This is a genomic window from Aurantimonas manganoxydans SI85-9A1 (genome assembly GCF_000153465.1).
Lineage (GTDB): Bacteria > Pseudomonadota > Alphaproteobacteria > Rhizobiales > Rhizobiaceae > Aurantimonas > Aurantimonas manganoxydans.
Genome location: NZ_CH672387.1, coordinates 150179 through 206627 on the forward strand (window position 1 = coordinate 150179; position 56449 = coordinate 206627).

A 56449-nucleotide genomic window follows, 5' to 3' on the forward strand; every position below is an offset into this window, starting at 1 on the left:
TGCGGGCCTAGCCGTGCTTGATCGAGATGGTCTTCAGGCGGGAGAAGCCGTAGAGGGCCTCGAAGCCCTTCTCGCGGCCGTGGCCGGATTTGCCGACGCCGCCGAAGGGCAGTTCGACGCCGCCGCCGGCGCCGTAATTGTTGATGAAGACCTGGCCGACATGCAGCTTGCGGGCGAGCCGCATCTGGCGGGCGCCGTTTTCCGTCCACACGCCGGCGACGAGGCCGTAATCGGTGCCGTTGGCGATGCGGATGGCGTCGGCCTCGTCCTCGAACGGGATCAGCACCTGCACCGGGCCGAAGATCTCCTCCTGGGCGAGCCTGTGGTCGGGATCGACATCGGCGAAGAGGATCGGCGCGACGTAGTGGCCGCCGGCCGGGGCATCGGCGTGGATCGTGCCCTCGCCGGCGATGGTCAGCTCGGCCTTGCCCTGGGCGATATAGCCGGCGACGATCGCCTTCTGCTTGCCCGAGACCAGGGGCCCGAGATCGTGGTCGGCGGATGCCGGGCCGACGACAAGCCCGGCATAGACCTCCGCCATGCGGCGCTTCACCTCGTCATAGACGCCACGCTGCACGAGCACGCGCGAGGCGGCCGAGCAGGTCTGGCCGGCGGCCTGGACGCAGGCGCCGACGAGCGTCGGCAGGGCCGCGTCGAGATCGCAGTCGTCGAAGACGATGTGGGGCGACTTGCCCCCGAGCTCCAGCGTCACCGGAATGACGTTCTCGCTGGCGGCGGCCTGGATGCGCCGTCCGGTGCCGACCGAGCCGGTGAAGGAGACGTGGTGGACGCGCGGATGCGCCGACAGCGCCGCGCCGACCTCGTGGCCATAGCCGGTGACGATGTTGAGGACACCGGCGGGCAGGCCCGCTTCCTCGGCCAGCGCCGCGACGGCGAGCGCGCTGAGCGAGGCGTCCTCGGCCGGCTTCAGGACGCAGGCATTGCCCATGGCGAGCGCCGCGCCGACCGAGCGGCCCATGATCTGCATGGGGTAGTTCCAGGGAATGATGTGGGCGGTCACGCCGTGCGGCTCGCGCAGGGTCAGGACCGTCGTGCCTTGCTGATAGGGGATGGTCTCGCCGGTGATCTTGTCGGCGGCGCCGCCGTAGAACTCGAAATAGCGGGCGAGCGCCACGGCGTCGTTGCGGGCCTGGCCGAGCGGCTTGCCGACATCGTTCGATTCCAGGTGCGCCAGCGTTTCGGCGCGTTCGGTGACGAGGCGGGACAGGCGCACCAGGATGCGGCCGCGCTCGGTCGCGGTCATCGCGCCCCATTCGCCGTCGAGGGCCGCTTCCGCCGCCGCGACGGCGGCCTCGACATCGGTCGCCGTACCCTCGGCGATCTGGCCGATGTTCTCGCCGGTCGAGGGGTTTTCGACGGCGATGGCCCGGCCGCCGGCGCCGGAGCGCCATTCGCCGCCGATCAGCAGTTTCGTCGGATCGAACCAGAGGCCGGACTGGATTGTCATGTGATGTTCCTCCCAGGAAAATGTCCGCGCAGGCGGCACGGTGGGCGCGCCGGGACGATAAGCCGGCGGCCGGTGTCGTTCAGACGGCGTGTCGGACGTGCGGTTCGAGCCGCTCGCGGGCGGCTTCGAGATGGGCGAGCATGGCGGCTTCGGCCCGCCGCGGGTCGCGGTCGATGATCGCCTTGAGGATCCCGACATGTTCCTCGATGACGGCGTGGCCGACATTGGCGTGATAGCGCAGCCGGAAAATGTGCATCTGGGTGAACAGCCGCCCCAGCGTCTCGGCGATGAGGTCGTTGCCGCAAGCCTCGGCAATGGCGGTGTGGAAGCGGCTGTCGAGAACCACAAGCCGGGCGCAATGGGCGTTGATGTCCTCGCGCGACAGCACCTGCATCTCCGCGGCGATCTCCTTCAGCGCGGCAAGCTGGCCGGGCGTGGCATGTTCGGCGGCGCACGCGGCGCTGCGCGGCTCGACCAAAGCGCGCATTTCGAAGATGCTCTCCAGCCGGGCGACCGAGGGCAGCGGCGCGGCCGAGTAGCCGGTCAGGTGCTTCTTGACGACGAGACCCTCGGCCTCGAGCCGGATCAGGGCGGCGCGGGTCGGGGTCTGGGACACGCCGAAGCGGCGGGCCAGCTTGTCGACGGAGAGGCGTTCGCCGGGCGGGATCTTCAAAGCGATCAAGTCATCCACCAGCCGCTCGTAGACCGCGTCGCCGAGCGACGGACCCTGCACGATCAGGTCGTCCGCAGATGCGTTCCAGTCCCCCATGCGATCTCCGCGAAAGGCGGTGTTGCGGTCGGCCACAGCCCGTCCTTGACCAATGCCATTCAGTCTCATACGAATATCGTATCGGATATCTGGTGTAAACATCATCGATTTGAGGTTGCCGACGCAGGAGGATGCGGGCAATTTTCAACCAGGACGGTCCGAACCGAATGGGAGGAATACGCATGACCCTGAGAGGCATTCTCGCCGGCGCCCTTCTGGCGACCAGCGCCCTGACCGCGACGTCGCTTTCGGCCAAGGAGATGAACTTCGCCATCGTGACGCCGCCGGACGGGCATTACGGCCAGGGCGCCAAGGCCTTCGCCGAGAAGATGAACGAGCTCTCCAACGGCGAGATCACCATCAACGTCAAGGCCGGCGGTTCGCTGGGCGGCGAGCGCGAGCTTCTGGAGGGCGAGCAGATCGGCACGATCGAGCTGGCGATGACCTCGACCGGTCCGGTCGGCAGCTTCGTCCCGGAAATCTACGCCCTCGACTTCCCGTTCCTGTTCAACGACTACGCCAGCGCCCACGAGATTCTCGACGGCGAGATCGGCGACGAGCTCCTGGCCAAGTTCGAGGACAAGGGCATGATCGGCCTTGCCTGGTCGGAGAACGGCTTCCGCCACATCACCAATTCGGTGAAGCCGGTGCAAACGCCCGCGGACGTTGCGGGCCTGAAGCTGCGGACCATGGAAAACCAGGTCCATATCGACGCCTTCAAGGAACTCGGCGCATCGCCGACCCCGATGAGCTGGACCGAGGTGCTGACCTCGCTGCAGCAGGGCACGATCGACGGCCAGGAGAACCCGATCCCGATCATCGTCTCCAACAACATGTGGGACATGCAGAAATACGTGACGCTGACCGGCCACGTCTATTCGCCGGCGGTCATCACCATGTCGAAGATCCACTGGGACCAGCTCTCCGAGGAAGAGCAGGGCTGGATCCGCGAAGCCGCCAAGGCCGGCGTCGAGGCAACCCGTGCGGTGGTTGCCGAGACCGAGACGAACGGTGTCGCCACCATGCGCGAGAACGGCATGGAAGTGATCGAGGATGTCGACAAGAAGGCGTTCCAGGATGCCGTCCAGCCGACCTATGATCGCTACGGCAAGGAATATGGCGAGGCCATGATCCAGCGGATCCGCGACGCCCAGAAGTAAGCCGTCCGACAAAACGCGGGGCCGGATCGTCCGGTCTCGCGGGGTCCGGCCCAGCGCCGCCCGGCTGCGGTTCGCGGCCACCGCCCGCGCGCGGCTTCGATGGAGGCCGCTTGTCTCGCCCTCCAGCTCTCGAAGGTGCCGTCCATGCGCAAGGCCGTCCTGACCGCAGCCGAGAAGCTGACCGTTCTCACCCATAATCTCTCCGCCCTCCTGCTGGCACTGGCGACGGCGCTGGTGTTCTGGCAGGTGGTGACGCGCTTCGTGCTCGGCGATGCCGCGGCGTGGTCGGAGGTGCTGGCTCGCGGCGTGGTGATCTGGATGGTGTTTCTCGTCGCCGGCGCCGGCTTCCGGCTGAGCGCGATGATCCCGCTGGAATTCGTGCGCAGCGTCCTGCCCGACCGGATGCAGCGCAGCGTTTCCTTCATTGTCCTCCTCGGCATCCTCGCCTTTCTCGGCGTGCTGACCTGGTTCGGCGTCCTGATGACGATCCGCGTCTCGACCCAGCAGGTGGCGATGCTCAACATCCCGATCTCCTGGCTCTATGCGGCGATCCCGGTCGGTGCGGTGCTGGCGATCCCGGGCGCGATCCTCGAATTCCTGCGTCCGATCGAGCCGTCGCGGGCCGATTACGACGTCCAGCGCGACCGGGAGTCCTTCGAATGAACGCCGCCCTCGTTGCCGCGCTTCTGGTCTTCTTCTCGCTGTCGATCCCGGTCGCCGTCGCGATCGGTCTCGCCGCGATCGTCGGTGTCGCCTTCTTCTCGCCGCTGCCGTTGCTGGTGGTCCCCCAGAAAATCTTCACCTCCATCGACAGTTTCCCGCTGCTGGCGGTGCCGTTCTTCATCCTGGCCGGCAATCTGATGACCCATGGCGGCGTCTCGCGCCGGCTGGTGGATTTCGCCAAGTCGCTGGTGGGCGGCGTGCAGGGCGGGCTGGCCTCGACCTGCGTCGTCACCTGCATGATCTTCGCCGCGATTTCCGGCTCGTCCGTCGCGACGACCTTCGCCATCGGCGCGATCCTCGTGCCGGCCATGGCGCGGCACAATTATCCGCCGCCCATGGCCGCGACGATCCAGGCGACTTCGGCCGAGCTCGGCGTGATCATTCCGCCCTCGGTGCCGATGATCATCTTCGGCGTCTCCACCGAGACCTCGGTCACCAAGCTGTTCATCGCCGGCATCGGGCCGGGCGTGTTGGTGGCCGGTGCGCTCATCGTCATGACCCAGGTCTGGTGCCGGCTGAAGGGCATCGGCAAGGAGGACGGCGACGATGCGCTGCCCATCGTCAAGAGCACGATCGACGCCTTCTGGGCGCTGATGCTGCCGGTCATCATTCTCGGTGGCATCTATGGCGGCATCTTCACGCCCACCGAGGCGGCGGCCGTCTCGGCGGTCTATGCGCTCGTCGTCGGCCTGTTCGTCTACCGGGAAATGAGTTTTTCCGACCTGCCGCGGATCTTCCGGGGATCGGCCGTGGCGACCGGCGCGATCATGCTGATCATCGCCACCGCCGGGCTGTTCTCCTTCCTCGTCAGCCTGTCCGGCCTGCCCAACGTCATCGGCAGCTGGGCGGAAGCGACCTTCGGCGGAGCGGTGGGCTTCCTGCTCTTCGTCAACGTGCTGCTGCTTCTGGTCGGCATGTTCGTGGAGACCTCGGCGGCGATCCTCGTCCTGGCGCCGATCCTCACACCGATCGCCGTCGGCTTCGGCGTCGATCCGGTCCATTTCGGCATCATCGTCATCGTCAATCTGGCGCTCGGCATGGTGACGCCGCCGCTTGGCGTGAACCTCTTCGCCGCCGCCGCCGTGGCGCGCATCCCGGTGCAGAGCATGTTCCGCTCGCTGATCGTGCCGGTGCTCGTGGTATTCGGGGCGCTTCTCCTGATCACTTTCGTGCCGGCGATCTCGCTGTGGCCGGCGGCGCATCTGTGAGCCGGCGGACCGGCGCAATCCTTTCAGCCAGAACAGGGACTTCCGCATGAGTGCAGTGACGCCGTACCGCATCGCGACCATCAAGGGCGACGGAATCGGCCCCGAGGTGACGCAGGCCGCCATGCGGGTGCTGACGGAGGCCTGCGGCGCGGGCGTCCTCGACTTCGTCATGTTGGAAGGCGGCGCCGGCTCGCATGTGGCGACCGGCGAGGTGCTGCCGGCCGAGACCGCCGAGGCCTGCCGGACGCATCACGCGATCCTGCACGGCGCCGCCGGCCTGCCGGGCGTCGTCTATCCGGACGGCACCGAGGTCGGCAACGAACTGCATCTGAAGCTGCGCTTTGCGCTCGATCTCTACGCCAATGTGCGGCCGATCAAGCTCCTGAAGGGCGTCGCCTCGCCGCTGCGCGCCTATGAGGGCGGCGGCATCGACTATGTCATCGTGCGCGAGAACACCGAAGGGCTTTACGCCAGCCGCGGCGCCGGCGTGGTGCTGCGCGGCGAGATGGCGTCCGACAGCCTCGTCATCACCCGCAAGGGCACCGAGCGCGTCGCCCGCTTCGCCTTCGAACTGGCCCGCCAGCGCAAGGGTGCGCTGCGCGACGGCAAGCGCCGCGTCACGGTCTGCGACAAGGCCAACATCCTGCGCAGCTACGCCTTCTTCCGCCGGATTTGCGACGAGGTGCATGGCGACTATCCCGATGTCGAGATCGACTACGCCTATGCCGACGCGATCACCGTGCATCTCCTGAAGCGACCGGAATTCTACGACGTGATCGTCGCCGAGAACATGTTCGGCGACATCATCTCCGATCTCGGCGCCGCCACCGTCGGCGGCATGGGCATCTCGCCCTCCGGCGAGATCGGCGACAGCCACGGCCTGTTCCAGGGCGCTCACGGCTCGGCGCCGGACATTGCCGGGCAGGACCTGGCGAGCCCGGTGGCGGCCATCCTGTCGGGCGCGATGATGCTGCGCTGGCTGGCGGACAAGCACGACGACTCCACGCTCGCCACGGCGGCGGGCCGCGTCGAGGCGGCGGTCGACCGGACGCTGGAGGCGGGCGATTTCGTGCCCACCGATCTCGGCGGACGCGCGCGCTGCAGCGAGATGACCGACGCCATCCTGCGGGCGATGGCCTGACCCTTTCTCACAAGAGGACAACAGCATGACGAAGCAGACGGTTGGCGTGATCGGCGTCGGGATGATGGGCCACGGCATTGCCCGCAACATCCAGAAGAAGGGGTGGCCGCTCGCCTATCTCGACCATCCCGGCAACCAGCCGAGCGACGATCTCGACGCGGATGGGGCAAGGCGCTTCGATGACGCGTCGGCGCTGGCGGCGGCGTGCGACATCCTGATCCTGTGCGTCACCGGCAGCCCGCAGATCGAGGCGCTGCTGCTCGGGCCCGACAGCGTCACCGCCGCGCTGCGGCCGGGCACCATCGTGGTCGACTGCTCGACCGGCATTCCCAGCGCCACCATGAAGGCAGCCGAAGCGGTGAAGGCCGTCGGCTGCGACTTCGTCGACGCGGCCATGACCCGCACGCCGAAGGAGGCTGAAGAAGGCCGGCTCAACCTGTTGATCGGCGGTGACGCGGCGACGGTCGCGGCGCTGACCCCGCTGTTCGAGGCGTTTTCGGAGAACCGCTTCCATGCCGGCGGCATTGGCCGGGGCCAGACGCTGAAGCTCCTGCACAATTTCGTCTCGCTGGGCAGCGTCACGCTGATTGCCGAAGCGGCGGCCTGTGCGGCGGAGAACGACATCGCGCCGGAGGTGCTGGTGGATTGCCTGCGCCGCGGCGGCGGCTACGGCGCCGGTCTCGACCGCACCGCCCCCTACATCCTGGACGGCGACGTCACCCCGATGCGCTTTTCCAATTCGAACGCGCGCAAGGACCTGACCTATTACAGCCAGCTCGTCGAGGAGACGGGCACGTCCCGCAAGGTCGCCGAAGGCGTGCGCGGCGCGCTGGACTGGCTGGTCGAGACCGGCCATGGCGACGAGATGATGCCCACGGCCTGCACGACGTTCCGCAAGAAGGACAAGTGATCGCCTGACCCGGACGGCCGCCTCCAAAGCGGAAGCGGCCGTCCGGAGTTTTGATCAGCCCATCGCGGCCAGGGTCGCCTCGGCGAAGGCGGCGACACTCAGGAGTTGCTGGTCCTGGCTCCAGGGGGCGACGAGCTGGATGCCGAGCGGCAGGCCGTTGGGCCCGAAGCCCGCGGGCAGGCTGATCGCCGGCGCGCCGATGAAGGTCCAGGGCGCGCAGAGCGCCGGATCGCCGGTGTTGTCGAGCCCTTCCGGCGCTTCGCCGGTCGCCGGCACGGTGAGGATCGCGTCGTAGCCGGCGAAGTGGTCGGCCATCGCGCGGCGCAGATGCTTCTGGTTCTCCAGCGCGGCGACATAGGCCTTGGCGGAAATCCCGGCGCCGTCGGCGACCAGTGCCTTCAGATGATCGCTGGTGCGATCGGGGAAGCGCTCGACTCGTTCCTCGTAGATATGCCGGCCCTCGACCCGCAGAACGGTCATGATGTCGTCGAGGGTCTGGACGTAGAGCGCGTCCAGCGCCACCGGCTCGAGCGTCGCGCCGGCCGCCGTCAGCGCTGCGGCCGCCCGGTCGCGCAGGGCGCGCTGATGCGGATCGACGCGGTCCCATGCCGGTGGCTCGATGACGGCGATCCGGGGCCGTTCGGCGGCGACGGTCGCGCTGCCGGGCTCCGGCGCGGTACCGGCCGGCAGGTCGCCATGCGGATCGGACGGGTCGGCGGCGGCGAACAGCCCGTAGGCCTTGGCGATGGTGGCGACGTCGCGGGCGAACAGGCCGACATGGTCGAGCGACCAGGACAGCGGATGCACGCCGGTGCGCGGGATCGAACCATAGCTCGGCTTGTAGCCGACGACGCCGCAATAGGCGGCGGGGCGGATCACCGAGCCGATCGTCTGGGTGCCGAGCGCCAGGGGTACGATGCCGGCAGCAACGGCGGCGGCCGAGCCGCTCGACGAGCCGCCGGGCGTGTGGCGCGAATTGTGCGGATTGACCGTCGCGCCGGGGCTGCGCCAGGCGAACTCCGTCGTGACCGTCTTGCCCAGCACCGTGCCGCCGAGTTCGCGGATGCGCGACACGATCCAGGCGTCGGCGGCCGGAACATGCGCCGGGTCGATGCGCGAACCGTAGCCTGTCGGCATGTCGGCGGTGTCGATGATGTCCTTGACCCCGACGGCGAGGCCGGCGAGCGGGCCGCTGGTGCCGGTGGCGGGCGCTCTGTCCGGCAGATGGGCGAAGGCGCGCAGGGCCGGATTGCTGCTGACGGCCATTTCGTAGGCAACCCCGACAGGGCCGAGCGTCGTGTCGCCCGCAGTGCCGATGCCGGCCGCGGTGGCGGTGATGTTTGCCATGGTCAGATCCCCCTCGAATGCGTCGCCGCGGGACGCCGGGCGCCCCGCGGCATCGATGATGCGGTCGCTTTAGTCGACGATCGCCTTGTCGATGAACTGCCGGTCGATGAAATTGGCATAGTCCGGCTGGGAGTCGAGATTGCCGAGGGCGATCTGGACGCCGAGGCTGGTCGTCATCGCCTCGTCGGTGATGTCGACGCTGGGAGCGTAGACGCCGTCGGTGATCATCCGCTTGACGGCGGCCTCGACCACCTTGGCGTCGAGGTTCGGGAATTCCTTCCGGGCAACCGCGACCGCATCTTCCGGCGAAGCCTGGATCATCGCCAGTGCCTTCTCGAGGCCGTTGACGAAGCTCTGGGCCTTGGCGGCGTCGATGTCGGTGCGGGTCATGATGGTGGAGAAGGCGTAGGGGCCGTATTCCTTCGGGAAGGACACGATGACCTTCTTGCCCTCGGCGACGGCCTGGTCAACGCCGGGCTCATACATCACCGCCAGCGGCGCCTGGCCGCCGATGAAGGGCGCCGGCTCGGCGCCGATCTGCACCTGGGTGAGCGTCACGCTGTCCTTGGAGACGTCGTTCTCGCCGAGCATCTTGAGGAACAACGAGGTCGATGTGGTCGGCATCATGCCGGCGACCACCGTCTGGTCGGCGAAGCTCTCGGGACCCTTGTAGTCGAAATCCTCGTCGGCGAGGATCCAGACGGCGGCGCCGTTGACGACATTGGCGATGGTCTTGACCGGGGCGCCCTTCTCGAAGGCGATGGCAGTCCATTCGGGGCCGTGCAGCGAGAAGTCGGCGCTGCCGGAGATGACCGAGTTGAGGGCGGTCGGGCCGGAGCCTGCGCTTTCCTTGATGACGGTCAGGCCCTCGGCCTCGAACATGCCCTTGTCCATAGCGACGTAGAGCGGCAGGTAGAGCAGCGACTGGAAGGCCTGGGAGATCGTCACCTCGGTCTTGTCCTGGGCCAGCGCCGGGCTGGCGAAGGCGGTGAGGGCGGCGGTGGCCGCGACGGCGAGAAACTTCTTCATTGTTGGTACCCCTGCTGGTGATGGGAGGCGCAAGCCTCAGGCTGCGACCTGTCGCGTGGACTGGTCCTGCTTCCACGGCAGCACGCGCCGCTCGATGAAATTGACGATGTGGTAGAGGGCGAAGCCCAGGATCATCAGCGAGAACAGCCCGACCCAGACGGTGTTCAGGTCGTAGAGATTCGACGCCGTGAAGACGAGGTGGCCGAGCCCGTGCTGGGAGGAAATGAACTCCCCGACGACGGCGCCGACGAGGGCGAAGCCGATATTGATGCGGAAGGTCGCGATCACCGCCGGCAGCGAGGACGGCACCACCGCCTTGAAGAAGATGCGGTGCTTGTCGGCGCCCATGGAGGTGAGCAGGCGCTGCAGATCCTTGTCGGAATCGCGGGCCGCCTGGTAGGCGGTGATCAGTGCCACGATGGCGGTCATGGCGACGACCAGCGCGATCTTCGAGGTGTAGCCGGTCCCGAACCACAGGATGATCAGCGGTGCAAGGGCGATCTTCGGCACGCTGTTGAGCGCAATGACGAAGGGTTCGACGAGCCTGGCGACGCCGCCCGAATACCACAGCGACAGGCCGAGCGACGTACCGATGGTGGTGCCGAGGATGAAGCCGACGACCGCTTCCAGCGTGGTGTAGCCGGCATCGACGAAGAGCGAGCCGTCCATGATGAAGCGGGCGAAATTGGCGAAGATCCCCGAGGGCTGGCCGAACAGGAAGCCGGAGACGCCGCCGTAGCGCACGCCAAGTTCCCACAAGGCGAAGAAGCTCAGTACGGCGAGAAGCTGCAGCCCTGACCTGGCGATGCCGCCGCCCAGTCCATCACTGGCGATCTGCCAGTCGATGCGGCGACGAGGCATGGTCCCGGTCGCGGCAGGATTGCGTGTGGTGGTGATGCTCATTCGGTGCCCTCAGTGCGTCTGGATGTCGAGCTCGTTGCAGAGCAGGTGGAAGTACTGGGCGAAGTGCGGATCGCTGCGGGACGCCACGGGGGAGTGGCTGGCGATGTCGATCTCGTGGATGGCCTTCACCTTGGACGGACGCCCGGACAGGACGACGACGCGCTTGGACAGGGCGACCGCCTCGTCGACGTCGTGGGTGATCAGGATGACCGTCTTTCCGGACTTCTCGACCGCGTCGACGAGGACACCTTCAAGATGGAGGCGGGTCTGGTAGTCGAGGGCCGAGAAGGGCTCGTCGAGGAGCAGGATGTCGGGGTCCATGACCAGGGTGCGGATCAGCGCGACGCGCTGGCGCTGGCCGCCCGACAAAGTGCTCGGATAGGCGCTCTCGAAGCCGCTGAGACCGAAGGTGTTGAGGTAGTCGAGGGCCTTCTCTCGCGCTTCCTGGCGGTCGACATTGCGCATTTCCAGGCCCAGCAGGGCGTTCTGCAGGACGGTGCGCCAGGGGAAGAGAAGGTCCTTCTGCATCATGTAGCCGATGCGGCCGCGCAGGCCGTCCACCGGCTTGCCGCGATAGCGCATGACGCCGCCATCGGCGTCGAGCAGTCCGGCGATCATGTTGAAGATCGTCGTCTTGCCGCAACCCGACGGGCCGATGATCGAGACGAAGTCCCGCTCGTAGATGTCGAAGGTCAGGTCGCGGACGACCGGGACCGTGCCACTGCGCGTGGCGAAGGTCTTGGCGAGGCCGCGGATTTCCAGTTGCGTCTGTCTGTCGCCCATGTCGGCTCCTCATGCTGCGTTGCGACAGACGCAGCATGGAGCGTGCCAGATGGCCGGGCGGGCCCGCCCGGGCCGGGGCGCCTCACGAACCGGGCTGTTCAAGTCGCTGGAATCGCTGGATCGCGACGGCCTGCATGGCTGCCCTGCGCTTTATGCAGGGCGGATTTCGCCGGTTTGCGACCGCCTTCCGACGGAGGAGATGCAGCCGAAGCGCGCGCAGAACATGCGCTTTATGACTAAAATATATTCACGACTTATGATTGCATCATTATAATGCAGTATGGCGTGGGGCACCGTGAGTGCCCGGCCGGACGGGCGGCAGCGATGGATCGCGCTGCCGCCGCGTATCTGTCGCCGATCAGGCGATATGGGCACCCTGCGCAGCGGTGAAGATCGAATAGATCGACTGGCTCGCCGTCATCAGCAGCCGGTTCCGGTGCTCGCCGACAAAGGTGAGGTTGGCGCAGCCCTCCGGGGTCTTGATCTGGCCGATCTTGGTGCCGTCCGGGGCGTAGACATGCACGCCGTCCTGGCCCTCGCCGGCAAAGCCCGTGGCCGCCCAGACATTGCCGTCGACATCGGCGCGCAGGCCGTCGTGGAAGCCGCTTTCAAGCGTCGCGAATTCGCGCCGGCCGGTCAACCGGCGGCCGTTGTCCTCGACATTCCAGGCGATGATCCGGGCAGGCTCCGGATGGTGCGTTGCAGCGGAATCGGCAACGTAGAGCGTGCGATAGTCCGGCGAGAAGCACAGGCCGTTCGGCTTGAAGATCTCGTCGCTCAGCCGGGTCAGCGCGCCGCTCGCGGCGTCGATATGGTAGATGCTGGTCGGCAGTTCGAGCTCGCGCACGGTGCCTTCATAGTACCAGTGGCTGCCATAGCCTGGATCGGTGAAGATGATGCCGCCGTCGTCCGGGTGGACCACCGCGTCGTTGGGCGCGTTGAGCTGCTTGCCCTCGAAAGTCTCGGCCAGCACCTCGGCCGGGCCCTGATGACCGTAGCGCACGACGCGGGCGGTCGAGTGCTCGCAGCTGATCTGCCGGCCCTCGAAATCGAAGGTATTGCCGTTGGAATGGTTGGAATGGTGGCGCAGCGGCGTCACCGCGCCGGTGACCTCGTCCCAGCGCATCTGGCGATTGTTGGGAATGTCGCTGAAGACGGCGTAGCGGCCGACGCCGTTCCAGGCCGGCCCCTCGGCCCACAGCGCGCCGCTCCACTCGCGCTGCAGCGGCGTGTTGCCGATCATGTATTGCGAGAATCGGGGGTCGAGCACCTCCCAGGCGTCGTCGGGATAGCGCGAGGGCTGCGGCGCCAGAGACTGCGCCCGCACGACATGCGGCATGGCGAGGGCGGCGCCGAGCGCCGCGCCGCCGGTGAGCAATGCGCGTCGATGAATGGTCATGGGTTCCTCCCCGTCGACCGGCATGCCGACCCTCCGGACGACCGTGTTGCTGTTGCGGGGAACGGCCGGCACCGAAGCGTAACGCGAAGCGGCAAGCCGGGCCAGCGTAACGTATACGAAAGGCCCAGGATCGCGCTGTAACGGTCGCGGTTACGTTGCGGTGCAGCACAAGATTTCGGCGTCCGGCGTCCGCCAGCCATTGCGCAGGGGAGCACGCGAATACAGTATACCGCCTGAATTGCTGCGAGGGTGGGGCTTCAATGGCATCGGTGACATTTCGGGACGTGCGCAAGGCGTTTGGCCCGGTTGAAGTGCTGCACGGCGTATCCATTGACATCGAGGAAGGCCAGTTCGTCGTGCTGGTCGGTCCGTCCGGTTGCGGCAAGTCGACCCTGTTGCGGATGCTGGCCGGTCTCGAGCACATCACCGCCGGCGAGATCCTGATCGGCGACCGGGTGGTCAACGCGCTGCCGCCCAAGGACCGCGACATCGCGATGGTCTTCCAGAACTATGCGCTCTATCCGCACATCACGGTCGCCGAGAACATGGGCTTCTCGCTGATGCTGAAGAAGGCCTCCAAGGCGGAGATCGCCGAGCGGGTCCGGCCCGCGGCCGAGATCCTCGGCCTGACCAATCTGCTCGATCGCTATCCCCGGCAGCTGTCGGGCGGCCAGCGCCAGCGTGTCGCCATGGGCCGGGCGATTGTGCGTGAGCCACAGGTCTTCCTGTTCGACGAGCCGCTGTCCAATCTCGACGCCAAGCTGCGCGTCTCGATGCGCTCGGAGATGAAGAACCTGCACCAGCGGCTGCAGACGACCACGGTCTACGTCACCCACGACCAGATCGAGGCGATGACCATGGCCGACAAGATCGTCGTCATGCATGATGGCATCGTCGAGCAGGTGGGCAGCCCGCTGGAGCTCTACGACCGGCCGGACAATCTCTTCGTGGCCGGCTTCATCGGCTCGCCCGCCATGAACATGATGACCGGCGCCGTCGATCCGAACGACCGCGCGACCTTCGTCACCGGCCACGGGCACCGGCTGCCGATCGCGCGACCGGGCAAGGCCGAGCCGGGCCGCGAGACGATCTATGGCGTCAGGCCTGAATCCTTCCGCCTCGGCGGCGACATTCCGCTGCGGGTCGAGGTGGTCGAGCCGACCGGCTCGGAGACCCACGTCATCGCCAAGCTGGGCGACAGCGACGTGATGTGCGTGTTCCGCGAGCGGATCTCGGCGGGGCCTGGCGACGAGCTGCCGGTCTCGATCGACGCGGAGGCGGTGCATCTGTTCGACGCGGCGACGGGGGCGCGCGTTTCGGCCTGAAGCCGGCAAGGCTTCGGGCGGCCGGTCGGGGTGGAGGACTCGGCCGGCAAGGGAGGACGGCCGTGACGGCAGCGGGAGCGCCGTCACTTCGGGGCACAGAATCGCACGCTCCCGCGCAAGTGGAGGAGATCACGATGACCATCAATCGCAGGACGCTTCTGGCCGGCACGGCCGGCCTTGCCGCCAGCGCGGCCTTCATCGGGCCGTTCGGCATGCGCGGCGCGCTGGCTCAGGCGGCCGCGCCGAAATTCAAGCCGGAGGAAGGCGCCTCGCTGCGGCTTCTGCGCTGGGTGCCCTTCGTCGCCGGCGAGGAGGAAGCCTGGAACGCCAACACCAAGGCCTTCACCGAGGCGACCGGCGTCGAGGTGCAGATCGATCAGGAAAGCTGGGAGGACGTGCGCCCGAAGGCCGCCGTGGCCGCCAATGTGGGCTCGGGCCCCGACATGGTGATGAGCTGGTTCGACGACCCGTTCCAGTATCCCGACAAGCTCGTCGACGTGACCGACCTTGCGACCTCGCTCGGCGAGCAGCATGGCGGCTGGTACGAGGGCCTGGAAGGCTATGCCAAGCAGGGCGACAAGTTCATCGCCGTGCCGCTCTGCGCCATCGGCAATGCCATCTGCTATCGCGACAGCCACATGAAGGCGGCGGGCTTCGAGGAATTCCCGTCCGACACGGCGGGCTTCCTGGAACTGTGCAAGGCAATGCAGGCCAACGGCACGCCGGCCGGCTTCCCGCACGGCAAGGCGGTCGGCGACGGCAACAACTATGCCCACTGGCTGTTGTGGAGCCATGGCGGCAAGACCGTCGACGAGGCCGGCAAGCCGGCGATCGACAGCCCCGAGACGCGGGCCGCGATCGAATATGCCAAGGCGCTCTATGCCACCTTCATCCCCGGCACCGAGAGCTGGCTCGACATCAACAACAACCGCGCCTTCCTGGCCGGCCAGATCTCGCTGACGGCGAACGGCGTGTCGCTCTATTACGCGGCGACCAAGGACCCGGCGATGGCCGAGATCGCCGAGGACATCCGCACAACCACCATGCCGGTCGGGCCGGTCGGCCAGCCGGTGGAACTGCACCAGACCTCGACCCTCAACGTCTTCCAGCACACAAAGTACCCGGAGGCGGCGAAGGCCTATATCGAGTTCATGTTCCAGCCGGAGCAGATGAACGCCTGGATCGAGGGCGCCAGCGCCTATTGCTGCCAGTCGCTCAAGGCCTATGCGGACAACCCGGTGTGGACCTCGAACCCGATCCACGAGCCCTATTCCAAGGCCTCGGCCAGCCTGAGGCCGAACGGCTTTGCCGGGCCGCTCGGACCCTCGTCGGCCGCCGTCATGGCCGACTACGTGCTCGTCGACATGTTCGCCGAGGCGGTGACCGGCCAGCGCACCGCGGACGAGGCCATCGCCAACGCCGAGCGGCGCATCGCCCGCTACTACCGCTGACGATGCCGGCACCGGCTTGAACGGCCGGTGCCCCGACACACAGGCGCGCGGGCATTGCTGCCCGGGCGCCTGTCGGCGGCGGCTTCGGCCGCACGCCCTTTCGGCAACGGAGACGATCGACGATGTCCAGCATAGAGGCGACCGCCAGGCCCTCGGTATTCCGCCGGTTCGTGCAGAGCCGCGGCGGGCTCGGCCTGATGTTCATGCTGCCGGCGGCGGCGTTCCTTTTGTGCTTTCTGACCTATCCGCTCGGCCTCGGCATCTGGCTGAGCTTCACCGACACGACGATCGGCCGGACCGGCATCTTCATCGGCCTGGAGAACTATGCCTGGCTGTTCGACGATCCGGTGTTCTGGCTGTCGGTCTACAACACCATGCTCTACACGACGGTCGCCTCTGTGCTGAAATTCGGGCTCGGCCTGTGGCTGGCGCTGATCCTCAACGAGCATCTGCCGTTCAAGAACTTCTTCCGCGCCATCATCCTGTTGCCTTGGGTCGTGCCGACCGTCCTGTCGGCCTTGGCCTTCTGGTGGATCTTCGACAGCCAGTTCTCGATCATCTCCTTCGTCCTGATGAAATGGGGCTGGATCGACGCACCGATCAACTTCCTGGGCGATCCGACCAATGCGCGGGCCTCGGTGATCGCCGCCAATGTGTGGCGCGGCATTCCCTTCGTGGCGATCTCGCTGCTCGCGGGCCTGCAGACCATCCCGCAATCGCTGAACGAGGCGGCGGCACTGGATGGCGCGACGTCGTGGCAGCGCTTCACCAAGATCACCCTGCCGCTGCTGACGCCGATCATCGCCGTGGTGATGACCTTCTCGGTGCTGTTCACCTTCACCGATTTCCAGCTGATCTACGTCCTGACCCGCGGCGGGCCGGTCAACGCCACCCATCTGATGGCGACGCTGTCGTTCCAGCGGGCGATCCCCGGCGGCCAGCTCGGCGAGGGCGCGGCCATCGCGGTGGCGATGATCCCGTTCCTGCTCGCCGCGATCCTGTTCTCCTTCTTCGGACTGCAGCGGCGCAAATGGCAGCAGGGAGGCGGCGAATGAGGCGCGTTCAGATGCTGGGAGGAACGATCCGATGAGCAAGCAATCGGCCGCCGCCAAGGCGGCGAACGACCGGGCCGAAGCCTCCGGCCTCAGCCAGTTCGACACGCTGCCACGGCGGATCCTGACGCTCTACCTGCCTCTGGCCGTGTTCGTCTTCGTCCTGCTGTTCCCGTTCTACTGGATGGTGATCACGGCGGTGAAGCCGGACAACCAGCTCACCGACTACCAGACCTACAGCCCGTTCTGGGTGGTCGGGCCGACGCTGGAGCACATCAAGTATCTCCTGTTCGAGACCTCCTATCCGGGCTGGCTGTGGAACACGATGGTGGTTGCCGTCTGCTCGACCTTCCTGGCGCTGGCCGCCTCGGTCTTCGCCGCCTATGCGATCGAGCGGATCCGCTTCACCGGGGCGCGGGTGACCGGGCTCATGATCTTCCTCGCCTATCTGGTGCCGCCGTCGATCCTGTTCATTCCGCTGGCCTTCATCGTCTTCCAGGTCGGCATCTTCGATTCCATGTTCGCGCTGATCCTGACCTATCCGACCTTCCTGATTCCGTTCTGCACCTGGCTGCTGATGGGCTATTTCCGTACCATCCCCTTCGAACTGGAGGAATCGGCGCTGGTCGACGGGGCGACGCGCTGGCAGATCCTGACCAAGGTGGTGCTGCCGCTGGCCGTGCCCGGGCTGATCTCGGCCGGCATCTTCGCCTTCACCCTGTCGTGGAACGAGTTCATCTACGCGCTCACCTTCATCTCCTCCTCGGAGAACAAGACGGTTCCCGTCGGCGTCCTGACCGAACTCGTGCGCGGCGACATCTACGAATGGGGAGCATTGATGTCCGGCGCGCTCCTGGGCTCGCTGCCGGTGGTGATCCTTTACTCCTTCTTCGTCGACTACTACGTCTCGTCGATGACCGGGGCCGTGAAGGAGTAAGGCAGGACCAAACGGAACGGTGGATCGATCGACACGCCCCGTGCAGCCGCACCCAGGGCGGTTTGGTCGCGGCTGCCAAATTTTCCGACATTCGCGCGCATCCTTTAGGGGCCTACGAGTCTTATCCGAGTGAACTTCCCATGCACCCGGAGCAGACATGACTCAGCAATCGAACGCCGATAAGCCGCTGAACGCCGGCGCGACGCAGGACTATCGCGGCGAGGGCGGTGAGCTGCATCAGGTTGCCGGCGGCGACGTTCCCCAGATGACGACCCAGGGCGGCGCCCCGATCGGCGACGACCAGAACACCCTGAAGGTCGGCCCGCGCGGTCCGACGCTGATCGAGGACCAGGCGTTCCGCGAGAAGATTTTCCATTTCGACCACGAGCGTATTCCCGAGCGCGTCGTCCATGCGCGCGGCTTCGGCGTCCACGGCGTCTTCGAGACCTATGAATCCCTGTCCGACATCACCCGGGCGGACATGTTCCAGCGGGCCGGCGAACAGACCGAGATGTTCGTCCGCTTTTCGACCGTGGCCGGCAACAAGGGCTCGGCCGACCTCGCCCGCGACGTGCGCGGCTTCGCCTGCCGCTTCTACAGCAAGGAAGGCAACTGGGATCTCGTCGGCAACAACATCCCGGTGTTCTTCATTCAGGACGCGATCAAATTCCCCGACCTGATCCACGCCGCCAAGCAGGAGCCGGATCGCGGCTTCCCGCAGGCCCAGACGGCGCATGACAATTTCTGGGACTTCATGTCGCTGACGCCGGAAGCCATGCATATGGCGCTCTGGATCATGTCCGACCGCACCATCCCGCGCTCCTTCCGCTTCATGGAGGGCTTCGGCGTCCACACCTTCCGGATGATCAATGCCGAGGGCAAGTCGACCTACGTCAAGTTCCACTGGAAGCCCAAGCAGGGCCTGCAGTCCGTGGTGTGGAACGAGGCGCTGAAGCTGAACGGCGCCGATCCGGACTTCCATCGCCGCGACCTGTGGGACGCGATTCAGATGGGCGACTATCCGGAATGGGAACTCGGCCTGCAACTCTTCGACGACGAGTTCGCCGACCGCTTCGACTTCGACGTCCTCGACGCCACCAAGATCATTCCCGAGGAGGAGGTGCCGATCCGTGTCGTCGGCAAGATGACGCTGAACCGCGTCGTCGACAATTTCTTCCAGGAGACCGAGCAGGTGGCGTTCCAGACCGGCAACATCGTGCCGGGCATCGACTTCACCAACGATCCGCTGCTGCAGGGCCGCAACTTCTCCTATCTGGACACCCAGCTGAAGCGTCTCGGCGGCCCGAACTTCACCCATATCCCGGTGAATGCGCCGCGCACCGAGGTCCGGCACTTCCAGCAGGACGGCCATATGTCGATGCGCAACCCGAAGGGGCGCGCCAATTACGAGCCGAACTCCTGGGGCGGCGCGGCCGGTGGCCCGCGCGAGGCACCGCGGGGCATGTATCAGAGCTTCCCGGCCGAGGAAGCCGGCCAGAAGCGCCGTATCCGCTCGGAAACCTTCGCCGACCATTACAGCCAGGCGCGGCAGTTCTACCTGTCGCAGACACAGACCGAGCAGCAGCACATCGCTGACGCCTTCGCCTTCGAGCTGTCCAAGGTGGAGACGGTGGCGATCCGCGCGCGCATCGTCTCGCATCTCCTCAATGTCGACGAGGATCTGGCCAAGACGGTTGCCAAGAGCCTGCGGCTGAAGGAGATGCCGGCTCCGGCCGAGGCCGCCATGCCGACGCGCATGGATTTGAAGACCTCGCCGAAGCTGTCGATCATCCTCAACGGCCCGGAGAGCTTCAAGGGACGCAAGGTCGGCGTACTGGTCACCGACGGTGTCGATGCCGCGCTGCTGGCGGGTCTGAAATCCGCCATCCAAGCGGAAGGCGCGATGATGGAAATCGTCGCCCCGATGGTCGGCGGCGTCGAGGCCAGCGACGGTAGCTGGATCGAGGCCAAGCAGAAGGTCGATGGCGGTCCGTCGCTGCTCTACGACGCGGTGGCGGTGCTGGCGTCCAAGGACGGCGCGTCCACCCTGACCAAGGAGGCGACGGCCCGCGACTTCGTCACCGACGCCTTCGCCCATTGCAAGTTCATCGCCTATTCGGCCGAGGCGATGCCGCTGTTTGAGAAGGCCGGCGTCGCTGGCGATCTCGATGAGGGCTGCGTGAAACTCGCCAGTGCCGAGGACGCGAAGGGCTTCATCGTCCAGTGTCGCAAGCTGCGCCACTGGCAGCGCGAACCGAACGTCAATGCGGTCTGACGGTTCGACCCTTCGGCTGGGCACCCCGTCAGGCGGCCCTGACTATCGGCCGATCGTGGCGGTTCCCGCCTGCAACGAGGAGGAGCGCCTGCCGGCGCTTCTCCGCGCGCTCGCCGAACAGTCCTGGCTTGTCGGCACCGGCCGGCAGCTCGACGTCGTCATCGTTCTCAACAACACCGACGACCGGTCGCGCGCGGCAGCGGAGGCAGCAGCGGCCGGCACCATGCTGCGGCTGCATCTGGTGGAATGCCTGTTTCCGGCACCCTTCGCCCATGTCGGTGCGGCGCGCCGGCTCGGCATGGACCTTGCCTGCACCCTGTCGCCGGATACCGGCCGTACGATCCTGCTCACCACCGATGCCGACGCGGTGCCGGCACCCGACTGGATCGCGGCCAATCTCGCTGCGATCGAACGCGGCGCCGATCTGGTCGGCGGGCTGATCATCGGCGACCGGCGCGAAGAGGCCTTGCTCGGGCCGGCCTTTGCGGCACGCGCCAGGAATTACCTTCTCTATGCGGAATTGTGCGACCGGCTCGCCTGCCATGTCGATCCGCTGGCTCACGATCCCTGGCCGCGGCATCGCGACCATACCGGTGCGAGCCTTGCCGTGCGCGCCAGCGTCTATGAAGCGGTCGCCGGCCTGCCGGCAGAGTCCTTCCGCGAGGATCTCGCCTTCGTCGCGCGTGTCAGGCGCGCCGGCTTCAAGCTGCGCCACGACCCGGCGGTGCGGGTCGAGGTGTCGGCGCGCACCCATGGTCGGGCGGCCGGCGGGATGGCCGATACGTTGGCGCAATGGGTGGCCGAGGCCGAAGCCGGGCGGCCGCATCTGGTGGAGGCCCCGCAGCGCGTTCTGGCGCGGGCGATCCGCCGCAGCCTGCTTCGCGATGCGGCCCATGTCGAACCGGAGGGGCTTGCGGCCATCGCCATGCGGCTGGGACTGAAGCCCGCAGAGCTCCACGATGACGACGGCCGCGTCTTGCCGCCGCATATCCTGGTCGAGCGCCATGCGCCGGACGAGCCCGATGCCCCCGGCACGGTGCCGGTGCTGGACGCGATTGCGGAACTGAGAGCGCTGATCGGCGAAGATGAGGCGAGGGAACATGCTGCATAAGCTCCGGCCACGGGACGAGGCGGCGTCGCTGCGACGCGCATTGGTGGCGCTGCCGCGCAGCTACGAGACGGAGGCCGAGTTCCCCCATGCGGGTTTCGCGCTGCTGTCGGGCTCGTCGCTGGCCGCCGATCCGCCGCTGGAACCCGCCGCCATCGGCGATCTCCTGCATCTCCTGGCCGAGGTGGGACGCGGCGATCTCGGCGTCGGCCGAATCTATGAGGGGCACGTCAACGCGTTGCTGCTGATCCGCGCCTATGGCAGCGAGGCCCAGAATGCGGCAGTCCGCAATGCGGCGGCCGAGGGCGCATGGCTGGGTGTCTGGAACACCGACGCTCCCGGCAAGCCGCTGACCGAGAATGACGACGTTCTCTCGGGCGCCAAGAACTTCGCCTCCGGCGTCGACGGGCTGACCCGCGCGATCGTGACGGTGCCGGACGAGGCGGGCCGGAAGATGCTGCTGATGCCGCTGGCCGATGCACCGGTCGACCGGTCGTGGTGGGACCCGATGGGCATGCGCGGCTCCGGCAGCCACGTCGTCGACTTCACCGGGTTGAAGATCGAGGACGCACATCGTCTCGGCCAGCCGGGCGACTATACGCGCGAGCCCTGGTTCAGCGGCGGCGCGATCCGCTTCGCCGCGGTTCAGACCGGCGGCCTGCACGCCGTCTTCGACGTGGCGCGGGACCATCTGCTGCGCACCGACCGGGCGAGCGATCCCTATCAGGCACAGCGGCTCGCCCGGATGGGTCTGCATGTCGATGCCGCCCATGGCTGGCTGGCGCGCGGCGCAGAGGCCTGGAGCGCGGCCGCTGCCGATCCGGACGATGCCGCAAAGGCGAGGCGTCTGGTCGCCACGGCCAATGCCGTGCGCTCGGCTGTGGAAGCGGCGGCGCTGGCGGTGCTGGAAGAGGCGGAGCGGGCAGTGGGCGCCGCCGGCTTCAATCGGCCGCATCCGCTTGAGCGGCTCGTCCGCGACCTGCGCACCTATCTGCGCCAGCCCAATCCCGATGGCGCCCTGCGCAATCTGGGCGACGCGATCGCCGCGGGCGACTGGCTGCCGGGAGAGGGCGCATGAACGAACCGCGCGAACCGCGCACGCTGACCGCCCGCAGCATCCTCATCGTCGCGCCGCACGCCGACGACGAATCGCTGGGATGCGGCGGGCTGGCAACCATCCTCGCCGCGGACGGCCGGCAGTTCCACACGCTTTTCGTCACCGATGGCGGGGCGTCCCATCGCAACTCGGCGACATGGCCGCGAGCGGCGCTGGCCGCCAAGCGCCACCGCGAGGCCGAGGACGCGCTCGCCATTCTGGGTCTCGGCACCATGCCGCGCAGCTTCCTCGGCCTGCCCGACGCCGATCTGCCGCCGGACGGCTCGCCCGGCTGGAATGCGGCCCGCGCCCGGGTCGTCGAGATCCTTGCCGACGCCGCGCCCGATCTGGTGCTGTTGCCTTGGCGGCGCGATCCGCATTCGGACCACCGCGCCGCCTGGCACCTGGTCACCCAGGCGCTGGAACAGGCAGGCCTGTCGCCGGCGCGGATGGAATATGCGATCTGGCTCGACGAACTCGGTGCGCCGGAGGATCATCCGCGCCCCGGGGAAATGCACCGGGTCTCCTTCGACATCGCCGATGTCGTCGAGACCAAGCGGGCGGCGGTGGCCGCGCATCTGTCCCAGACCACGGCGCTGATCGATGACGACCCGGACGGGTTCATGCTCGACGCGGCCACCATTGCCCGGCTGACGGGCCCGATCGAAAGTTACTGGCAGGATGGCGAAGCCGATTGATCTGGTCGGGTTCGAGGCGATGTTCGCCGCCGATCCCGATCCCTGGGGCTATGCCGCCTCGCCCTTCGAGCAGTTCAAGCGTCGCATCCTGATGGAGGCGGTGGGCACGCGGATGTACGGGCGTGGGCTGGAACTCGCCTGCGCCAATGGCGAGAACAGCGCGGTGCTCGGCCGCAAATGTCTGCGGCTCCTGGCGCTGGACGGCTCGCCGACGGCGCTGGCCATCGCGCGGGGCCGCAACCGGGCGACGCCGCGCGTCCGTTTCGCCGAGGCCGTGCTGCCGGGAAAGATGCCTCGCGGGCCATTCGACCTGATCGTCGTGTCGGAACTGCTCTATTATCTTGCGCCGAACGATTTGCAGGTGATGCTCGCCCGCTTGCGGGCGGCCGTCGCGCCGGGCGGACGGATCGTGTTCCTCCACCATTTCCTCGATTTCGACGATGCGGCGACGCCGCCGGCGCTGGTCGCCGAGGCCGTCGAACGCGCCTTCGCCGCGGGCTTTGGCGCCGGCTACCGCGCCCGGACCAGCCGCTTCGTCGCCGTCGCCTTCGACCGCTGAGGCAGGTCTGTCGGAGAGCGTTCCAGGCGATCAGGTTCCGCCGGCGGCGCCCAGCAGCGTGCCGACGAAACGGGTCGTGCGCGGATCGGTGGGCGTGCGGAAGATCGTCTCGGGCGGTCCTTCCTCGACAATCTGGCCGCCGTCGAGAAAGGCGACATGATCGGCGATCTGGGCGGCCAGCCGCAGATCGTGGGTCGCCATCAGCATGGTCATGCCCTCCTCGGCGAGGGTGCGCAGCACGTCGACGACCTCGATGGCGAGTTCGGGATCGAGCGCCGAGGTCGGTTCGTCGCACAGAAGCAGCGTCGGCGAGGCGGCAATGGCCCGCGCGATGGCGACGCGCTGCTGCTGGCCGCCCGACAGGGTCGCCGGCCAGGCATCGCCCTTGTGGGCCAGGCCGACTTTTTCCAGAAGCGTCATCGCATGGCTCCGCGCCTTGGCGGCCGGCCATTTCCAGACGGTGGTGAGCCCTTCAGTCACATTGTCGGCGACCGAGCGATGCGGAAACAGCTGGAAGTTCTGGAACACCATTCCGGTCCTGCGGCGCAGCGCCAGGATCTCGGCCTGCGACGGGCGCTGGCCCGGCGCGAAGGCGACTCTTGCATCGCCGATCTCCAGCGTGCCGGCTTCGGGCATTTCCAGAAGGTTGGCGGTGCGCAGCAGCGTGCTCTTGCCGCTGCCGGACGGGCCGATCAGGGCGGTGACGCGGCCCTCGGCGATGTTCAGTTCCACCCCGTCGAGGACGGTGTTGTCGCCGAAACTCTTGGCGATGCCGGACAGGCGGATCATGCGCCGGACTCCAGATAGCCGCCCTGTCGCCCGAAGCGCGCCTCCAGCCGGCTCTGCAGGGCTGAGAGGACCGAGGACAGGACGAGATAGAGCAGTGCCGCCTCGACATAGAGGATGAGCGGCTCGTAGGTCGTCGCGACGATGCGCTGGGCCTGCTGGAACAGCTCCGGCACGGTGATCGCCGCGGCCAGCGAGGTGTCCTTGACCAGCGAGATGAAGGAATTCGACAGCGGCGGCACTGCGACACGCACGGCCTGGGGCACGATGGTGCGCTTCATGGCCTGGTTCCGGGTCATGCCGATCGCATAGGCGGCTTCCCACTGGCCCTTGTTGATGGAGGACAGGGCCGCGCGGATGATCTCCGACGTATAGGCGCCGACGCTGAGGGTGAAGCCGATCAGCGCTGCCGGAAAGGCGTCGATCAGGATGCCGACGCTGGGCAGGCCGTAGAAGATGACGAAGAGCTGGACGAGCAGCGGCGTGCCGCGGATGAACCAGACATAGAAGCGGGCGATGGCGGCCAGCGGCTTCGGTCCGAACAGCCGCACGACGGCCGTCATGAAGCCGAGCGACAGGCCGAAGGCGAAGGACAGGATCGCCAGCGGCACGGTGAAGACGAGACCCGCCCGGACCAGTGGCCAGAGCGAGTCGAGCATCAATTGCAGGGTGGGGGGCAAGGGACGGTCCGATCCTGTCGCGTCAAGCGGGCGCGGGTAGTCGGGTTCCGGTGCTCGGCCGGAACCTCACCCTTCGGCGACGATGTAGGGCAGCGGCAGTGGCGGGCATCCCGCCACCGCCGGCGATGATCAGCGCGAGACGTCGGCGCCGAAATATTTCTGCGAGATGGTCTCGTAGGTGCCGTCGGCGCGGATCGCGTCGAGCGCCTTGTCGATCTCGGCGACGAGCTCGGGATTGCCCTTCTGGACGACCACGCCGGAAGCGGCGGCCTCGGCCTCCGAGGCGACGATCTTCACCGGCGCGTCGGGCTTCTGCTTCTTGAAATCGAGATAGGAGAGGTTGTCGTTGATCGTCGCGTCGGCGCGGCCGGTGAGAACGAGCTGGATCGACTGGTCGAAGCCTTCCGTGCCGACGAGGCTGGCGCCGGCTTCCTCGGCGATCCGGCCGTAATTGGAGGTCAGCGACTGGGCCGCCCGCTTGCCGTCGAGATCGGCGAAGCTGGCGATGTCCGCGTTGTCGTCCTTCACGATGAGGACCGCCTTGGAGACGATGTAGGGCTTGGAGAAGTCGAAGCGGGCCTGCCGCTCCTCGGTGATGCCGACCTGGTTGATCACCGCGTCGTAGCGGTCGGAGGCGAGGCCGGCGATCAGGCCATCCCACTTGCCCTCGACGAACTCGACCTCGACGCCGAGCCGCTCGGCGATCTCGCGGCCGATCTCGACATCGAAGCCGACGAGGGCGCCGGAGGCGTCGTGATAGGTGAAGGGGGCGTAGGTGCCCTCGGTGCCGATCCGCAGGGTGCCGGCGGACTTGATGTCCTCGAGGCTGCCGGCATGGGCGGCGGTGCCGAGGAGGAGGGCGGCGGTGAGCGTTGCGAGCGTGAGCTTCATGGGGTCATTCCTGAATTGCGAGGCGCCTGTCGCGCATTGACCGCAAACTCGGTATTCGCAGGGCTTCCATCAAGGAATGGATTGGCGCGGGGACGCCGGATCGGAGTTGGTTCTTCCGATCTTCGCCATTCGGCGCGCGTGGAGCATGAGGGCGGACGACCGGTCGCGGTCGCCCGCCATCGCGGTGTCAGCGGTTGGCGAAGAAGACGTCGTCCTGCTCGCTGCGCAGCCGGTGCAGCGTGCTCGCCGTGTCGAAGGCGACGGCGTCGCAGGCGACGATCTCGCCGGCCGCGACCGGGGCGCGAAGGGTGCGCCCGTCCATCAGGTAATAGGGCGCGGGCGCGCCTGGTCCGAGCGGCCGGGCCGGCATCAGCAGGTGATCCAGCGGCTCGATCTGGTGGCGCGCGCCGATGGCCAGGGTCTCGCCCGCGGCGAGATCGCGCCGGGCGCGGGCGACGAGGTCGTAGCGGGGCCTCACCTCGGTGCCGCCGGTCGAGCTGCCGAGCCGGGCCGCCGACAGCACCGACATCGGCGCCTCGACGCCGAGCAGATGCACAGGGTTGTGGATCAGGAGGTGGCGGCCGTCAGGGCTCGCCGGAATGCCCTTGCCGGCGAGCAGCCGTCCGGTCGCCGCGTCCGGCGCCTCGACGATGACGAAGACGCCGCCGGCAAAGCTGAGTTCGTCCGGCCGGCGCAGGCAGTTGAACATGTCGACGACGCCGGAGCGGCCGAGAAGGCCGCCGGCGGCGCGGGGCCGCAGGAGATGCGGCAGTTCCACCGTGCGGGCGATGGGCGCATGCAGGTCCGGCACGTCCGGATCGAGATCGGTGTGATTGGCGACGATGCCCATCTCGCAGAGATCGGGCACGGTGGTACGGGCAAATTCCGCCAGTTCGCGGGGCAGGATCGCGGCGGTCGGATCGCCGGTCGCGAAGAGATCGCGATAATGCGGCGCCGCAACCGACCGCCCCCAGGCAGTGACCGTGTCGTCTCCCGGGTTCCAGACGAAGTCGGATTCGCTGGCCTTGCCGGCGGCGACGATCTTCAGGCCGAGAAGCCGCGCCCAGCCGATCAGGCCGATCAGCAGGCTGGGCTGGTCGCCATCCACCGGCGTATGGACCACGCCGGCCGAGGCGGCGCGTCGGGCGAGGATCGGACCGACGACGATCTCGGCTTCCTTGGTGGCGATGACGCTGTGGCGGCCGTTGTCGATGGCGGCGGCGGCCGTTGCGGCGGCGCCTTCGGGATGGCCGGTCGCCTCGACCACCACGTCGAGCGGCAGCGCGGCCAGAAGCAGCGCATCGTCGACGACCGCCGTCCGGCCGGCTTCGATGGCCGCGAGGGCTGCTGCGCGCGTGTCGCACAGCGCGATGGCCTCCGCTGCGACGCCTGCCGCCAGCAGCGAGCGGCGGGCGCGATCCATGTCGCGGTCGCAGATCGCCGGGACGATAAGCCCGGGAATATGCCGCGACTGCGCCACGAAGGTCGCGCCGAACTCGCCGGCACCGACCAGCCCGGCCCGGATTTCGCGCTCCTCGCTCCGCGCGAAAATGGCATGCAGGTTCATGGATCCCCTCCCGAAATGAATTCCCCCGCGGCCGGTCTAGGCCAGATTGTCGCAGGGCGGAAGGGTCCGGCCGCGAGACCCGGCCGGTCGCAAGCTGGCATGCCAGGCGCTGGACGACGCCCGGCGAGGCTGGCGCCGCGCCGCCGTCAGCCGGCCGCGATCCGGTTGCGGCGTGCGAGGGCCGTCGGGGCGGCGGCGGCGACGAGCAGGGCTAGGCCGGCCATGTCGATCCACAGATTGGTCGGGAACATCAGAAGGCCGCCGGCGATGAGGAACAGCGCACGGCGCAGCGGCGTGACCACGCCGCCGACCGGCTCGGTGCCCTGCAGCGCGATGGCGAAGAGCACGCAGCCGATTGCGTAGAGCGCCGTCGTGTAGGCGATGTCGAGCGGCGTGCCATCGAGGAGCAGCTGCGGGACATAGACGAAGCTGAACGGCATCAGCACCAGCGTGGCGCCGAATTTGAGGGCCGAGAAGCCGGTCTTCATCGGCGGCGCGTCGGCAATGGCGGCACCGGCGAATGCAGCGACGCAGACCGGCGGCGTGATGTTGGAGAGGCACGCGGCGTAGAACACCGCCAGATGCGCCGCCACCACGGGTACGCCGAGATTGATCAGGGCGGGCGCGGCGACCACGGACAGGATGATGTAGGAGCCGGTGGTGCTCGACCCCATGCCGATGATGATCGAGACGACGGTCACGAGGCAGAGTGCGACGAACAGGTTGCCGCCGGAGAAGTCGATCAGGACGGCGGAGAATTTCAGCCCGAGGCCGGCCAGGACGATGCCGCCGATGATGATGCCGAGCGTGCCGATGGCGGCGCCCGCCGCCGCGTTGCTGCGGGCGCCCCCGACCATGGCCTGCGCGATGGCGGTCGGTCCCATGCGGGTGTCGCGGCGCAGCCAGGAGAGGGCGGCGGCCGAGACGGTGCCCCAGAAGGCGCAGAAATCGGCCGAATAGCCGGAAAACAAGAGCCCGATCACCGCGATCAGCGGCACGAAGAACTGCCAGCCCTTGGCCAGCACGGAGCGCAGGCTGGGGATTTCCTCCGCCGGCAGGCCCTTCAGGTCGAGGCGGACGGCTTCCAGATCGACCATCGACAGGAGGAAGACGAAGAAGACCACGGCCGGGATGACGTTCATCAGGGCGATGGTCAGGTAGCTGGTCTCGGTGAGGGTCGCGAGGATAAAGACGCCGGCGCCCATGACCGGCGGCATGAACTGGCCGCCGGTGGAGGCGATCGCCTCGATGGCGCCGGCGTCATGGTTGCGGAAGCCGGTGCGCTTCATCAGCGGAATGGTGAAGGCGCCGGTGGTCACGACATTGGCGACGGAGGAGCCGGAGATCGAGCCGAACAGCGCCGAGGTCATCACCGCGATCTTGGCCGGGCCGCCGCGCCAGCGGCCGGCCAGCGCCGTGCCGAGATCCATGAAGAAGGCGCCGGCGCCCGAGCGCTCGAGGAAGGCGCCGAAGATCATGAAGGGGAAGACGAAGGTGGCGAAGGTCGCGGTGACGACGCCGAACAGCGCTTCCTGTGTGGAATAGGTGAATTCCAGGATGCGCTCGACCGACATGCCGGGATTGGCGAGGCGGCCGGGGAGATATTCGCCGAAATAGAGCTGGCCGAGAAAGACGATGGCGATGATCGAGATGATCGGGCCGAGTGCCCGGCGGCTGGTCTCCAGCATCACGCCGATGGCGATGGCGCCCATCACCAGATCGGCGGTGTTGGGCGAGGAGACGCGGAACATCGCGTAGCTGACATACTGGTCGATCCAGTACCAGACGCAGGCGACGGTGGCGGCGACGAGAACGAGGTCGACGATGCTCGGGCGGTGGGACGGCGAGCCGGCGCGCGCGGGATAGAGCAGGAACACCAGCACCGAGGTGAGCATCAGATAGATGCCGCGATTGGTCTGGGTCGAGACGAGGCCGAAGCCGGAGGTGTAGAGGTAAAAGCCGGTGAAGCCCAGCGCCACCAGATTGAAGGCAAGGGCGTAGAAACCGGTCAGGGACCGACGTGCGCCATCGACGCGCAACAGCCAGGATGCGTCCACCATCGTCTCGTCTTTTCGTGGTTGAAAGGCCCCCGCCTTCCGGTCAGCCGGAAAACGGGGGCGTCAGCAATGCGTTGACTGCGGCGGTTGGCTACTTCGCCGCGCCGCTCTCGGCGTAATAGGCGGCGGCACCGGGATGCATCGGGGCGCCGAGCGCCTCGAAGTTCTCGACGTCGGGCTTCATCTGGGCCCAGGCCTTGTGGCCGTTGGCCAGCGCGTCCTGGCGCTCGTAGGCAGAGGCCACCATCCGCTTGACCACGTCCTCCGGGACGCTCTCATGGGCGACCCAGTAGACGGTGGTGTAGGGCATGTCGGTCGCCGGAACGCCCTTGTAGGTCGTCTCCGGCATCGTGCCCGTATGGTAGAAGGGATAGGTCTCGCTGATCTTGGCGAGCTGGTCTTCCTCATAGGTCAGCACCACCACGTCGCGCGTCTCGGCCAGCTCGGTGACGGCCGCGGCCGGTGAGGACGACTGGCAGAAGGCGTCGATCTGGCCGTTGCCCAGCGCCCGGCCGGCGTCGGCGAAGGTCATCATCTGCGGCTCGACCTGGTCGAGGATGCCGAGCGCCGTCAGGATGTTGGAGCAGTTGAAGACCGTGCCCGATCCCGGCGGTCCGAGGGCGACTTTCTTGCCGGCGAGATCGGCGATCGTCGACACGCCGCTGTCGGCGAGGGTGACGAAATAGGTCGGGCCCTCATAGGCCATGGCGACGCCGCGCAGCATGTCGCCCTTCGGGCCATCCTTGAACGGGCCGGTCGGCTCCTGCGCCATGAAGACGTGGCTGCCATAGACGATGCCCATGTCGAGCTCGCCCTTGATCAGCCGCTTGGCGTTCTCGGTGGAGCCGCCGGTGGTCACCTGGGTGATGTTGACGTCCGGCAGGTCCTTGCCGAGCTCGGTGCCGGCGACGCCGACCATGTAGTACATGACGCCGCCCGGATTGGAGCCGCCCCAGGCGATGCTGGTCTTGTCCTGCGCCACGGCGCCGGTTGCGAGTGATGCGACGGCGAGCCCTGCCGCGAGCGTGCAGGCGATTGTCCTGAGTGTCATCCTGTCTTCCTCCCCATTGTTGTCGTTACTGGCGGACGGGATTCTCCAAAGTCCCGAGCCCGTCGATCGTGACCGCCACGCGGTCGCCGTCGGCGAGATAGCGCGGCGGGTCGAAGCCGATGCCGACGCCGGCGGGCGTGCCGGTGGCGATGATGTCGCCCGGCAGCAGCGTCATGGTGGCCGTCATCGTCTCGATCAGCGTCGGAATGTCGAAGATCAGACCGGCGACGCTGGCCTTCTGGCGGGTCTCGCCGTTGACCGTGGTGGTGACGGTGAGCTTGGTGACGTCCGGCACCTCGTCGGCGGTGACCAGCACCGGGCCCATCGGCGCGAAGGTGTCGATGCCCTTGCCGATCACCCATTGGCTGTGATGGCGCTGCAGCTCGCGCGAGGTGACGTCGTTGATGACGACATAACCGAAGACGTAGTCCATGGCGTCGGCCTTGGTGACGCCGAAGGCGCGCTTGCCGATGACCACGCCGAGCTCGCCCTCGTAATCGACGGTGCGGGTGCGATCGAGGCCGGCCTCGATGGTCGCGCCGGGTCCGATGATCGCCGACAGCGACTTGGTGAAGATGACGGGCGCGACCGGGATGGCCTGCTTGCCGCCGGAATCGAAGCCGCTGTTGTGAAACTCGGAGGCGTGCTCGCGGTAGTTCTTGCCGACGCAGAAGATGTCGCGGCGCGTCTCGGGCAGCGGGGCGAGAATGGTCACCTCGGACCGGGACAGGCGCTCGGCGCCATTGGCCGCCTTGGTCTTCCACGCATCGAGCAGCTCCGCGTCGCCTTCGGCGATGCGCCGCACCGCAAGGCGGGCCGCCGCGCCGGTCTCGCAGACCACGATCTCGTTCCCATCCAGCAGGCCGGCGCCCGGAACACCGTCCCGTTCGAATGTCAGCAGCTTCATTTCCGCGATGCTTCCTTGTTTTATCGATAAAACATGCAAACATATGGAAAGTGACGGGTCAAGCGGCGTTGTGCCGGAAGCCCCATGGATTGCCAAGTCGGCGCAGAGCCGGCATGCCGGGCGCCAGCGAAGGAAAGGCTGCCACACTCATGGATCTGGACGTGTCGACGCGCCCCCTGAAACCGGACACCGGCATGACGCTGACCGACGCGGCCTACCGGCAGCTGCGCACCGACATCATCGCCGGGGTGCGGGCACCGACGGAGCGGCTGCGGATCGAGCGGCTGAGCCGGATCTACGAAGTCGGGCCGACGCCGCTGCGCGAGGCGCTGCAGCGGCTGGCGGCCGACGGGCTCGTCATCGCCACCGGCAATCGCGGCTTCGCCGTCGCGCCGCTCGATGCCGATGAATTCGAGGACCTCAATACCGCCCGGACCGCCATCGAACTGCAGATGCTGCGCATGGCGATCGAGAAGGGCGACGCGATGTGGGAATCGGGCGTCGTCGCCGCGGCCTACCGGCTGGGCAAGCTGGACGATCGGATCATGTCCGACAATCACGAGACCCTGTCGGAATGGGAGACCGCCAACCGGGATTTCCACTACGCCACGGTGTCGGCCTGCGGGTCGAAATGGCTGCTGCATGTGCGCAGCCTTCTGCACGACCAGTGCGAGCGCTACCGCCGGGCCTCGGTCGACCTGAAGCGCCACGAGCGCGATCTGGCCGAGGAACACCGGCAGATCGCCGCGGCGGTTCTGGAGCGCGATGCCGACCGGGCGAGCGATCTGGTGGCAGCACATTTCGAGCGCACGACGCGGTTCCTGGTGCAGGTGCTCGGCGCGCGGACCTGATCCTGGTGCGGGGGCAGGGCGATGTGGCCTGCCAGACTGCCCTCGGCTCTCAGGCCTTAGCCTCAGACTTCAGCCCTCGGGCGCGAAGTGCTGGATGATGGCGTCCGCGATCCCGCCGAGATCGGCGGCGACGATGTCGGGCGTCGGGGTTTCTGGCGCGTGCAGCACGGCATTGCCCGGCCGGGTGACGAGCGCGCCGTGACAGCCGGCGGCCTGCGCGCCGATCGTATCCCAGACATGGCAGGCGACAAGGCAGAGATCGCCGGTGGCAACGCCATGCGCCTCGGCGACAAGGCGATAGGTCTCGGGCGCCGGCTTGAACCGGCCGACGCTGTCGACGCTGTGGGACGCCTCGAAGAACTCTGCGATGCCGGCCCTGTCCAGCGGGGTCGGCGCGGGCGACGGTGGGGAATTGGTAAGGGTGACGAGGCGAAAGCCGGCGTCGCGCAGCTTCGTCAGCGCCGGGGCGACGTCGGGATGGGCCGGCATGCTGCCGATCCGCCGGCGCAGCTCGGCGACGTCGTCATCGCCGACGGCGACATTCCGGGTCTCCCCGACCATGCGGATGATGCCCGCTGCGATCTCGCCGAAGGGCGTGTAGCGGCCCGACAGGGTCAGCGTCTGGGAATAGAGAACGAGTTGGGCGAACCATTCGCGCATCACCGCCGCATCGCCGAAGACCCGGTCGAACAGCGGCTCCAGCGTGGTGATGTCGAGCAGCGTCTCGTTGACGTCGAAGACGATGATCGGCTGAACCGGGCTGGTCATGGCAAAACGCTCCCTGGTCGGTCCGATCCTCACCGGATCGGCATCCCTTCTAGATGGGCTCTCCCTTGCAACGTCCAGCCCGACACCAGATCTGCGTCACGACCAGACACAAGGATTGCGACCATGATGCAGGACAATGAGATGATGATGGATTCCGGCCCGATGGGGTGGATGATGGGTGGCATGGGGATCGGCGCGGTGCTGGTCCTCGCCGTCCTGGTGCTGGGTGTCTTCGCCCTCGTCAAATATCTGCGGCGTTGACGACGCCGGCCGCTGCGGCCGAGCTGATCAAGCGCCCGACGCGGGATCGCCCGGTCAGGCCGCCTCGGTCGCCCGGATCCTGACGGGGCCGCCGCGGGCCAGCATCGCCTGGATGTCGGACCAGGGCTGCGGCCTGGCGAAGTAATAGCCCTGCAAGAGCTTGCAGCCGGCGGTGCTGGCCAGCAGCATCTGTTCGGCGGTCTCCACGCCTTCCGCCACGATGGAGAGCCCCATGGCGTTGGCGACGCTGGCAAGGGCGGTGATGAGCACGTTGTCGGCCTCGCTGTCCCCCAGCTTGATCACGAAGCTGCGGTCGATCTTGATCGAATCGATCGGGAAGGCGCGCAAATAGGAAAAGCCGCTGTAGCCGGTGCCGAAATCGTCGAGCGAGATGCGCAGCCCGAGGGCGCGCAGCGCGGCGAGACGGCGAATGACGCCGTCATTGGCGTTCATCGCGACGGATTCGGTGATCTCGATGACGATGCGCTTTGCCGGCATGCCGGTTTCGGCCAGCACGCTTTCGACCATCGTCACGACGTCGTCGCGTTTGAGCTGGCTGGCGGAGAAATTGACGCCGATAAAGAGGGAGCCGGCCTCCACTCCATCCCGGCAGGCGCGGCGGAACACCCATTCGCCGAGCAGGTCGATGAGCAGCGACTGTTCGGCAATGGGGATGAAATCCACCGGCGGAATGATGCCGCGCGACGGATGGCGCCAGCGCACCAGCGCCTCGCAGCCATGCAGCCGGCCCTCCGCCGTGACGATCGGCTGATAGGCGAGTTCCAGTTCGTTCAGGAGGATCGCGGCGCGCAGCTCGCGCTCGATATAGCGGATGTGCTTCTGATCCCGGAGCATCTCGTTTTCGAACAGGGTTGCCTGGGCACGGCCGTTCCGCTTGCTCTGGTAGAGCGCGAGGTCGGCATATTGCATCAGCTCGTCGAACAGGGCGGTGTCGCCCGGACCGAAGGCGATGCCGATCGAGGCCGAGAGGTTCAGCGGCCGGCCGGCGTGATAGGCGGTTTGATCGAGCGCGGTCAGGAAGCTCTCGGCCCGCCGGGTCGCCGCTTCGGGTGAGTCGCATTCGGTCAAAAGCGCGAATTCGTCGCCGCCGACCCGGCCGATGAGGCTGTCGGGGAAGATGCGGCCGGCGACCGTCGCCAGATGACGCAAAGCGGCATCGCCCATGTCGTGTCCGTAGGCGTCGTTGATCTGCTTGAGATAATCCATATCGACGAGGAGCAGCGCGTAGCCGCCGGATGCGGGAGCGATCTTGAGCTGCGCTCCGCAGCGGGTGATGAAGACCCGGCGGGTCAATGTCCTGGTGACGCCGTCGCGCTCGTGGATCAGCGCATTCTGGCGATCCGTCACGTCCTTCTCGCGAAACAGCTCGGTTTCGAGGCGATGCTGCCGGCTCGCCCAGAACAGGGCGATGACTGCGACCGCCGCCGTCGCGGTCATGATCTGGGTATGCCAGATTTCATCGCTGCCGGCGCCGGTGAGCCCCAGGATGGACAGGCCGATGATGGCAAGAAGCCAGCCCACCATCGAATAATGGCTGATCCGCATCATGGCGCGAGGGTCGCGGAAACCGGACAATTCAGTACCCTGACAGTTGCATTTGCGACTTTGTGCAGGAAGAACTCATAAGACCGGGTAAACAGTTTGTGATGACTGCATGACAGTTCACGTTCGGTGAACCGTTCCTTGTCAGCCGCCCCTTCAGCGGGATGCTGAACGTCCGTCGCGCTACTTCGGCCACGGCCTCCGAGTGATCGGTGGCTCTTCAGGCTAGGCGGATCTGCGCGCCACGATCCTGAATCCGAGATCGGTGACGGGTGCCTGCGGGCCGGTGCCGTCGAAACGGGCGAGGATCGCTTCCGCCGCGGCCTGCCCGAAGGCCGGCCGATCGACCCGCACGGTGGTCAGTGCCGGCTCGACATGGGCGGCAAAATCCTGGTCGCCGAAACCGATCACGGCGATGTCCGCCGGCACGGCGAGCCCGCGGGCCCTGGCTTCGATCAGCACGCCATGGGCGAGAAGGTCGGAGCTGCAGAAGATCACCCCGCCCGCGAAACCACGGGCGTCGAGGAGTTCGGCGAGGCCCCGCCGCCCCCGTTCCAGGCTCGCCGGCCCGTCGAAATCGACCGCCTCGATTGCCGCCTCCGCAGCCGGGGCGAAGCGCGCGACGAAGGCCGCCTTGCGGCGTGCCGCCCGCTCGTCGTCGGCCGACACCGTGCCGGCCCGTACGTAGCCGGCGGAGATGGCATAGTCGGCCGCCGCACGCCCGGCTTCGGCGTGGGAGAATCCGACGCACAGGTCGATGGGCGAGTCGGTGATGTCCCAGACCTCGACCACCGGAATGCCGGCGCCCAGCAGCATCCTGCGGGCCCGCGGCGTGTGATGGATGCCGGTCAGCAGCATGGCGTCCGGCCGGCGCGACAGATGCGTCTCGATCAGCATTTCCTCGTCGGCCGGATCGAGCCCGGTCTCCGACAGCAGGATCTGGTAGCCATGGGCGCGGATCCGCTCGCTGAAGGCCTTGATCATTGCGGCGTAGACGATGTTGGTGATCGACGGCACCAGGGCGGTGATCAGCCGGCTGCGCCGCGAGGCGAGGGCCCCGGCCAGGGCGTTGGGGACGAAACCGGTCACCGCGATGGCCTCGCGGATCTTCGCCAGCGTGGCCGGCGAGACCTTGGACGGATCGCTGAGGGCTCGGGACACGGTGACCTGCGAGACGCCGGCCAGCCGTCCGATCGTCGCCATGGTGACCGGGCCGCCCCCTGAAGGCGCGGCTTTCGGCGGTGGAGCCTGATCGTCCGTCAATCGCCTCGTCTCCGCCTCTGACCTCGACACGGGTCGCCGGTCGGTTTCTTGCGCCCGGCTGCCTCGTCCCGGACGGGACCTGCGCGTGTTCACACGCCGGGCTTCAGCGCGAGATTATGTATACGTATTCGGCGTGGTTTTCCATTGCGGTTCGGCCGGGGCGCTGCGCTATCCGCTTCGTTGACACACGGTTTATGTAAGCGCATACACCGCCGAAATCTGCTGCCGAGGACGAGTACCCATGGCCGAAACCCGCCGGAAAACGCCGGAGACGCTGCGCAGCGCACGATGGTTCGCGCCCGACGATCTGCGCAGCTTCGGCCATCGCTCGCGGATGATGCAGCTCGGCTATGCGGAAGAGGATTTTCGCGACAAGCCGATCATCGGCGTCCTCAACACCTGGTCTGAGCTCAATTCCTGCCACGGCCATTTTCGCGAGCGCGCGCAGGACGTGAAGCGCGGCGTCGCCCAGGCCGGCGGCTTTGCCGTCGAGCTGCCGTCGCTGTCGGTGGACGAGAGCTTCACCAAGCCGACCTCCATGCTCTACCGCAACATGCTGGCCATGGAGACGGAGGAGATGATCCGCTCGCACCCGCTCGACGGGGTGGTGCTGATGGGCGGCTGCGACAAGACCACGCCGGGTCTCGTCATGGGGGCGCTGACGGCCGGCGTGCCGATGATCTACCTGCCGGCCGGGCCGATGCTGCGCGGCCATTATGCCGGCAAGATCCTCGGCTCTGGCTCGGATGCCTGGAAATACTGGGACGAGCGCCGCGCCGGCAACATCAGCGACGAGGAATGGCTGGGCATCCAGGGCGGCATCGCCCGTTCGGTCGGCACCTGCATGACCATGGGCACCGCCTCGACCATGACCGCCATCGCCGACGCGATGGGGTTGACCCTGCCGGGCGCCTCGTCGATCCCGGCGGCCGATTCCGGCCACCAGCGCATGGCGTCGGCCTGCGGCCGGCGGATCGTCGACATGGTCTGGGAGGATCTGACGCCGGACCGGATCGTCACCGCGGCGGCGGTGCGCAATGCCGCCATCGTCGCCATGGCCACCGGCTGCTCGACCAACGCCGTCGTCCACATCATCGCCATGGCGCGGCGCGCCGGGGTCGAGCTGACGCTGGACGATCTCGATGAACTGGGCCGCACGACGCCGCTGATCGCCAATGTCCGCCCCTCGGGCAAGGACTATCTGATGGAGGATTTCTTCTATGCGGGCGGTTTGCGCGCGCTGATGAAGCAGCTTGAGGAACGGCTCGACACCTCCTGCCTGACCGTCACCGGCCAGACGCTGGGCACATGCCTGGAAGGGGCGGTCGTCTATAATGACGACGTCATCCGGCCGCTGTCGAACCCGGTCTATCACGAGGGCTCTCTGGCGCTGCTGCGTGGCAATCTCTGCCCTGATGGCGCAGTGATCAAGCCGGCCGCCTGCGACCCGCGCTTCCATGTGCATGAGGGGCCGGCGCTGGTCTTCGATTCCTATCCGGAGATGAAGAAGGCGATCGACGACGAAAACCTCGACGTGACGCCCGACCACGTGCTGGTGCTGCGCAATGCCGGGCCGCAGGGCGGGCCGGGCATGCCGGAATGGGGCATGCTGCCGATCCCCAAGGCGCTGATCAAGCAGGGCCATCGCGACATGCTGCGGATTTCCGACGCGCGCATGTCGGGCACCTCCTATGGCGCCTGCGTCCTGCATGTGGCGCCGGAATCCTTCGTCGGCGGTCCGCTGGCGCTGCTGAAGACCGGCGACATCGTGCGGCTCGACCTGCCGAACCGGCGGCTCGACATGCTGGTCGACGAAGCCGAGCTGGAAGCGCGCCGCGCGGCATGGACGCCGCCCGAGCCCCGCTACGGCCGCGGCTATGGCTGGATGTTCTCGCGCCACGTCACCCAGGCCGACAAGGGCTGCGACTTCGACTATCTTGAGCGGGGCTTCGGCCCGGCGGTTCCCGAACCCGACATCTTCTAGAGGACCGCGATGCGCCACGACCTCGACACGGCCCTTGCGGGCATCTCTGGCATTCTGGTGACGCCCTATGACGCGGCGGGCGACGTTGCGCCGGCGAAGCTGGCGCCGATCCTCGACCGGGCGCTGGCCGCCGGCGTGCACATGCCGGTGGTCAACGGCAATACCGGCGAGTTCTACGCCCTGACCACCGATGAGGCGGTGACCATGGTGCACGAGGTCGCCGCGCTGGTGGACGGACGGGCGCCGCTGCTTGCCGGCGTCGGTCGCGGCATCCGCGATGCCTGCCGGCTGGCCCGCGCTTCGGCCGAGGCCGGCGCGACCGCGCTGATGATCCACCAGCCGCCGGACCCGTTCGTCGCGCCGCGCGGCACCGTCGACTATGTCCGCGCCATCATCGACGCCTCCGGCGGCCTGCCGGTGATGCTGTATCTGCGCAATGACGCGATCGGCACGAAGGGCATCGCCGCGCTTTGCGCGCTGCCCGGCGTCAAGGGCGTCAAATGGGCGACGCCCAACCCGATGAAACTCGCCGAGGCGATCGCCGCCTGCGACCCGTCGATCACCTGGGTCGGCGGTCTTGCGGAAGTCTGGGCTCCGGCCTTCTATGCCGTCGGCGCGCGCGGCTTCACGTCCGGGCTGATCAATGTGTGGCCGGAGCGCTCGATGGCGATCCATGCGGCGCTGGAAGCCTCGGACTACGCGGCCGCCCGCGACCTCATCGCCGGTATGCGCGCCTTCGAGGAGATCCGCGCCGAGGAGCTGAACGGCACGAACGTCACCGGCGTGAAGGCGGCGCTCGCGGCGATGGGCGACGATTGCGGGCCGACCCGGCCGCCCTCGGCCTGGCCGTTGACCGAAGCGCAGCAGGTCCGCATGACAGGTTTCCTGACGGCGAACGGCCTGATCTGATCCAGCCGGCGCCGTTCCCGGCGCCCGACCGACGCATTGGAGCGAGACCCTGGCGATGAACGAAGCGACACGGCAGAAACTGATGGGCGTCTCGGTGGCGACGCTCGCCACGGCGCTCTACAAGCGCGGCCTGCGCAGCCAGGTGATCCAGGAGGTGCATCCTGTAGCGCCGAAGGGCCGCAACATGGTCGGCCCGGCCTTCACCCTGCGCTACATGCCGGCCCGCGAGGACCGCAACCAGCTCGCCGAGTTCCGCAAGCCCGACCATCCGCAGCGTGCCGCGATCGAGGCCTGCCCGTCCGGCCACGTCATGGTCATCGACAGCCGCAAGGACCCGCGGGCGGCCAGCGCCGGGGATATCCTGATCACCCGGCTGATGGTGCGCGGTGCCGCCGGCATCGTGACCGACGGCGGCTTTCGCGACGCGGCGACGATCGGCGGCCTCGACATGCCAGCCTATCACACGCGCCCGTCGAGCCCGACCAACCTGACGCTGCACGAGGCGATCGAGATCAACGGCCCGATCGGCTGCGGCGACTCGCCGGTGTTTCCCGGCGACGTCATTGTCGGCGACGACGACTGCGTGATCGTCATTCCGGCGGATATCGCCGACGAGGTCGCTGACGAGGCGGTGGAAATGACCGCTTACGAGGATTTCGTCATCGAGCGGGTGCGCGAGGGCGAGACGATCATCGGCCTCTATCCCTGCACCAAGGACGAGCACCAGGTTCGCTTCAAGGAATGGCGGGCGCAGAACGGCCGCTGATCGCGCGGCCGCCCAGCCGCCTGGTCCTCTCTAGCCGAGGCTTCTGACGTCCGCGCCGTCGCGCGGCGAGGTGAGCTGGCAGCCGGGATTCATCAGATCCGCCGGGTCGAGCAGCTGCTTCAGCCCGCGCAGCAGGGTCTCGTGAACCGGCGAGCGCCGCGCTTCGAAGTCTCCGCGCTTCAGGCGCCCGATGCCATGTTCGGCGCTGATGCCGCCGCCATGGCGGTCCACCACGGCGTTGAGGATGGTCTTCGCCTCGTAGAGCATCGCGTCGCGCGCCGCCCGCTCGAGGCCGCGCGGCGGAATGACGTTCAGATGGATGTTGCCGTCGCCGACATGGCCATAGGCGACGGGCAGGCAGTCCGGCAGCCTGCGGCCGAGCTCTTCGATGGATTCTGTAATGAAGCCGGCGACCTGCGATGGCGAGACCGACAGGTCGGTGCGCAGATGCGGGCCACGCAGCGCCTGTCCCTCGATCATCCCCTCGCGGATCTGCCACAGGCCGGCGGCCTGGCGCTCGGAGGCGGCGAGCACGCCGTCGATCACCAGATCGCGGGTCATGGCGGTTTCGAGGAAGGCCTCGACCATGGCGCGCAGGTCGATCGGTCCGGTGGCGGCGACATCGATCAGCGCATAGGCCGGCGCGTCGGCGATCTGCGGTGGCACGAAGTCGGCGTCGGCCTCCTTCGCGAAGGTCAGGCCCTCGGGCGGCACCAGTTCGAAGGCTGACAGCAGGTCGCAGCATTCGCGCCGGGCCAGCGCATAGAGCGCCATGACGTCGTCGAGGGAGCGCAGCGCCAGAAAGGCGGTCTCGCCGCGTGTCGGCTTCGGCACGAGGCGCAGCGCCGCGCCGGTGATGATGCCGAGCGAGCCCTCGGCGCCGATGAAGAGCTGCTTCAGGTCGACGCCGCTGTTGTTCTTGCGAAGGGTGGAGAGGCCGTTCCAGATGGTGCCGTCGGGCAGCACCACCTCCAGGCCGAGGATCATCTCGCGGGTCATGCCGTAGCGCAGGACATTGATGCCACCGGCATTGGTGGCGATGTTGCCGCCGATCTGGCAGGAGCCCTCGGCGGCCAGCGACAGCGGGAAGAGCAGATCCTGTTCGGCCAGCGCCGCGTTGATCGCGGCAAGGATGCAGCCGGCATCGACCACGGCGGAGAAATCGTCGGCGGCAATGGTGCGGATGCGGTTCATGCGCTCCAGCGTCAGGACGACATGACCGGCAGCATCGGTCGGCAGGCCGCCCAGCACCAGCCCCGTATTGCCGCCCTGGGGCACGACGGCCAGACCGGCCGCCGCGCAGGCACGCACCAGCCGCGAGACTTCCTCGGTATCGGCGGGGCGCAGCACGGCCAGGGCGCTGCCCTCCACGTCGCCATGCCAGTCGCGGCAATAGCGCTGCATGTCGGCCGGGTCCGACAGCACCGTCTTCGGCCCGAATTCGGCGACGAGCCCGGCGAGAATGGCGTCCGGGGCGGGCTTCGCATGCATTTTATTGGTGGATGCGGTCATGGATGGTCCTCGCTGGTCCCGGCCGATGCCTAGCGGCCTTCCCAGGCCGGCGGTTTGCCGCTGAGGAAGCCGGCGACCCCGGCCTTGAAGTCACGGCTGCCGTAGCATGACGCGATGAGATCGTCGCCGTCGGCGCCCGGATCGTCGGCAAGGCGCGCAATGGCCGCCTTGCTGACCCGCAATGTCACCGGCGCGTTGGCGAGGATGGTGTCGCAGATGCGGGTGACGGCGTCGTCGAGGGCGTCCTTCTCGACGATCTCGGCGAGGAAGCCGCAGGCGCGCGCTTCGTCGGCATCGAGGATCTCGCCCAGGAGCAGCATGCGCTTGGCCCGGGCGGCGCCGAAGCCGGCGACCAGCCGGGCATAGTTCGCCATGGACAGGCAATTGCCGACGGTCCTGGCGATCGGCACGCCGAAGCGCGATCCGACGGTGGCGATGCGCAGGTCGCAGACGGCGGCGAGGTTCAGCCCGCCGCCGACGGTCCAGCCGTCGATCGCCGCGATGGTCGGAACGGGAATGCGGGCCAGCGCCAGCGTGTGCTCCTCCATCTCGCGCTCATAGGCGATGCCGTCCTCGCCGGTCTCGAAGCCGGAGAAGATCCGCACGTCCGAGCCGGCGACGAAGGTCTTGCCTCCGGCACCGCGCAGGACCACGGCCCGAAGCGTGGCATCGGCCTGCAGTTCGTCGCAGATGGCGTGGAGTTGGCCGTACATCTGCCGCGTCATGGCGTTGCGGGCGGCCGGGCGGTCGAAGGTGACATGGGCGACCGCACCACGCCGCGCCAGCGTCACGGCGCCGTCAGCGTCGTTGGCGCTCATTGCGAGAAGGCTCCGCCGCCGGCCAGTTCGTCGTAGCGGTCCGACAGGCCGAGTTCGTCGACGAGGTCACGGGTGTGCTGGCCTAGCAGCGGCGGCGGATAGCGCACCTCCTGCGGCGTGCCGGACAGCTTGACCGGGAAGCCGAGCGTGTTGATCTCGCCTTCCACCGGATGCTGGACCTTCATCACCATGTTGCGCGCCGCGACATGGTCGCTCGCCATGACCTGGGCATAGTCGTTGATCGGCCCGGCCGGCACGCCGGCTGCGATGAAGGCGTCGACCCAGTGATCGACGGTCTCGGCCTGGAAGACGGCATTCAGCTCGGCGACGAGCGCCGGCAGGTTCTGCAGCCGATCGCGATTGTCGCGGAAGCGCGGGTCTTCCGTCAGGTCCATGCGGTCGATGACCTGGCAGAATGTCAGCCAGATCTTCTGGTTGGCGGCGCCGACGACGAAATGGCCGTCGGCTGCAGCGAAGGCCTGGTAGGGCGCGCTCATGCGGTTGGCGGTGCCCAGCGGCTGCGGCGAGCGGCCGGTGGCCCACAATTCGGTGCTTTCCCAGACCGACAGGCCGAGTGCGGCCTCGAAGAGCGAGGCATCGACATACTGCCCGCGGCCGGTGGCCTCGCGACCGAAAATGGCGCTCAAGATGCCGTAGACGGCGAGGAGGCCGGCGCCCAGATCGCCGATCGGCACGCCCGACTTGATCGGTTCGCCGCCGGGAATGCCCATGGCGCTGATGACACCGGACATCGCCTGGGCGATCAGGTCGAAGCCCGGGCGCTGCGACCAGGGTCCGGTCTGGCCGAAGCCGGAAATGCTGGCATAGACGAGGCGAGGATTGCGCTTCGCCAGGGTTTCGTAGTCGATGCCCAGCCGCCTGGCGACGCCGGGCCGGCTGTTCTCGACGACGATGTCGGCGGTCTCGACCAGCGCGTAGAAGAGTTCGCGCCCGGCCTCGGTCTTCAGGTTGATCGTGACGCTGCGCTTGTTGCGGTTCAGCGCCAGGAAGCCGGGGCTGTCCTCGCCCTTCATGCGGAAGCCCATGGAGCGGCGGGTCTGGTCACCGCCTGCCGGTGGCTCGACCTTGATGACGTCGGCGCCCATGTCGCCGAGTAGCATGCAGCCGAACGGTCCGGCCATCACCTGGCTGAGATCGAGAACCCGCAGTCCTGCCAGCGGCAGGGGCCGCGGGGCCTCCTGCGTCGCAGCGCGGTCGTCCAGTGCCGGATTGTCCATGCTTTCCCCCTGATGCCGGGCGGCCATGCCTGTCGTCAGGCCGCCGCCGTCGCTCCCACCGCATCTGGTATGCAATATTGCGCAACGGGAGGTCAACGGGCTTTATCGCCGGCAGGTGATGCACGAAACCTCGATGCGACGGCTATTATTGGCATACAATGGAGTTGGTGCGACGGCGATCGGGCGTGGTATGGCGTGTCTCGGATGCTCGTGCCCCTCGAAAGATCGCATCTGGACCGTCTTTGCGTGCCATGCGGTCTGCCACTTTGGTGTGGAGCGCCGCCTGCGGCGACGTGAACGCCGCGAACCGTGCTATGCTGGGTGGCAAATGCACGGGCCCGACCCCGGCAAACGGGCATTCACGGATGGGGCCGAACCGCGGGAACGCGGCGCAGGCGGACAAACGGCAACAGAGCGACGATGACCAAAACGCAATCCGCGGTGGTAACCGCGTTTCCCCGCCGGGTCGATGCGACCCCGTCGCAGGATCTGAAACCGGCCCTCGTCGCCAATCGCATTCGCGAAATGATCCTGGAAAGCCAGCTTCTGCCGGGCGAGCCGGTGCGCGAGCGGGCCCTGTCGGAAATCCTGCAGGTGTCGCGCACGCCGCTGCGCGAGGCGCTGAAGATCCTCGCCTCGGAAGGGCTGGTGAAGCTGCATCCGCGACGCGGGGCCACCGTGGCGGTGCTCGGGGCCAACGACGTCCGCCATCTCCTGGAATTTCTCGGCGGGCTCGAGGCCTTTGCCGGCAAGCTGGCATGCCGCAATGCGACGCCGGAGGAATTGCGGGAGCTGCGGGCGCTGCATCACGAGATGCTGGCGTCCTATCTGCGCGGCGATCGCATCGGCTATTTCGACCGCAATCAGCAGATCCACCAGGCGCTGGTGCGCTGCGCCATGAACCCGGTGCTGGCCGAGCACCACAGGGTGGTGAACGCCCAGCTCTATCGCATCCGCTACGAGTGCAATCTGAAGACCAACCGCTGGGAGGCGGCGATCAAGGAGCACGAGGCGATCCTCGACGCGCTGGAAGCGCGCGACGAGGCGGCGATCGAAAAACTCCTGGAAACCCACGTCCTGAAGGCCTTCGACCTGATGCAGGCGGCCGGCGACTTCGCCAAGGCGAAATAGCCGGGCCGCAGGGGCAGGGTCGATCAGGGCCAGCCTGCTGGAGCCGGACACCGAGCCGGCCGGAGTGTCGCCCCGGACCGGCGGGTGAGTCTGGTCAGGCGCGCGCGGCACCGATGAGGCCGCGGGCGGCCAGATTGCGCATCAGCTCCGTGATGCCGAAGGTCCACTCGGGCGCCTTGTCGGTATGGGTGACCGTGTTGACCAGCCGGCCGAGGCGCGGGCTGGCGATCTCGACCGTGTCGCCCAGCTTGTGGGTGAAGCCCTGGCCGGCCACGTCGCGGTCCTCGACCGGGGCGAAGAGCGTGCCGAGGAACAGCATGAAGCCGTCGGGATACTGGTGGTGGCGGCTGCAGGTCTGGGCGACGAGATCCAGCGGATCGCGGCTGATCTCGCGCATCGAGCTGCGCCCTTCCAGAACGTAGCCGTCGGTGCCGGTGACCGTCAGGTCGAGCTCGGCGGCGCGCACGTCGTCCATGGTGAAGCGATCGTCGAACAGCCGGATCAAGGGGCCGATAGACGAGGAGGCGTTGTTGTCCTTGGCCTTGCCGAGGAGCAGCGCGCTGCGGCCTTCCACGTCGCGCAGATTGACGTCGTTGCCCAGCGTCGCTCCGACGACCTCGCCGCGCGAATTGGCGGCCAGCACGACTTCCGGCTCCGGGTTGTTCCAGGCCGAGGAGGGCAGGATGCCGATCTCGGCGGCATGGCCGACCGAGGACAGGACCGGCGCCTTGGTGAAGACCTCGGCATCCGGGCCGATGCCGACTTCCAGATATTGCGACCAGTAGCCGCCCTTCTGCAGGACTTCCTTGGCGTGGCTCGCCTCGGGTGACCCGGCCTTGATGTCGGAGAGAGCGCCGCCGATGACCGCGGCGATCTCTTCGCGGATCGCCTTGGCGCGGGCGAAATCACCCTTGGCGCGTTCCTCGATGACCCTCTCCACCATGGAGCGGGCGAAGGTGACGCCGCAGGCCTTCACTGCCTGCAGATCGCAGGGCGCGAGCAGATGCGGCTTAGTCGAATCCGACGGCGAGGCCGACAGGATCTCTTCGGCCGACCAGCTCTTGCCGCCCGTGGCGCTTGCAAGGCGGGCGACCGGATCGTTGGTCTCGAGAAGCTCGGACATGGTCGCGGCGATCGCCGAGACATCGACGAAGCGGTCGCCCTTCAGGACGACGACGGTCGGGCCGGAGACTTCGGGATCGTGGATGCGGCCGACGAGAACGGCGTCGCCATGGTCGGCGGGAAGATAGTCGGACAGTGTCATGGCGGGCTTCCTGTTGGCGGCGGGGCCGGCGCGAATGCGCGTCGGCGATGGCCGGTAGGGATCACATCGGGCGTGGCCTGCGCAACCCTTTCGGGCGGTGTTTGCGAGGCTTTGGCGACGCGGTACGTCGCCGGGCTTGTGGTCAGGCGAAGCGGTAGAGCCGCCGGGCGTTGTCGGCGAACAGGGCGGCGCGCTCGTCGCGGGAGAAATCCGCCGTGATCTGCGAGAAGCCCCCGAAGATCGTGCGGTAGGAGGCGACGAGGCTGTCGACCGGGAAGTTGCTGGCGAACATGCAGCGCGCAACGCCGAAGGTCTCGATGGTCGTCAGCACGATCTCGCGGTTGCTCTCGACGGTCCAAGGCGCGCCGGGCACGCCGAGGCCGGAAATCTTCACGGCGGCATTCGGCACTTCGGCGACGCGTCTCATCGCCGCCGCCCAGGCATCCAGGCCTTCGCGGCTGCGGTTGGAGGGCAGGCCTGTGTGGTTGAGGATGATCTGCGTATGCGGGAAGGCGGCCGCCAGATCGGCGGCTTCCGCCAGATGCCACCAGGGCGTCTGCAGGTCGAAGGACAGGCCGTGCGGTTCCAGCAGCGCGAAGCCGCTCCGCCAGTTCATGTCGCCCATCGATCCGGGCGCATCGCGCACCACCGCATCCGGCGTGCTGGAGGCCTTCGGCTTGTGGCGGATGCCGCGCACGCGGGGATACGCGCTCTGGCGCGCCAGAACGTCGCCGACGTCATCGGCATCGAGCCAGGCCTGGCAGACCACGGCATCGGGAAAGCCGTTCGCCTCTGCGACGCCGTGGATCCAGGCGGTCTCGCCGACCGGGTCGCCCGGGTCCCATTCGGTCTCGATATAGACGCTGCCGGCAATCGTCAGCCCGGCGGTATCGCGCCGATAATCATCGGGCATGTAATCGCGCCGGATGGCGCTGTAGTCGCCATAGCGAAACGGGATCGGCGGCGCATCGCACAGCCAGGGCAGGTAGTTCTCGCTGATCTTCCACAGATGATGGTGGGCATCGACGATGGCGAGGTCGTCGAGAAGGGGCGCGTCCATGGCGGTCTCCCGTGAGGCTGGCGAAGGGCATGGCCGCCGGCGATCGAAGGTCCGGATCGAACCCCCGATGCGCCGTCGGCGTCGCGAGGCGTCAGGCCTTGCGACCGACCTCGGGAAGGAGCTTCACCACGGCCGCGCCGTCAAGCTCGCCATCGCCCTGCGCGACCAGCATGCGGAACATGGTCATGGCCTGGGCGCTCATCGGCAAGGCGAGATGCTGGGCCTTGGTGGCCGAATGCAGCATCTCGAAATCCTTCAGGATCTGGCGGGCATAGCCGCGCGGCGCGAAATCTTCCTCGACCATGCGCGGATAGATCGCCTGCAGGACGGCCGAATTGCCAAGGCCCGGCTCCAGCGCGTGCGGGATCTTGGCGGCGTCCACGCCATAGGCCTGCGCCAGCCGCAGCGCTTCGGCGGCGACGCAGTAATTGGTCAGGCACAGGACCTGGTTGACCAGCTTGGTCGCCTGGCCGGTGCCGATGGCACCCATATGGGTCGCGCGGCCAAGCTGCTCGAGCATGGGTCGGGCCGCTTCCGCCGCCTGCTCGGAGCCGCCGAACATGATCGCCAGCGTGCCGGTCTCGGCAGCGCCCGGACCGCCGGAGACCGGGGCGTCAACGAACCGGCCGCCGACCGCTTCGATCGCCGCGGCGACCTGATGTGTCACCGCCATCTCGGTGGTCGAGAAGTCGACGACCGTGCGGCCCGACAGCTTGCGCGAGGCGACGAGGCCGTCCGCGCCGGTGACGACGGACGCCACCGCGTCGCTGGTGGTCAGGCACAGCGCGATGATGTCGGCCTCGGCGCACAGAGCGGCCAGCGAACCGGCCGGCTCGACGCCCCAGGCGGCGGCGGCCGAAACCTTCTCCGCCTCGCGGTCGTGGCCGATCACCCGATAGTCCAGTTCGCGCAGCCGCTTGGTGAAGCCGCTGCCCATCAGGCCCAGACCGATGAATCCGATCGTCGTCATGTTCCGTCCTCCCCATGTGCGCCCGCCTTGCCAGCGCGACGCGAAAACCTGCCGGCCCGAACGTCCTCCGCTCCGGGCTAGGCAAATCTAATTTGGTATGCCAGAATTCTCTAGTCCGTTGGAGGAGCCTTTGGCAAACGGACGGGGGACAATCGTCAATTCGGGAGGAAACGACGTGTCATTGATCAAGAAACTCGCTCTGGGGCTTGCTGCCTGTGGGTTCTCGCTTGCTGGCGCCACGGCCGGCGCACAGGCCATGGACCTGCGTTACGCCCATGTGGGCTCGGAAGGTGACATCCAGCATTGGTATGCGGAACGTGCGAAGGAGCGCATTCCGGAGGCGACGGAGGAGCGCGTCACCGTCACCGTATTCCCGAATTCGCAGCTCGGCGGCGTGCAGGAACTGATCGACGGCGTCCGCAGTGGCTCGATCTCCATGGGCCACCATGAATTCGCCTCGCTGGCGCAGCTCGTCGACGACATCGCGGTGTTCTCGGCACCCTTCGTCTATCGCGACGGCGCCCATGCTCTGGCCGCCACAGATCCGCAGACCTCCGACGTCATGCAGGAATTCAACGAGCAGCTCGTCGAGAAGGGCGGGATGCGCATCATCGGCCGGCTGTTCCGCGGCGCCCGGCAGATGACCGCCAATCAGGCGGTCAGGACGCCGGCCGATCTGGAGGGCAAGCCCTTCCGCGGCGTGCCGCTGCAGCTGTGGACGACGATGGTCTCCGGCTTCGGCGCCATCCCGACCCCGGTCGAGGTCAGCGAGCTGCCGACCGCCCTGATGACCGGCATGGTCGTCGGTCAGGAAAACCCGCTCACCATGATCAACGCCAATGGCCTCTACGAGGTGCAGACCCACGTCATGCTGACCGGCCACATGCAGAACGTGCTGCCGGTCTTCATCAACGAGGATGTCTGGCAGTCGATCGACGAGAAGGACCAGACCGCAATCCTGGAAACCCTCGACACACTGGCGGACGAGACCCTCGAAAAGGCGATGACGGCGGAGAAGGAGCTCGTCGGCGAACTGACCGACAAGGGCATGACCTTCATCACCGAAGCCGACGGCCTCGACATCGAGGCCTTCCGCGCCGGCGTCGACGCACAGGTCGCCAAGGACTTCCCGAGCTGGGGTCCGTACATGGAGCGCATCCGCGCCATCCAGTAGGCCACGATCGACAACCCGCGAACCCCTGCCGCCTGCCGGTGGGGGTTCCCTGCCGTGGATTGTGCCATGAGCGATCTCAATTCAAACGACTATCTCGACGTCACCCATGCCGATGCCCGGGTGGGCACGGCCGACCGCGTTCTCGAACCGGTCCGGCGGGTGTTCCGCGCCGTTTCGGTGCTGCTTCTGGCGGTGATGATCGGGCTGCCGGTGCTGCAGGTGGTGCTGCGGCAGTTCTTCTTGCGACCCTTCATGGGCGCCGAGGAACTGGCGCGGTTCATGCTGATCTGCGTGGTGTTCGTGACGCTGCCCTATGTCGTCTCGTCCGGGGCCTCGATCCGCATGGAAGAGGTGCTGTCGGCCCTGCCCGAGCGGCTGCGCCGGGTGCTGCGTGTCGCGATCCCGGCCACCGGCGGCCTCGCCTTCGCGGTGGCCGCGACCTCGGTCGCCATCGCCACGCTGCGCAATCTCGACAATGCGACGCCGACGCTGAACATCCCCTACTGGATCTTCTTCGCGTCCGGCTTCCTCGGTCTGACGCTGGCGGCCGTCGAATGCGCGCTGCAGACCCTGAAGGCCTGGCGTCATGACCCCCTCTACGTGACCTTCGCGCAGGAACAGCCGAGCGAAGACGTGGTGCACATCTAGGGCCACGCGCCCGCACGAGGCCTATTCGATGAGCAGTTTCGCAATCCTGGGCGGCTTCGCGCTGTCCTTCCTTCTGGGCTGGCCGGTGGTGCTGGCCATCCTGATCCCGTCGGTGCTGTACGTCCTTCTCGGCAACATCCCGATTGAGCTGATCGGCCAGCGGATGAGCTACGCGCTGGATTCCTTCCCGCTGGTGGCGGTGCCGATCTTTATCTTCGTCGGCAATCTGATGAACCAGGCCGGCATCACCGAGCGCATCTTCAAGTTCGCCGACACGCTGGTCGGCCGGGTGCCAGGCGGTCTCGGCCAGGTCAACGTCGTTTCCAGCCTGATCTTTTCGGGCATGAGCGGCGCGGCGCTCGCCGATGTCGGCGGCCTCGGCAAGATCGAGGTCAAGGCGATGGCCGAGCGTGGCTTCGACCGCGGCTTTGCCGGCGCCCTGACCGGCGCCTCGGCGGTGGTCGGCCCGATCTTCCCGCCGTCGATCCCGCTGATCATCTACGGCTCGGTGACCAGCGTCTCGATCGTGCAGTTGCTGCTCGCCGGCATCATTCCGGCGATCATGTGCGTGATCCTTTTGATGATCACCGTGGCGATCCTCGCCTATCGCCACGACTTCCCGCGTTCGGAGCGGTGGCCGACCCTGCGCGAACTGGGCACCGACTTCGTGCCCGCGCTGCCCGCCCTGATGACCCCGGTGCTGCTCGTCGCCGGCATGTTGCTCGGCTACTTCACGCCGACGGAAGCGGCGGCGGTCACGGTGGTCTACGTGCTTCTGATCAGCGGTCTCGTCTATCGCACGCTCACCGTCGAGCATCTTCTGAGCTCCGCCTACGAGACGGTGAAGAGCAGTTCGGCCATCCTGATCATCGTTGCCGCCGCGTCGATCTTCGGATGGATCCTGGCGATCGAGCAGATCCCTCAGATGGCCGCCCGCTGGCTGCTGACCGTCAGCACCGACCCGCTGATGCTGCTCCTGGTGGTCAACATCCTGTTGCTGATCGTCGGCATGTTCCTGGATTCGACCACGGCGACGCTGCTGGTTGTGCCGATCATCGCGCAGCCGCTGCACATGGCCGGCGTCGACCCGGTGCATCTGGGCATCGTGACGATCTTCAACCTGATGCTGGGCCTCCTGACCCCGCCGATGGGTCTGGCGCTGTTCCTGCTCAGCGACATCACGCGGGTGTCGATGCGGCAGATCCTGATCAAGATGATGCCGCTCTATGTGCCGCTGGTGCTGACGCTGGTCATCCTGACGGTGTTCCCGGAAGTCTCGCTCTGGCTGCCGAAGATGATCCGCAACTAGGCGGCGTATCCACCGCCGAACGGCAACCAGGCACCGCACGTCTTCGACCCTGCCGGAACCCGGCGGGGTCGTTGCCGTTTGGCCCTCGCAATGGAAAGGGCCGACATGGACAGCCGCGAGCGCAGGAGTGGGAAGCGGGCGCGGTCGCCCCGGATCGACCGGCTGTTCGTCTATGGGGCGATGCTGCCGCTGCTCACCGGCGCGCTGATTCTGTGGTTCGCGCCGGAGGCCCAGTCCTTCCTGGCGCTGAATCTCACCCTGTTCTGGGGCGCATCCGTGCTGATGTTCGTTGCCGGCGTGCGGCGCGGGGCGAGCCTGCGCCAGCCGGGCGGTGCGGCGATTGCCGAGATCGTCGTCATGATCGGGCTGTTTCTCGCCGGCGTCGCCAGCCTCGTGGCGACCATCTGGGCGTTTCCGCTGGCCGCCGCGCTTCTGCAGATCGCCGGCTTTGCCAGTCTCGGGATCCTCGACCGAATCGCCGCACCCAACGACGACGGGCAGCCGTCGGTCGAGCGGTTGCGGCCGTTGCAGATCTGCGCTCCGATCGCGGTGATTGCCGCGGTGGCGATCTGGATCTGGCGGAGCCCGTTTCTCTAGACAATCCGTCGCGGATTTCCGTGATCCGCACCACCTATATCCGGTGGGCGTCCGCCCCTGCGGATGGCGCCACGATCCAATCCGATCGGGAGATCATCATGAGCCTTGCGGCGATCGCCAGCCTTCTCGTCTTCATCGCCATCGTCGCGGTCGTCGCCATCAGCGGCGTGGTGTTCAAGCCGGGGCCCTGGTACGCGCGCCTCGACAAGCCGGGCTGGACGCCGCCGAACCTCGCCTTTCCGATCGTCTGGACACTTCTCTATTTGATGATCGCGGTGGCCGGCTGGCGGGTCTACGAGGCCGCCGGCCTGGTGGCGCTGCCTTTCGCCGTCTACGGCCTGCAGCTTGTCCTCAACGCCGCCTGGTCGGGCCTGTTCTTCGGCCTGCACCGGCCGGGTCTCGCCTTTGCCGACGTCGTGGCGATGGCCGGCGTGATCGCCGTGAACATCGCGCTGTTCGCGCCGATCGATGCGATCGCGGCCTGGCTGTTGGTGCCGTATCTGGCATGGGCCGGGCTGGCCGCGTGCCTCAATTATTCGGTCTGGCGTCGCAATCCCGGCGCGTTCGCGGACGCCTGAGACAGGCTCCCGTCGCAGCGGGGGCTTACTTGCTGAGTGCGATATTGCCGCCGACCGGGCCGACGCCGGCCGGGACCGGCACGTCGGAATCGGCGTAATTGGCGTTGAGGACCAGTTTCACGCCCGAGGTGACGGTGATCTTGTCCGCAATGAGCGCCGTCCAGTCCGAGAACTCGCCGACATTGGACTTGCAGCCGGGCGAGCCCGTATCGGCCGTATCGTCGGCGGCGGTGATGTCGCACTTGCCATCGGCATTCTTGTCGCCGCCGATGGTGAGCTCGTCATGGGGCAGGTAGATCGTGCCGATCATGCGCCGGGCGTTGGCGCTTTCGATCTTGAAGCTGCGGCCGCTGTCCTTCTCGCTGTCGGCATAGATCAGGATGCCGGCCATCGGCCCGTCCTTCGCGGCCGACAGGGAAATCGACGAATCGTTTTTCAGATCGAGGCTGGACGTCTTGCCGATGAAGACGAGGCTGACATCATCGCCGGTGATCTCGGTCCCCTTGTGGAGCTTCACCTGAGCGTCCCAGAAGATGTAGGTGCCGGGCCGCAGGGTGATCTTCGAGCCGCTGACCTGGAGATTGCCGCAATAGGTGCCGGGCCACAGGATCTGGTTGTTGTTCGAGATCTTCTGGTTCTTGTGATCGCATTTCGTGGGGACCGGCGGAATGCGCGAGGACAGGGGATCGCTGACAGCCGGGCAATCGGTCAGCGGCAAGGGTTCGTAGTTCGACTCGATCCCGTCATAGCCGCCGGAGGAGCAGGCGAGTTCGCTCGAAAGCTTCGCCACCTTGGTGACCGACAGGCCGCTGGGGTCGATCGAGTTGGAATAGACCGCGCAATCGGCCGCCTGGACCTGGGCATTGCCCGAAATGTCGATGGCCCTTTTGCCTTCGCCGGTCAGGCCGATCATGCAGATGCGGCCGCCGCCGGCGATGCGGGCCGTGGCGCTGGCCGTCAGCGCGCCGATCGCACCGGTCAGGTCGGGCATGGGCAGCGACGTGCCGAAATCCTTGTTGAGGGTGACCGTGACCTCGGTGGAGATCGCCGATTCCGCAGCCGTCGCATCCGATCGGCCGCCGATCTTGACGTCGATCGAGACGCCTTCCGCCTGATTGCCGAGATTGGTCATGGCAAAGGAATAGGCGACGCTCTTCAGCACCTCCGGCCGGCTGTTGGCCATGTAGAGTTCACGCGCGGCCGCCAGTGCCGCGCTGTCGGCGGCGCTTTGCAGGCGGGAATGGGCGGAGTGGGCGGTCGACAGGTTGACGACGCTGCCCATGATGAAAATCAGGAGCGGCGCGAGCAAGGCCACGATCGTGGCGACATTGCCCTGGGTCGAGGCTGCGAAGGCATTCAGACGCTGCGTCATGTCATGCCTCCTCTGTCAGGGTGCCGGTCGTGGTGAGATGACGAATTTTTCTTAGCTCACAAGCCTTTAGGACGAGGTGAATCCGGCGTTTCGCATTTGAGCTTTCGCGTGTCCAAGGATGCGTCCGGGCGGTGGTGTCCCGGACCGCCTTCATGCCGACTGCTCGGCTGGATCGGCGTCCGGCGTTATCGCGATCGCCGCCAGGGCGGCATGACTGTCGGCCAGTGTGGCTGTGATGTCGTCGAGCATGCCGGGCGCGATCGGCTCGCCCGCCTGGGCCGCCGCCTCGACCGCGCCGCAGAACCCGGCTGCACGGGCGGCACCGGCGCTGTTGCACATGGATTTCAGCGCGTGCGCCAGCCGGGCCGTATCCTCGCTGCCCGTGGCGACGGCCTCCCGGAGGTCGGCGAGCGCCTTCGGCGCGTTGGCCGCGAACAGGCCGACGATCTTCTGCAGAACCGCCGGACCGCTTCGCTTCACCAGCGATGCCAGCATGTCCAGAGTTGCCGGATCGAGGAGGGGACCGCTCGCAGGGGCCGAGGCGTCGGTGGACGGGCCGTCCGGCTTCGACCCGGGCTGGTCGCTCGCCGGGCGGGTGCCGGCAAAGTCGCCGAGGACCCGCGAGATCTGGGGGATCGTGAAGGGCTTGGTCAGATAGGCGTTCATGCCCGCGCTCTGCCACTCGCCAGCGCTGCCCGGGTCCTTGTGGGCGGTCAGCGCGACGATGGTCGCGGGCTGGCGGCCGGCATGCCGCTCGCCCTCGCGGATGAGGCGCGTCGCGGTGAAACCGTCCATGCCGGGCATGGAGCAGTCCATGAAGATGATGTCGTAGGCGTCGCGCTCGCTCATCGCCACGGCGGTCTCGCCGCTCTCGGCCAGCGCCGCGGTGACGCCGAGCGTGGCCAGGGCTTCCTTCAGCACCTCGCGATTGACCGCGACATCGTCCACCGCAAGGACGCGCAGGCCGGACATGTCGGGCAGTATCGCCGCGGTCTCCATGGCCGGCGTGTCGTCGCGCAGGGCCGCAAAATCGCCGGTCGCGAGCGCCTGCACCAGATGATCGATCTCGCTGCGGCGCAGCGGCAGCGCCATGGCCCCCGCGACCGTGATGTCGGCGCTCTCGCCCTCGGCGATGCGGGCGTCGCTGGCGCGCAGCACCACGATCGGCCCATGCGCGGTGAAGGAAGCGGTCGCCAGATGCGCCTCGCGCGTCAGGACCAGCGCCGGGGAGGGGCCGGTTGCGTCGCCGCGCAGAACCGTGGCGCCGCGCCGGGTCAGAAGGGTGGCGGTCGCTTCGGCGGTGATCGGGTCGGCGTCGAGAAGCCGGATCGTGCGGCCCGAAAGGCTCTGCGGCCGGAGCGCGGGGCGGTGGATCTCCAGCGCGACCTCGAAGCCGAAGCAGGAGCCGACGCCTTCCTCGCTGGTCACCCGCACGGTGCCGCCCATGGCCTCCACCAGCTGCTTGGAGATCGCGAGACCCAGGCCGGTGCCGCCGAACTTGCGGGTGATCGTCTGGTCGGCCTGGGTAAAGCGGCCGAACAGCTTGCCCAGCTTGTCGGCGGGAATGCCGATGCCGGTGTCGCGGATGGTGAACCCCAGCATCGGAGGCCCACCGGCGTCCTCGGCCGCAACGCATTCGACCGCGATGGTGACGCCGCCGGTCTCGGTGAATTTCAGGGCGTTGTTGACGAGGTTCGTCAGCACCTGGGAGATGCGGACCGGATCGCCGATCACCTCGGCCGGCACGTCGACGTCGATCATCGTGGCGATCGACAGGGATTTCTCGCGCGCCTTTTCGGCGAACAGGCTGGCGACGTCCTCGACCAGGGTGTCGACCGACAGCGGAATTTCTTCCAGGTCGAGCCGGCCGGCCTCGATCTTGGACATGTCCAGAATGTCGTTGAGGATGTTCAGGAGCCCGCGCCCGGAGCGCAGGATGATCTCCGCGTGACGCAGATAGCGGCTCGGGATCGGCGCCGCCGACAGCATCTCCGCCATGACCAGCATGCCGTTCATCGGGGTGCGGATCTCGTGGCTCACCGTGGCGAGGAATTCCGACTTCGCGGCATTGGCCCGCTCGGCCTCGTCCTTGGCGCTGCGCATTTCGGCTGTGCGCAGGGTGACCGTGTCCTCCAGCGTTTCGCGGTGGCGCTGCAGCAGCCGGTCGCGTTCGTCGATGCGGGCAAACATGTCGTTGAAGGCCCCGGAGAGAACGCCGACCTCGTCGTTCGAGACCACCCGCAGTCGCTTCGACAGGTCCGAACGCTCGCCGATATCGGCGAACTCGCCTGCGAGGGCACGCAGCGGATTGATGATCCGGGCGATCCGCACCCAAGCAACCAGAACCGTCACCGCGAGGACGGATGCCCCGACCAGGAGCGAGATCAGGAGATTGTGGAGATACAGGCCGCGCAGCCAGGCGATGTCGGCATGGATGGCGATCGTGCCGACGACGATGCCGCCCTTGCGGACGGGAGCGGCCCCGGTGATCGTGTCGGCGAAGAACACCGACGTCAGCGTCCCGTCGCCGAGACTGCGATCGGTGCTGACGAGGGCTTCCGAGGTTCCGATCTCGGCCACCGTCCGGCCCTCGGAATCGGCCGCGCTGGCGTAGCGCACATGGGCCAGGTCACGGATCCCGCGCAGGACCTCCAGCGTGCCGCGGCGGTCGTTCTTGGCGATGGCATTGGAGGCGGCGGCGGCGAAAGCGGCGGCCGAGCTCTTCAGGCGGTCCTCTTCGGCGGTGACCGTCTGGCGGAAATCCTGGAAGACGAAGAAGCCCACCGTGCTGGTGACGCCGACCATGACCGCCAGCACGACGACCAGCGACAGGCGGAACCCGAGGGAGCGCCAGAGTCGGACCCGCGGGGCGGGGGCCTGTCGTGATGCGGGCATGGGTCTATCCTGCACGCAAGCTCTGGCGCCACCGTGATCGCGGCAGCGTCACGGCCGGACAGGCCGGCCCGGCAGCGCAACCGGTTTGTCGCCCGGCCACCGGGTCAGGCCGACCCGAACCGGCGCGAGGCATGCGCGAAGTCGGTGAGGACGAAGGCGTCGGCGGCGGGCAGCGGCTTGCTGTAGAGATAGCCCTGGACGATGTGGATGCCGGCCTCGCGGACGATGGCGAGCTCCT

51 protein-coding genes (1 of these 51 only partly in view) are annotated in these 56449 nt (G+C 67.5%); 25 read left to right on the plus strand and 26 right to left on the minus strand.

Annotated elements, in window-relative coordinates; translation table 11 throughout:
• Positions 1–7: 7 nt before the first annotated feature.
• Both SI859A1_RS01020 and SI859A1_RS01025 read right to left on the minus strand, forming a co-directional pair.
• Positions 8–1468: an aldehyde dehydrogenase family protein gene (locus SI859A1_RS01020; RefSeq protein ID WP_040324943.1), complete on the minus strand. Its 1461-nt coding sequence runs from the start codon at positions 1466–1468 to the stop codon at positions 8–10.
• Between the two features lie 79 nt (positions 1469–1547).
• The gene (locus SI859A1_RS01025; protein WP_009208023.1) at positions 1548–2237 is read right to left on the minus strand and encodes a GntR family transcriptional regulator; all 690 of its coding nucleotides are present in this window, start codon (positions 2235–2237) and stop codon (positions 1548–1550) included.
• Between the two features lie 182 nt (positions 2238–2419).
• On the opposite strand from SI859A1_RS01025, the gene SI859A1_RS01030 reads away from it, so the two are divergent.
• The 5 genes from SI859A1_RS01030 (at position 2420) to SI859A1_RS01050 (ending at position 7379) form a co-directional block, all read left to right on the plus strand.
• Positions 2420–3397 carry a TRAP transporter substrate-binding protein gene (locus SI859A1_RS01030; RefSeq protein WP_040324945.1) on the plus strand — a complete coding sequence of 326 codons (978 nt, stop codon included), beginning with the start codon at positions 2420–2422 and terminating at the stop codon, positions 3395–3397.
• A gap of 144 nt (positions 3398–3541) precedes the next feature.
• Positions 3542–4060, plus strand: a complete 519-nt coding sequence (locus SI859A1_RS01035; protein ID WP_148233691.1) for a TRAP transporter small permease — start codon at positions 3542–3544, stop codon at positions 4058–4060.
• Positions 4057–5328 (plus strand): TRAP transporter large permease, encoded by a 1272-nt coding sequence (locus SI859A1_RS01040; RefSeq protein ID WP_009208026.1) that lies wholly within the window; start codon positions 4057–4059, stop codon positions 5326–5328. Before SI859A1_RS01035 ends, SI859A1_RS01040 begins: the two co-directional genes overlap by 4 nt.
• A gap of 46 nt (positions 5329–5374) precedes the next feature.
• Complete coding sequence (locus SI859A1_RS01045) at positions 5375–6469, plus strand: isocitrate/isopropylmalate dehydrogenase family protein (protein WP_009208027.1); 1095 nt, start codon at positions 5375–5377, stop codon at positions 6467–6469.
• 25 nt (positions 6470–6494) lie between these two features.
• Complete coding sequence (locus tag SI859A1_RS01050) at positions 6495–7379, plus strand: NAD(P)-dependent oxidoreductase (protein WP_009208028.1); 885 nt, start codon at positions 6495–6497, stop codon at positions 7377–7379.
• Positions 7380–7433: 54 nt separating this feature from the next.
• On the opposite strand, the gene SI859A1_RS01055 is transcribed toward SI859A1_RS01050, so the two are convergent.
• The 5 genes from SI859A1_RS01055 to SI859A1_RS01075 all read right to left on the minus strand — a co-directional run bounded on the left by SI859A1_RS01055 (position 7434) and on the right by SI859A1_RS01075 (position 12840).
• Positions 7434–8726 (minus strand): amidase, encoded by a 1293-nt coding sequence (locus SI859A1_RS01055; RefSeq protein WP_009208029.1) that lies wholly within the window; start codon positions 8724–8726, stop codon positions 7434–7436.
• A gap of 69 nt (positions 8727–8795) precedes the next feature.
• Entirely contained in the window at positions 8796–9755 is a 960-nt protein-coding gene (locus SI859A1_RS01060) for an ABC transporter substrate-binding protein (protein ID WP_009208030.1), read from the minus strand.
• A gap of 36 nt (positions 9756–9791) precedes the next feature.
• A complete protein-coding gene (locus tag SI859A1_RS01065) occupies positions 9792–10658 on the minus strand; it encodes an ABC transporter permease (RefSeq protein ID WP_009208031.1) in 867 nt (288 codons plus the stop codon).
• A 9-nt stretch (positions 10659–10667) separates the two neighbouring features.
• Positions 10668–11441 (minus strand): ABC transporter ATP-binding protein, encoded by a 774-nt coding sequence (locus SI859A1_RS01070; RefSeq protein WP_009208032.1) that lies wholly within the window; start codon positions 11439–11441, stop codon positions 10668–10670.
• 358 nt (positions 11442–11799) lie between these two features.
• Entirely contained in the window at positions 11800–12840 is a 1041-nt protein-coding gene (locus tag SI859A1_RS01075) for an SMP-30/gluconolactonase/LRE family protein (RefSeq protein WP_040326122.1), read from the minus strand.
• 260 nt (positions 12841–13100) lie between these two features.
• On the opposite strand from SI859A1_RS01075, the gene SI859A1_RS01080 reads away from it, so the two are divergent.
• The 9 genes from SI859A1_RS01080 (at position 13101) to SI859A1_RS01120 (ending at position 23341) form a co-directional block, all read left to right on the plus strand.
• On the plus strand, positions 13101–14165 hold the full coding sequence (locus tag SI859A1_RS01080; RefSeq protein WP_009208034.1) for an ABC transporter ATP-binding protein: 1065 nt from the start codon (positions 13101–13103) through the stop codon (positions 14163–14165).
• 134 nt (positions 14166–14299) lie between these two features.
• On the plus strand, positions 14300–15616 hold the full coding sequence (locus tag SI859A1_RS01085; protein ID WP_009208035.1) for an ABC transporter substrate-binding protein: 1317 nt from the start codon (positions 14300–14302) through the stop codon (positions 15614–15616).
• Between the two features lie 122 nt (positions 15617–15738).
• On the plus strand, positions 15739–16671 hold the full coding sequence (locus tag SI859A1_RS01090; RefSeq protein WP_009208036.1) for a carbohydrate ABC transporter permease: 933 nt from the start codon (positions 15739–15741) through the stop codon (positions 16669–16671).
• A gap of 31 nt (positions 16672–16702) precedes the next feature.
• On the plus strand, positions 16703–17605 hold the full coding sequence (locus SI859A1_RS01095) for a carbohydrate ABC transporter permease (protein ID WP_009208037.1): 903 nt from the start codon (positions 16703–16705) through the stop codon (positions 17603–17605).
• 157 nt (positions 17606–17762) lie between these two features.
• Positions 17763–19880: a catalase gene (locus tag SI859A1_RS01100; RefSeq protein ID WP_009208038.1), complete on the plus strand. Its 2118-nt coding sequence runs from the start codon at positions 17763–17765 to the stop codon at positions 19878–19880.
• Positions 19870–20991, plus strand: a complete 1122-nt coding sequence (locus SI859A1_RS01105; RefSeq protein WP_009208039.1) for a glycosyltransferase family 2 protein — start codon at positions 19870–19872, stop codon at positions 20989–20991. The genes SI859A1_RS01100 and SI859A1_RS01105 overlap by 11 nt, the downstream gene beginning before the upstream one ends.
• Positions 20981–22066 carry an acyl-CoA dehydrogenase family protein gene (locus SI859A1_RS01110; RefSeq protein ID WP_161600098.1) on the plus strand — a complete coding sequence of 362 codons (1086 nt, stop codon included), beginning with the start codon at positions 20981–20983 and terminating at the stop codon, positions 22064–22066. Before SI859A1_RS01105 ends, SI859A1_RS01110 begins: the two co-directional genes overlap by 11 nt.
• Entirely contained in the window at positions 22063–22782 is a 720-nt protein-coding gene (locus SI859A1_RS01115) for a PIG-L deacetylase family protein (protein WP_009208041.1), read from the plus strand. Before SI859A1_RS01110 ends, SI859A1_RS01115 begins: the two co-directional genes overlap by 4 nt.
• Positions 22766–23341, plus strand: a complete 576-nt coding sequence (locus tag SI859A1_RS01120) for a class I SAM-dependent methyltransferase (protein WP_009208042.1) — start codon at positions 22766–22768, stop codon at positions 23339–23341. The genes SI859A1_RS01115 and SI859A1_RS01120 overlap by 17 nt, the downstream gene beginning before the upstream one ends.
• 30 nt (positions 23342–23371) lie before the next feature.
• Here the strand turns inward: SI859A1_RS01120 and SI859A1_RS01125 are convergent, their stop codons facing one another.
• The 7 genes from SI859A1_RS01125 to SI859A1_RS01155 all read right to left on the minus strand — a co-directional run bounded on the left by SI859A1_RS01125 (position 23372) and on the right by SI859A1_RS01155 (position 31280).
• Positions 23372–24130, minus strand: coding sequence for an amino acid ABC transporter ATP-binding protein (locus tag SI859A1_RS01125; protein ID WP_009208043.1), 759 nt, complete (start codon positions 24128–24130; stop codon positions 23372–23374).
• Positions 24127–24807: an ABC transporter permease subunit gene (locus tag SI859A1_RS01130; protein WP_009208044.1), complete on the minus strand. Its 681-nt coding sequence runs from the start codon at positions 24805–24807 to the stop codon at positions 24127–24129. Before SI859A1_RS01130 ends, SI859A1_RS01125 begins: the two co-directional genes overlap by 4 nt.
• Positions 24808–24936: 129 nt before the next feature.
• Complete coding sequence (locus tag SI859A1_RS01135) at positions 24937–25698, minus strand: amino acid ABC transporter substrate-binding protein (protein ID WP_009208045.1); 762 nt, start codon at positions 25696–25698, stop codon at positions 24937–24939.
• A 187-nt stretch (positions 25699–25885) separates the two neighbouring features.
• Complete coding sequence (locus SI859A1_RS01140) at positions 25886–27265, minus strand: homoserine dehydrogenase (protein ID WP_009208046.1); 1380 nt, start codon at positions 27263–27265, stop codon at positions 25886–25888.
• A gap of 146 nt (positions 27266–27411) precedes the next feature.
• Positions 27412–29325, minus strand: coding sequence for a TRAP transporter permease (locus tag SI859A1_RS01145; RefSeq protein WP_009208047.1), 1914 nt, complete (start codon positions 29323–29325; stop codon positions 27412–27414).
• Positions 29326–29413: 88 nt separating this feature from the next.
• Positions 29414–30373 carry a TAXI family TRAP transporter solute-binding subunit gene (locus SI859A1_RS01150; protein ID WP_009208048.1) on the minus strand — a complete coding sequence of 320 codons (960 nt, stop codon included), beginning with the start codon at positions 30371–30373 and terminating at the stop codon, positions 29414–29416.
• A 25-nt stretch (positions 30374–30398) separates the two neighbouring features.
• Positions 30399–31280 carry a fumarylacetoacetate hydrolase family protein gene (locus SI859A1_RS01155; RefSeq protein WP_009208049.1) on the minus strand — a complete coding sequence of 294 codons (882 nt, stop codon included), beginning with the start codon at positions 31278–31280 and terminating at the stop codon, positions 30399–30401.
• A gap of 161 nt (positions 31281–31441) precedes the next feature.
• Between SI859A1_RS01155 and SI859A1_RS01160 the strand changes: the two genes are divergently transcribed.
• Positions 31442–32131, plus strand: a complete 690-nt coding sequence (locus SI859A1_RS01160; protein WP_244400850.1) for a GntR family transcriptional regulator — start codon at positions 31442–31444, stop codon at positions 32129–32131.
• 69 nt (positions 32132–32200) lie between these two features.
• Here the strand turns inward: SI859A1_RS01160 and SI859A1_RS01165 are convergent, their stop codons facing one another.
• A complete protein-coding gene (locus SI859A1_RS01165) occupies positions 32201–32899 on the minus strand; it encodes a haloacid dehalogenase type II (RefSeq protein ID WP_009208051.1) in 699 nt (232 codons plus the stop codon).
• A gap of 123 nt (positions 32900–33022) precedes the next feature.
• Here SI859A1_RS01165 and SI859A1_RS21790 point away from each other — a divergent pair, with 123 nt between their 5' ends.
• The gene (locus SI859A1_RS21790; protein ID WP_154653354.1) at positions 33023–33160 is read left to right on the plus strand and encodes a hypothetical protein; all 138 of its coding nucleotides are present in this window, start codon (positions 33023–33025) and stop codon (positions 33158–33160) included.
• 54 nt (positions 33161–33214) lie between these two features.
• On the opposite strand, the gene SI859A1_RS01170 is transcribed toward SI859A1_RS21790, so the two are convergent.
• Positions 33215–34729, minus strand: coding sequence for a putative bifunctional diguanylate cyclase/phosphodiesterase (locus SI859A1_RS01170; protein ID WP_040324953.1), 1515 nt, complete (start codon positions 34727–34729; stop codon positions 33215–33217).
• A 219-nt stretch (positions 34730–34948) separates the two neighbouring features.
• On the minus strand, positions 34949–35926 hold the full coding sequence (locus SI859A1_RS01175) for a LacI family DNA-binding transcriptional regulator (protein WP_040324955.1): 978 nt from the start codon (positions 35924–35926) through the stop codon (positions 34949–34951).
• A 301-nt stretch (positions 35927–36227) separates the two neighbouring features.
• Here SI859A1_RS01175 and araD point away from each other — a divergent pair, with 301 nt between their 5' ends.
• From araD to SI859A1_RS01190, 3 genes are read left to right on the plus strand one after another with little or no spacing between them, the layout of a single operon-like run.
• The gene (araD, locus tag SI859A1_RS01180) at positions 36228–37970 is read left to right on the plus strand and encodes an L-arabinonate dehydratase (protein WP_009208054.1); all 1743 of its coding nucleotides are present in this window, start codon (positions 36228–36230) and stop codon (positions 37968–37970) included.
• Positions 37971–37979: 9 nt separating this feature from the next.
• Complete coding sequence (locus tag SI859A1_RS01185; protein WP_009208055.1) at positions 37980–38879, plus strand: dihydrodipicolinate synthase family protein; 900 nt, start codon at positions 37980–37982, stop codon at positions 38877–38879.
• Positions 38880–38934: 55 nt separating this feature from the next.
• Entirely contained in the window at positions 38935–39645 is a 711-nt protein-coding gene (locus SI859A1_RS01190) for a ribonuclease activity regulator RraA (RefSeq protein ID WP_009208056.1), read from the plus strand.
• A gap of 30 nt (positions 39646–39675) precedes the next feature.
• Here SI859A1_RS01190 and SI859A1_RS01195 read toward each other — a convergent pair whose 3' ends face one another.
• Genes SI859A1_RS01195 through SI859A1_RS01205 form a run of 3 tightly spaced genes read right to left on the minus strand, consistent with a single transcriptional unit; the run spans position 39676 to position 43213 of the window.
• Complete coding sequence (locus SI859A1_RS01195; protein WP_050767393.1) at positions 39676–41136, minus strand: FAD-binding oxidoreductase; 1461 nt, start codon at positions 41134–41136, stop codon at positions 39676–39678.
• A gap of 50 nt (positions 41137–41186) precedes the next feature.
• A complete protein-coding gene (locus SI859A1_RS01200; RefSeq protein WP_009208058.1) occupies positions 41187–41975 on the minus strand; it encodes an enoyl-CoA hydratase in 789 nt (262 codons plus the stop codon).
• Positions 41972–43213, minus strand: a complete 1242-nt coding sequence (locus SI859A1_RS01205) for a CaiB/BaiF CoA transferase family protein (protein WP_050767394.1) — start codon at positions 43211–43213, stop codon at positions 41972–41974. Before SI859A1_RS01205 ends, SI859A1_RS01200 begins: the two co-directional genes overlap by 4 nt.
• 420 nt (positions 43214–43633) lie before the next feature.
• Here SI859A1_RS01205 and SI859A1_RS01210 point away from each other — a divergent pair, with 420 nt between their 5' ends.
• Positions 43634–44344 (plus strand): GntR family transcriptional regulator, encoded by a 711-nt coding sequence (locus tag SI859A1_RS01210; RefSeq protein ID WP_009208061.1) that lies wholly within the window; start codon positions 43634–43636, stop codon positions 44342–44344.
• A gap of 94 nt (positions 44345–44438) precedes the next feature.
• Here SI859A1_RS01210 and SI859A1_RS01215 read toward each other — a convergent pair whose 3' ends face one another.
• The 3 genes from SI859A1_RS01215 to SI859A1_RS01225 form a co-directional block, all read right to left on the minus strand.
• Positions 44439–45608, minus strand: coding sequence for a fumarylacetoacetate hydrolase family protein (locus SI859A1_RS01215; protein ID WP_009208062.1), 1170 nt, complete (start codon positions 45606–45608; stop codon positions 44439–44441).
• A gap of 142 nt (positions 45609–45750) precedes the next feature.
• Positions 45751–46668, minus strand: a complete 918-nt coding sequence (locus SI859A1_RS01220) for an amidohydrolase family protein (protein ID WP_009208063.1) — start codon at positions 46666–46668, stop codon at positions 45751–45753.
• Between the two features lie 91 nt (positions 46669–46759).
• Complete coding sequence (locus SI859A1_RS01225) at positions 46760–47725, minus strand: NAD(P)-dependent oxidoreductase (protein ID WP_244401115.1); 966 nt, start codon at positions 47723–47725, stop codon at positions 46760–46762.
• Positions 47726–47813: 88 nt separating this feature from the next.
• Here SI859A1_RS01225 and SI859A1_RS01230 point away from each other — a divergent pair, with 88 nt between their 5' ends.
• From SI859A1_RS01230 to SI859A1_RS01250, 5 genes are all read left to right on the plus strand, one after another.
• A complete protein-coding gene (locus SI859A1_RS01230; protein WP_040324959.1) occupies positions 47814–48812 on the plus strand; it encodes a TRAP transporter substrate-binding protein in 999 nt (332 codons plus the stop codon).
• A 66-nt stretch (positions 48813–48878) separates the two neighbouring features.
• Positions 48879–49460 carry a TRAP transporter small permease gene (locus SI859A1_RS20100; protein ID WP_050767395.1) on the plus strand — a complete coding sequence of 194 codons (582 nt, stop codon included), beginning with the start codon at positions 48879–48881 and terminating at the stop codon, positions 49458–49460.
• Positions 49461–49488: 28 nt separating this feature from the next.
• Positions 49489–50769 carry a TRAP transporter large permease gene (locus SI859A1_RS01240; protein WP_009208067.1) on the plus strand — a complete coding sequence of 427 codons (1281 nt, stop codon included), beginning with the start codon at positions 49489–49491 and terminating at the stop codon, positions 50767–50769.
• A 105-nt stretch (positions 50770–50874) separates the two neighbouring features.
• Positions 50875–51366 carry a DUF3429 domain-containing protein gene (locus tag SI859A1_RS01245; protein ID WP_050767396.1) on the plus strand — a complete coding sequence of 164 codons (492 nt, stop codon included), beginning with the start codon at positions 50875–50877 and terminating at the stop codon, positions 51364–51366.
• Positions 51367–51464: 98 nt separating this feature from the next.
• A complete protein-coding gene (locus SI859A1_RS01250; protein ID WP_009208069.1) occupies positions 51465–51944 on the plus strand; it encodes a TspO/MBR family protein in 480 nt (159 codons plus the stop codon).
• Positions 51945–51969: 25 nt separating this feature from the next.
• Here SI859A1_RS01250 and SI859A1_RS01255 read toward each other — a convergent pair whose 3' ends face one another.
• The 3 genes from SI859A1_RS01255 to SI859A1_RS01265 all read right to left on the minus strand — a co-directional run.
• On the minus strand, positions 51970–53316 hold the full coding sequence (locus SI859A1_RS01255; protein ID WP_009208070.1) for a TadE/TadG family type IV pilus assembly protein: 1347 nt from the start codon (positions 53314–53316) through the stop codon (positions 51970–51972).
• A gap of 150 nt (positions 53317–53466) precedes the next feature.
• Positions 53467–56211, minus strand: coding sequence for an ATP-binding protein (locus SI859A1_RS01260; protein ID WP_050767397.1), 2745 nt, complete (start codon positions 56209–56211; stop codon positions 53467–53469).
• A 104-nt stretch (positions 56212–56315) separates the two neighbouring features.
• A protein-coding gene (locus SI859A1_RS01265; RefSeq protein ID WP_009208072.1) for an EAL domain-containing response regulator crosses the window boundary here: on the minus strand, positions 56316–56449 show its end. It continues 1063 nt past the right edge of the window; only the last 134 of its 1197 coding nucleotides appear in the window; its start codon lies beyond the right edge, outside the window; its stop codon occupies positions 56316–56318.

Bases quoted from the DNA above. Each gene is read 5' to 3' on its own strand.
- SI859A1_RS01020 (WP_040324943.1), bottom strand. From the start codon at position 1,468: ATGACAATCCAGTCCGGCCTCTGGTTCGATCCGACGAAACTGCTGATC.
- SI859A1_RS01025 (WP_009208023.1), bottom strand. From the start codon at position 2,237: ATGGGGGACTGGAACGCATCTGCGGACGACCTGATCGTGCAGGGTCCG.
- SI859A1_RS01030 (WP_040324945.1), top strand. From the start codon at position 2,420: ATGACCCTGAGAGGCATTCTCGCCGGCGCCCTTCTGGCGACCAGCGCC.
- SI859A1_RS01035 (WP_148233691.1), top strand. From the start codon at position 3,542: ATGCGCAAGGCCGTCCTGACCGCAGCCGAGAAGCTGACCGTTCTCACC.
- SI859A1_RS01040 (WP_009208026.1), top strand. From the start codon at position 4,057: ATGAACGCCGCCCTCGTTGCCGCGCTTCTGGTCTTCTTCTCGCTGTCG.
- SI859A1_RS01045 (WP_009208027.1), top strand. From the start codon at position 5,375: ATGAGTGCAGTGACGCCGTACCGCATCGCGACCATCAAGGGCGACGGA.
- SI859A1_RS01050 (WP_009208028.1), top strand. From the start codon at position 6,495: ATGACGAAGCAGACGGTTGGCGTGATCGGCGTCGGGATGATGGGCCAC.
- SI859A1_RS01055 (WP_009208029.1), bottom strand. From the start codon at position 8,726: ATGGCAAACATCACCGCCACCGCGGCCGGCATCGGCACTGCGGGCGAC.
- SI859A1_RS01060 (WP_009208030.1), bottom strand. From the start codon at position 9,755: ATGAAGAAGTTTCTCGCCGTCGCGGCCACCGCCGCCCTCACCGCCTTC.
- SI859A1_RS01065 (WP_009208031.1), bottom strand. From the start codon at position 10,658: ATGAGCATCACCACCACACGCAATCCTGCCGCGACCGGGACCATGCCT.
- SI859A1_RS01070 (WP_009208032.1), bottom strand. From the start codon at position 11,441: ATGGGCGACAGACAGACGCAACTGGAAATCCGCGGCCTCGCCAAGACC.
- SI859A1_RS01075 (WP_040326122.1), bottom strand. From the start codon at position 12,840: ATGACCATTCATCGACGCGCATTGCTCACCGGCGGCGCGGCGCTCGGC.
- SI859A1_RS01080 (WP_009208034.1), top strand. From the start codon at position 13,101: ATGGCATCGGTGACATTTCGGGACGTGCGCAAGGCGTTTGGCCCGGTT.
- SI859A1_RS01085 (WP_009208035.1), top strand. From the start codon at position 14,300: ATGACCATCAATCGCAGGACGCTTCTGGCCGGCACGGCCGGCCTTGCC.
- SI859A1_RS01090 (WP_009208036.1), top strand. From the start codon at position 15,739: ATGTCCAGCATAGAGGCGACCGCCAGGCCCTCGGTATTCCGCCGGTTC.
- SI859A1_RS01095 (WP_009208037.1), top strand. From the start codon at position 16,703: ATGAGCAAGCAATCGGCCGCCGCCAAGGCGGCGAACGACCGGGCCGAA.
- SI859A1_RS01100 (WP_009208038.1), top strand. From the start codon at position 17,763: ATGACTCAGCAATCGAACGCCGATAAGCCGCTGAACGCCGGCGCGACG.
- SI859A1_RS01105 (WP_009208039.1), top strand. From the start codon at position 19,870: ATGCGGTCTGACGGTTCGACCCTTCGGCTGGGCACCCCGTCAGGCGGC.
- SI859A1_RS01110 (WP_161600098.1), top strand. From the start codon at position 20,981: ATGCTGCATAAGCTCCGGCCACGGGACGAGGCGGCGTCGCTGCGACGC.
- SI859A1_RS01115 (WP_009208041.1), top strand. From the start codon at position 22,063: ATGAACGAACCGCGCGAACCGCGCACGCTGACCGCCCGCAGCATCCTC.
- SI859A1_RS01120 (WP_009208042.1), top strand. From the start codon at position 22,766: ATGGCGAAGCCGATTGATCTGGTCGGGTTCGAGGCGATGTTCGCCGCC.
- SI859A1_RS01125 (WP_009208043.1), bottom strand. From the start codon at position 24,130: ATGATCCGCCTGTCCGGCATCGCCAAGAGTTTCGGCGACAACACCGTC.
- SI859A1_RS01135 (WP_009208045.1), bottom strand. From the start codon at position 25,698: ATGAAGCTCACGCTCGCAACGCTCACCGCCGCCCTCCTCCTCGGCACC.
- SI859A1_RS01140 (WP_009208046.1), bottom strand. From the start codon at position 27,265: ATGAACCTGCATGCCATTTTCGCGCGGAGCGAGGAGCGCGAAATCCGG.
- SI859A1_RS01145 (WP_009208047.1), bottom strand. From the start codon at position 29,325: ATGGTGGACGCATCCTGGCTGTTGCGCGTCGATGGCGCACGTCGGTCC.
- SI859A1_RS01150 (WP_009208048.1), bottom strand. From the start codon at position 30,373: ATGACACTCAGGACAATCGCCTGCACGCTCGCGGCAGGGCTCGCCGTC.
- SI859A1_RS01155 (WP_009208049.1), bottom strand. From the start codon at position 31,280: ATGAAGCTGCTGACATTCGAACGGGACGGTGTTCCGGGCGCCGGCCTG.
- SI859A1_RS01165 (WP_009208051.1), bottom strand. From the start codon at position 32,899: ATGACCAGCCCGGTTCAGCCGATCATCGTCTTCGACGTCAACGAGACG.
- SI859A1_RS21790 (WP_154653354.1), top strand. From the start codon at position 33,023: ATGATGCAGGACAATGAGATGATGATGGATTCCGGCCCGATGGGGTGG.
- SI859A1_RS01170 (WP_040324953.1), bottom strand. From the start codon at position 34,729: ATGATGCGGATCAGCCATTATTCGATGGTGGGCTGGCTTCTTGCCATC.
- SI859A1_RS01175 (WP_040324955.1), bottom strand. From the start codon at position 35,926: ATGGCGACGATCGGACGGCTGGCCGGCGTCTCGCAGGTCACCGTGTCC.
- araD (WP_009208054.1), top strand. From the start codon at position 36,228: ATGGCCGAAACCCGCCGGAAAACGCCGGAGACGCTGCGCAGCGCACGA.
- SI859A1_RS01185 (WP_009208055.1), top strand. From the start codon at position 37,980: ATGCGCCACGACCTCGACACGGCCCTTGCGGGCATCTCTGGCATTCTG.
- SI859A1_RS01190 (WP_009208056.1), top strand. From the start codon at position 38,935: ATGAACGAAGCGACACGGCAGAAACTGATGGGCGTCTCGGTGGCGACG.
- SI859A1_RS01195 (WP_050767393.1), bottom strand. From the start codon at position 41,136: ATGCATGCGAAGCCCGCCCCGGACGCCATTCTCGCCGGGCTCGTCGCC.
- SI859A1_RS01200 (WP_009208058.1), bottom strand. From the start codon at position 41,975: ATGAGCGCCAACGACGCTGACGGCGCCGTGACGCTGGCGCGGCGTGGT.
- SI859A1_RS01205 (WP_050767394.1), bottom strand. From the start codon at position 43,213: ATGGACAATCCGGCACTGGACGACCGCGCTGCGACGCAGGAGGCCCCG.
- SI859A1_RS01210 (WP_009208061.1), top strand. From the start codon at position 43,634: ATGACCAAAACGCAATCCGCGGTGGTAACCGCGTTTCCCCGCCGGGTC.
- SI859A1_RS01215 (WP_009208062.1), bottom strand. From the start codon at position 45,608: ATGACACTGTCCGACTATCTTCCCGCCGACCATGGCGACGCCGTTCTC.
- SI859A1_RS01220 (WP_009208063.1), bottom strand. From the start codon at position 46,668: ATGGACGCGCCCCTTCTCGACGACCTCGCCATCGTCGATGCCCACCAT.
- SI859A1_RS20100 (WP_050767395.1), top strand. From the start codon at position 48,879: ATGAGCGATCTCAATTCAAACGACTATCTCGACGTCACCCATGCCGAT.
- SI859A1_RS01240 (WP_009208067.1), top strand. From the start codon at position 49,489: ATGAGCAGTTTCGCAATCCTGGGCGGCTTCGCGCTGTCCTTCCTTCTG.
- SI859A1_RS01245 (WP_050767396.1), top strand. From the start codon at position 50,875: ATGGACAGCCGCGAGCGCAGGAGTGGGAAGCGGGCGCGGTCGCCCCGG.
- SI859A1_RS01250 (WP_009208069.1), top strand. From the start codon at position 51,465: ATGAGCCTTGCGGCGATCGCCAGCCTTCTCGTCTTCATCGCCATCGTC.
- SI859A1_RS01255 (WP_009208070.1), bottom strand. From the start codon at position 53,316: ATGACGCAGCGTCTGAATGCCTTCGCAGCCTCGACCCAGGGCAATGTC.
- SI859A1_RS01260 (WP_050767397.1), bottom strand. From the start codon at position 56,211: ATGCCCGCATCACGACAGGCCCCCGCCCCGCGGGTCCGACTCTGGCGC.